The 57671-nt window shown below is 33.9% G+C and carries 36 protein-coding genes (1 of these 36 only partly in view); 12 read left to right on the top strand and 24 right to left on the bottom strand.

Features of this window, described 5'->3' with window-relative positions; all coding sequences use genetic code 11:
• The first annotated feature begins 18 nt into the window (after window positions 1–18).
• Window positions 19–786 carry an SDR family NAD(P)-dependent oxidoreductase gene (locus P0R33_RS21760; RefSeq protein ID WP_276173263.1) on the top strand — a complete coding sequence of 256 codons (768 nt, stop codon included), beginning with the start codon at window positions 19–21 and terminating at the stop codon, window positions 784–786.
• A gap of 2 nt (window positions 787–788) precedes the next feature.
• Complete coding sequence (locus P0R33_RS21755; RefSeq protein WP_276173262.1) at window positions 789–1232, top strand: PaaI family thioesterase; 444 nt, start codon at window positions 789–791, stop codon at window positions 1230–1232.
• 96 nt (window positions 1233–1328) lie between these two features.
• On the opposite strand, the gene P0R33_RS21750 is transcribed toward P0R33_RS21755, so the two are convergent.
• From P0R33_RS21750 to P0R33_RS21740, 3 genes are all read right to left on the bottom strand, one after another.
• Window positions 1329–2930, bottom strand: coding sequence for a Na+/H+ antiporter (locus P0R33_RS21750; RefSeq protein ID WP_276173261.1), 1602 nt, complete (start codon window positions 2928–2930; stop codon window positions 1329–1331).
• A gap of 192 nt (window positions 2931–3122) precedes the next feature.
• Window positions 3123–4817 carry a ribonucleoside-diphosphate reductase subunit alpha gene (locus tag P0R33_RS21745; RefSeq protein WP_276173260.1) on the bottom strand — a complete coding sequence of 565 codons (1695 nt, stop codon included), beginning with the start codon at window positions 4815–4817 and terminating at the stop codon, window positions 3123–3125.
• 18 nt (window positions 4818–4835) lie between these two features.
• Window positions 4836–5810 carry a ribonucleotide-diphosphate reductase subunit beta gene (locus P0R33_RS21740; RefSeq protein WP_276173259.1) on the bottom strand — a complete coding sequence of 325 codons (975 nt, stop codon included), beginning with the start codon at window positions 5808–5810 and terminating at the stop codon, window positions 4836–4838.
• Between the two features lie 865 nt (window positions 5811–6675).
• Between P0R33_RS21740 and P0R33_RS21735 the strand changes: the two genes are divergently transcribed.
• The 7 genes from P0R33_RS21735 (at window position 6676) to P0R33_RS21705 (ending at window position 18258) form a co-directional block, all read left to right on the top strand.
• Window positions 6676–8376, top strand: coding sequence for a tetratricopeptide repeat protein (locus P0R33_RS21735; RefSeq protein WP_276173258.1), 1701 nt, complete (start codon window positions 6676–6678; stop codon window positions 8374–8376).
• Window positions 8377–8621: 245 nt separating this feature from the next.
• Window positions 8622–10112 (top strand): ankyrin repeat domain-containing protein, encoded by a 1491-nt coding sequence (locus P0R33_RS21730; protein WP_276173257.1) that lies wholly within the window; start codon window positions 8622–8624, stop codon window positions 10110–10112.
• A 92-nt stretch (window positions 10113–10204) separates the two neighbouring features.
• Window positions 10205–10690, top strand: coding sequence for a DUF2271 domain-containing protein (locus tag P0R33_RS21725; protein ID WP_276173256.1), 486 nt, complete (start codon window positions 10205–10207; stop codon window positions 10688–10690).
• Between the two features lie 136 nt (window positions 10691–10826).
• Window positions 10827–13010 carry a PepSY domain-containing protein gene (locus tag P0R33_RS21720; RefSeq protein WP_276173255.1) on the top strand — a complete coding sequence of 728 codons (2184 nt, stop codon included), beginning with the start codon at window positions 10827–10829 and terminating at the stop codon, window positions 13008–13010.
• 83 nt (window positions 13011–13093) lie between these two features.
• Window positions 13094–14086: an FAD:protein FMN transferase gene (locus P0R33_RS21715; RefSeq protein ID WP_276173254.1), complete on the top strand. Its 993-nt coding sequence runs from the start codon at window positions 13094–13096 to the stop codon at window positions 14084–14086.
• A 395-nt stretch (window positions 14087–14481) separates the two neighbouring features.
• Window positions 14482–16887: a TonB-dependent receptor gene (locus P0R33_RS21710; protein WP_276173253.1), complete on the top strand. Its 2406-nt coding sequence runs from the start codon at window positions 14482–14484 to the stop codon at window positions 16885–16887.
• A 39-nt stretch (window positions 16888–16926) separates the two neighbouring features.
• Entirely contained in the window at window positions 16927–18258 is a 1332-nt protein-coding gene (locus P0R33_RS21705) for a hypothetical protein (RefSeq protein ID WP_276173252.1), read from the top strand.
• A 290-nt stretch (window positions 18259–18548) separates the two neighbouring features.
• Here P0R33_RS21705 and P0R33_RS21700 read toward each other — a convergent pair whose 3' ends face one another.
• On the bottom strand, window positions 18549–19424 hold the full coding sequence (locus P0R33_RS21700; protein WP_276173251.1) for an NAD(P)H-binding protein: 876 nt from the start codon (window positions 19422–19424) through the stop codon (window positions 18549–18551).
• Window positions 19425–19505: 81 nt separating this feature from the next.
• On the opposite strand from P0R33_RS21700, the gene P0R33_RS21695 reads away from it, so the two are divergent.
• Window positions 19506–19871: a helix-turn-helix domain-containing protein gene (locus P0R33_RS21695; protein ID WP_276173250.1), complete on the top strand. Its 366-nt coding sequence runs from the start codon at window positions 19506–19508 to the stop codon at window positions 19869–19871.
• 67 nt (window positions 19872–19938) lie between these two features.
• Here the strand turns inward: P0R33_RS21695 and P0R33_RS21690 are convergent, their stop codons facing one another.
• The 15 genes from P0R33_RS21690 to P0R33_RS21620 all read right to left on the bottom strand — a co-directional run bounded on the left by P0R33_RS21690 (window position 19939) and on the right by P0R33_RS21620 (window position 47057).
• Window positions 19939–20895: a M20/M25/M40 family metallo-hydrolase gene (locus P0R33_RS21690; protein ID WP_276173249.1), complete on the bottom strand. Its 957-nt coding sequence runs from the start codon at window positions 20893–20895 to the stop codon at window positions 19939–19941.
• A 7-nt stretch (window positions 20896–20902) separates the two neighbouring features.
• Window positions 20903–21952: a sialidase family protein gene (locus P0R33_RS21685; protein ID WP_276173248.1), complete on the bottom strand. Its 1050-nt coding sequence runs from the start codon at window positions 21950–21952 to the stop codon at window positions 20903–20905.
• 339 nt (window positions 21953–22291) lie between these two features.
• Window positions 22292–23878, bottom strand: coding sequence for a SusD/RagB family nutrient-binding outer membrane lipoprotein (locus P0R33_RS21680; protein ID WP_276173247.1), 1587 nt, complete (start codon window positions 23876–23878; stop codon window positions 22292–22294).
• Between the two features lie 16 nt (window positions 23879–23894).
• Complete coding sequence (locus P0R33_RS21675) at window positions 23895–26981, bottom strand: SusC/RagA family TonB-linked outer membrane protein (RefSeq protein WP_276173246.1); 3087 nt, start codon at window positions 26979–26981, stop codon at window positions 23895–23897.
• A 263-nt stretch (window positions 26982–27244) separates the two neighbouring features.
• Window positions 27245–29905 (bottom strand): glycoside hydrolase family 3 protein, encoded by a 2661-nt coding sequence (locus P0R33_RS21670; protein WP_276173245.1) that lies wholly within the window; start codon window positions 29903–29905, stop codon window positions 27245–27247.
• A 12-nt stretch (window positions 29906–29917) separates the two neighbouring features.
• On the bottom strand, window positions 29918–32161 hold the full coding sequence (locus P0R33_RS21665) for a GH92 family glycosyl hydrolase (RefSeq protein ID WP_276173244.1): 2244 nt from the start codon (window positions 32159–32161) through the stop codon (window positions 29918–29920).
• Between the two features lie 11 nt (window positions 32162–32172).
• Complete coding sequence (locus P0R33_RS21660) at window positions 32173–33657, bottom strand: alpha-L-fucosidase (RefSeq protein ID WP_276173243.1); 1485 nt, start codon at window positions 33655–33657, stop codon at window positions 32173–32175.
• 256 nt (window positions 33658–33913) lie between these two features.
• Window positions 33914–35767 (bottom strand): beta-galactosidase, encoded by a 1854-nt coding sequence (locus tag P0R33_RS21655; RefSeq protein ID WP_276173242.1) that lies wholly within the window; start codon window positions 35765–35767, stop codon window positions 33914–33916.
• A 186-nt stretch (window positions 35768–35953) separates the two neighbouring features.
• Entirely contained in the window at window positions 35954–38266 is a 2313-nt protein-coding gene (locus P0R33_RS21650; protein WP_276173241.1) for a family 20 glycosylhydrolase, read from the bottom strand.
• Between the two features lie 205 nt (window positions 38267–38471).
• Window positions 38472–39494 (bottom strand): N(4)-(beta-N-acetylglucosaminyl)-L-asparaginase, encoded by a 1023-nt coding sequence (locus P0R33_RS21645; protein WP_276173240.1) that lies wholly within the window; start codon window positions 39492–39494, stop codon window positions 38472–38474.
• Between the two features lie 89 nt (window positions 39495–39583).
• Window positions 39584–40702, bottom strand: coding sequence for a putative glycoside hydrolase (locus P0R33_RS21640; RefSeq protein WP_276173239.1), 1119 nt, complete (start codon window positions 40700–40702; stop codon window positions 39584–39586).
• On the bottom strand, window positions 40677–41744 hold the full coding sequence (locus P0R33_RS21635) for a carbohydrate-binding family 9-like protein (RefSeq protein WP_276173238.1): 1068 nt from the start codon (window positions 41742–41744) through the stop codon (window positions 40677–40679). Before P0R33_RS21635 ends, P0R33_RS21640 begins: the two co-directional genes overlap by 26 nt.
• 7 nt (window positions 41745–41751) lie before the next feature.
• The gene (locus P0R33_RS21630) at window positions 41752–42717 is read right to left on the bottom strand and encodes a glycoside hydrolase family 130 protein (protein WP_276173237.1); all 966 of its coding nucleotides are present in this window, start codon (window positions 42715–42717) and stop codon (window positions 41752–41754) included.
• 202 nt (window positions 42718–42919) lie between these two features.
• Complete coding sequence (locus P0R33_RS21625; RefSeq protein ID WP_276173236.1) at window positions 42920–44797, bottom strand: sodium:solute symporter family protein; 1878 nt, start codon at window positions 44795–44797, stop codon at window positions 42920–42922.
• A 22-nt stretch (window positions 44798–44819) separates the two neighbouring features.
• Window positions 44820–47057 (bottom strand): GH92 family glycosyl hydrolase, encoded by a 2238-nt coding sequence (locus P0R33_RS21620; RefSeq protein ID WP_276173235.1) that lies wholly within the window; start codon window positions 47055–47057, stop codon window positions 44820–44822.
• Between the two features lie 130 nt (window positions 47058–47187).
• On the opposite strand from P0R33_RS21620, the gene P0R33_RS21615 reads away from it, so the two are divergent.
• Window positions 47188–48246 (top strand): sensor histidine kinase, encoded by a 1059-nt coding sequence (locus P0R33_RS21615; protein ID WP_276173234.1) that lies wholly within the window; start codon window positions 47188–47190, stop codon window positions 48244–48246.
• Between the two features lie 70 nt (window positions 48247–48316).
• Window positions 48317–49030: a response regulator transcription factor gene (locus tag P0R33_RS21610; protein WP_144219592.1), complete on the top strand. Its 714-nt coding sequence runs from the start codon at window positions 48317–48319 to the stop codon at window positions 49028–49030.
• Between the two features lie 300 nt (window positions 49031–49330).
• Here P0R33_RS21610 and nagB read toward each other — a convergent pair whose 3' ends face one another.
• From nagB to P0R33_RS21585, 5 genes are all read right to left on the bottom strand, one after another.
• Entirely contained in the window at window positions 49331–51244 is a 1914-nt protein-coding gene (gene nagB, locus P0R33_RS21605; protein WP_276173233.1) for a glucosamine-6-phosphate deaminase, read from the bottom strand.
• Between the two features lie 310 nt (window positions 51245–51554).
• Window positions 51555–53648: an alpha-L-fucosidase gene (locus P0R33_RS21600; RefSeq protein ID WP_276173232.1), complete on the bottom strand. Its 2094-nt coding sequence runs from the start codon at window positions 53646–53648 to the stop codon at window positions 51555–51557.
• Between the two features lie 139 nt (window positions 53649–53787).
• On the bottom strand, window positions 53788–54435 hold the full coding sequence (locus P0R33_RS21595; RefSeq protein ID WP_276173231.1) for a Pr6Pr family membrane protein: 648 nt from the start codon (window positions 54433–54435) through the stop codon (window positions 53788–53790).
• 49 nt (window positions 54436–54484) lie between these two features.
• Window positions 54485–55042 (bottom strand): YdeI/OmpD-associated family protein, encoded by a 558-nt coding sequence (locus tag P0R33_RS21590; protein WP_276173230.1) that lies wholly within the window; start codon window positions 55040–55042, stop codon window positions 54485–54487.
• A gap of 291 nt (window positions 55043–55333) precedes the next feature.
• Window positions 55334–57671, bottom strand: the 3' portion of a protein-coding gene (locus tag P0R33_RS21585; RefSeq protein ID WP_276173229.1) for a sugar-binding domain-containing protein. It continues 68 nt past the right edge of the window; 2338 of the gene's 2406 nt are visible here — the last part of the coding sequence; its start codon lies off the right edge, out of view; it ends in the stop codon at window positions 55334–55336.

Raw genomic sequence — 57671 nt, 5'->3', positions numbered from 1 at the left:
CTTTAAAATCAGAAAAAAATGGACTTAAAAGGTAAAACAATATTAATTACTGGCGGTGCGTCAGGAATAGGTTTAGAATCTGCAAAACAGTTTTTGGCAGAAGGCGCCAAAGTAATTATTACAGGAAGAAATCAAGGAAAATTAGATGACGCAAAAAGGCTTCATCCACAAATTATTGCTATTCAAAATGATGTTGCTGATGCAGAGCAAGCAGAACAGCTTTATAAAAAAATAGAAGGTTTGGGCGGAATTGATATTCTTTACAATAACGCAGGTGTTGCGAATCCTATAAATAATTTAGCTAAAACAAACGATCAAATTACAGAAATGGCGGCTTACGAAATGAATATAAACTATTTAGCTATTGTAAGATTGAATAATTTATTTCTAAAAATGCTTCAAAGCCGACCAGAAAGTGCCATTATCAATACAACTTCAGTTTTGAGTTATGTTCCGTCGAATTTGGCTCCAACTTATTCTGCTACAAAAGCCGCACTTCGTTTTTATACCGCTTCACTTAGAAACCATTTGGAAGTAGCAAAAACCAATGTTAAAGTGTTTGAATTACTACCGCCTTTAGTTGCAACAGAAATGGCAAAAGGTATCGATGCCAAAACAATAACTCCAGAAACACTTGTAAAAGGACTTGTTGATGGAATTCATAAAAATAATTACACCATTCGCGTAGGCGACACAAAAGTAATTTATTTCTTGAGCCGATTTTTTCCAAAAACAGCTTATAAACTAATTAATCCTTTAAAAAACAGCATCAAATTATCCGCATAAATATGGAAAATAAAAGATTATTGTTTCTTCAAAGTTTTATTGGAAAACATTTTACAGACAGTCCCTCACCTTTTGCACATTGGCTAAACGGAAAAGTAATTGCTGTTGAAGAAAAATCAGTTGAATTTGAATTTGAAATCAGAAAAGAAATGACTAATCCCGTTGGAATGCTTCATGGCGGCGTGACCGCAGGAATGATTGACGATTGTATTGGCGTCAATTTTATGGTTTTAGGACTTGAAAAATTTTATCCAACCATCAATTTATACATCGATTATTTTAATCCTGTATTCGAAAATCAAACGGTTATTGTTAAAACTAAACTTGAAAAGTTAGGCAAAACGATTATCAATATCAAAGCTGAAGTTATTAATAAAAATACCTTTAAAATTGTTGCGCAAGCAAGTGCGAATTTAGCAATGAGTGATGTGAAAATTCCTAATTAAAATCTTTAAAAAGAAAAAAGCTTTGTCAAAGTTTTAAACTTTGACAAAGCTGAATATCGTTAAAAATCAACAATTAATAATTCACAATTAAATAAACTATTCCTCGTACATTTCCATCCACAAACGAGTTTCTTCCAAGTCTAATTCTTTTTCGATTTTACGGAAGATTTCTTCATTTACAGAGCCAAACTTGTGCATTGATTCTAATTTCCCTCTTTCAACATTCAAAAGATCAATCTGAATTTTGGTAAATTCATTAAAAATTTGTCCGCCTAAAACTTTTCCATTCCCGAAAAAGTTAGAAGGAAGCTCTGTTTTTTGCAGTCGATTAAATTTAACTTCATATTTACTTTTAATATTATGGAGCAATTCATCGTCTAGCAAAGAAAAATTATCTTCAATATGTGCAATCGTTTCAGATACAATTACATTTCGAATATTATATTCTTCAGCAAGTATGGAATAACGTTCAATTTTAAGCTTTTTTATAAGCCAAGGAAGTGTCAGACCTTGAATAACTAAAGTTGAAAGTATGACACAGAAAACCAAGTATATGATTAAATTTCGAAGCGGAAATTCTTCCGTTTTATTCAACATTAATGGAAGAGCCAGTGCTGCCGCCATAGAAACTACGCCACGCATTCCTGACCAGCCAAAAATGATCATATTTCGATAATCGAATTCTTCTTTTTCACGAATTTTTTTACTGAGCATTCTTGGAATAATTGTTGCCGGAATCACCCATAAAAAGCGAACTAAAATAACCACAATACTGATTACAGCGCCCCAAATGAATAACGAATTTCCAGAATAATTACTAATCCCGCTGATAATTTGCCTTAATTGGAGCCCAATTAAAATGAAGATTAATCCATTCAAAATATTGTTTAAGACATCCCAAATTGTATTGGTCATAATTCTGCTTTCATGAGAAAAAATGGTTCCAGATCTAGCAGCTAGAAAAAGCCCCGTTGCCACTACAGCCAAAACTCCTGAGCCTTCAAAATGCTCTGCAATTAGATAAGATGCAAATGGTGTTAATAAAGTAAGCGTTACCTCAATAATATCATCGCAAACAAATCTTTTATGAATATAGTACATTACAACGCCAACAGCCAAACCAATTGCTGTACCTAAAACAGACATTAAAACAAAATTTAAACCTGCCTGCCATAAAACAAAATTTCCAGCCGTAATTGCCATTAGAGCATATTTATACGCTACAAGACCACTCGCATCGTTTACTAAACTTTCTCCTTCAAGAATAGCAATTAATCTCGGATTAAGTCCTAAACCTTTTGTTATGGCTGTTGCAGAAACTGCGTCTGGGGGAGAAACAATTGCGCCCAATAAAAAAGCTAACGGCCAAGAAATATCATCTATAAGCCAATGCGCCACGACAGCAACCAAACCTGTTGTAAAAAACACCAAACCAACGGCGGCTAAAGTTATTGGTCTGACAGACTGCTTAAAGTCGGACCAGCTTGTATGCCACGCCGCGTGGTACAATAATGGCGGCAGAAATATAATAAATACCACTTCTGGGCTTAAAGCTATCACCGGAAGTCCTTCAAAAACGCTAATAATAACACCGCACAAAACCAAAACAATCGGAATTGGAAAATTATACTTTTTACTAACAAGGCTAAGAAAAGCTACGCCAAAAAGCAGCATTATAATTACGGTAATATTCTCCATTTACTGGTGGTATTTATTGATTTTGGATTGTAAATTTTGGCACTAAATTACTATTTTATGATAACTTTATTTTCATAGATTTAAAAAATAATTTCTGAGGATTATTTGTTTCTTAGAATAGCAAACAACAACAATAAATAATTCTTTAAATAAAAAAGCCGAATCTAAATTCAGATTCGGCTTTTGTTTTTTTTATGATTCGCAACTGCTGCACGAAACAAGACTTGTTACTAATTCTTTAGAAACACTTTGGCTTCTTTGGTAGTATAAACTTTTAACACCTTGTTGCCAAGCTTCGATCATTAATCGGTTTACATCTTTAATCGCCAATTCTGCTGGAATATTAAGATTTAAACTTTGTCCTTGATCTACAAATTTCTGACGAATTCCTGCTTGCTGCACAATTTCTAACTGGCTGATTTCTTTAAATGTTTTGAAAACATCTTTTTCAGCCTGAGTTAATTGTTCCATGTGCTGAACACTTCCTCCGTTTAGCATAATTCCTCTCCAAACTTCTTCGTTATCCAAACCTTTTTCTTCAAGCAGTTTTTTAAGGTATTTGTTTTTACGCATAAAGTTACCTTTGCTCAATCCAGCTTTGTAATAATTACTGCTGAAAGGTTCAATTCCTGGCGAAGTTTGTCCTAAAATAGCAGAAGATGAAGTTGTCGGAGCAATTGCCATTGTTGTAGTATTACGTCTTCCATAACCTTTAAGCAATTCTGGTTCTCCGTAAATTCTCGCCAAATCCTGACTTGCTTTATCTGCTTTGTCGCTGATATGTTTGAAAATCTCTGTTGTTTTCATTTTGGCTTCCATTCCTTCAAAAGGAATCATATTTTTTTGCAGATAAGAATGCCATCCTAAAACTCCTAAACCAAGTGCGCGGTGTCTTTTGGCAAATTTATTAGCCGCAGAAAGATAATAGTTTCCTTCTGTTTTTTCGATGAATTCCTGTAAAACAGCATCTAAGAAAAAGATCGCCAATTTTACCGCTTCAGTATCTTTCCATTCATCATATAATTCTAAATTCATAGAAGAAAGACAGCAAATAAACGATTCATCATGAGTTGACGGAAGCATAATCTCGCTACATAAATTACTAGCGTTAATTCTAAGATTCTGATCTTTATAAACTTGCGGCTTGTTTTTATTTACATTATCACTAAAGAAAATATAAGGCAATCCTTTTTGTTGACGGCTTTCTAAAACTTTAGCCCAAACTTGTCTTTTTTCTGCATCGCCATCAATCATTTCTTGCATCCAATAATCTGGCACACAGATTCCTGTAAACAAGTTCTGAATTGGATTTCCAATACTTTTAATTTTCAAAAATTCTTCGATATCTGGGTGATCAATATCTAAATACGCTGCAAATGCACCACGACGAACTCCACCTTGAGAAATCGTATCCATTGCTGTGTCAAAAAGTTTCATAAAGCTAACTGCTCCACTACTCTTTCCGTTGTCTGTTACGGCACTTCCGCGCTCACGCAATTCACCAAAATAACCAGAAGTTCCGCCTCCAATTTTGGTTTGCATAATTACTTCACCCAATTTATGTGTAATTCCTTCAATTTTGTCTGGAACATGCACATTAAAACAAGAAATCGGAAGACCTCTTTCTGTTCCCATATTTGCCCAAACTGGCGAACTGATACTCATCCAGCCTCTTTCGATCATTTCCATAAAAGACTCTTTCAATTCTGGTTTGTAAAGTCTTTTTGAAGCAGCGGTACAAATTCTATCAATTGCGCCTTCTACTGTTTCACCTTTCAAAAGATATCCGCGGTTTAAAATCTGCTCACTTTCAGAGTTTTTCCACCACATTTTGGTATCTATTGCTTGTTCAAAATTATTTGCTGGGTTTGTGTCTATCGTATTCATATGTATGCTGGGCTTGTATTAAAAAAGATCGTTTGCTGTGATGCTTTTATCGTGTTTTGTATATTCAACTGGACGTTTAGCAAAGAAATCGTCTAAACTATTTGCAAAAACTTCTTCTTCAAACCAAGTCATTTTTGAATATTCTTCTGGAGAAACATTAAAAATAGTTTCGATGTTAATTTGTTTCAAACTTTCATCAATTCTAAATTTCATAAAGTTTACCAAATCTTCTTTATTGATTGTTTCTACTGGACCATTTTCAAAAATCCAGTCTAAAATGTCAGCTTCAACCGTAATAGATTCTTTAACCGTTTCTCTAATTAATTCTAAAGTATCGGCATCGAAATATTCTGGAAATTCTTCGCGAATTTTATTGATAATGTAAATTCCTCCATTTGCATGAATTTGTTCGTCAATTGAAGTCCAAGCAATAATATTGCTCACATTTTTCATATATCCTTTGAATCTTGTGAATGACAATAAAATAGCAAACTGGCTAAACAAAGAAACGTTTTCAATTAAAATACTGAACAAAATCAGCGACACCATATATTTTCTGTTGTCCTGAGATTTAGTGTCTTTCAATACATTAGAAAGATAATCTACACGTCTTCGAACCACAGGAACGTCTAATAATCTTTCAAATTCATCATTATATCCTAAAACTTCCAATAAACGAGAATACGCTTCAGAATGTCTAAATTCACATTCTGCAAATGTTGTTCCCAATCCGTTGAATTCTGGTTTTGGAAAATGCTCATATATATTACCCCAAAAACTTTTTACAGCTACTTCAATTTGTGCAATTGCCAACAAACTATTTTTTATAGCTGTTTTTTCTGCCAAATCTAAATGAGCATGAAAATCTTGCGTATCTGCAGTAAAATCAACCTCTGTATGAACCCAGTAAGCTTTATTTATTGCTTCAGTAAATTGGAGAACCTCTGGATATTCAAAAGGTTTATAATTGATTCTTTTATCGAAAATTGACATATATATAGAATTTTAAGTGACATGATTTAAACTGAAATTCGAGCGCACAATTGAAGGTGATATTTGCGTGTTTTTCAATTAATACAAATTTAACCTACAGTTATTCTTTTGTCCAGTTTTAGATGTTAAAAATCCTACCAATTATCAACAGTTTAAAAACCTTAAAAATGATTGATTTTGTAAATTTTATCAACAGGAAAATAATATGTTCTAATTCGCAATGAACTAGCATTTTCACTAAAATTAATTTGAAGTTATCAACATAAATAAAAGGTCTTTTCTGGAAGAGAATTCAAAACAGTTATCAACAGTCACTTTTAAAAAATTGCAATTTCTGATACAATTTCAATTTCAAAAAACGTCTTTTATTAATAATAATTCTAAATAGTATTTTACTAAATTTTTCAGGCTTTAAAAGTTTAACTTTTTTAAAAACAAACCATTACGATTTGGATAATTTTGACTTGGATTATAAATTTCATTTAAAAACCCTAATTCCACCTTTTTTAAGTGCCAATTTTCACGAAAATAAATTTAACATCTAAAAACGTCTAAAAAAGCAAACTCAAGTGCAATAATTCACAATTTTTAAAAGTGAAAAAAGATAATAATCATTGATTTTAGTACTTTAAAAAAACTTTAAAAATAGCGTAGAAATACCTAAAAAATTATTTTAAGAATAATTTAACTTGCGTTTATCTTAATTAGAATTTAGCATCTAAAAACGTACTAAAAATGGCAGTAAAGGCAAAAAATAATATTTCGTTTCATGTGATTAAAAATCAACACTTTAAAGCAATTACAAATTCGTAAATATTATTTTTATTAAATTTACTATACAACTTCATCTGCCAAAACAAATTTAATGTCTGCCAAAAAAATATTTTTCTTTATTTTATTCTGTTATTCATTTGTTGCGAATGCACAAAAACTGCAAATCAAAACTTCAAAAAATGAACTCAAAAATATTGAGTCAATTCTGCTTCAAGAGAAAAATTTTGGCATAGATACAACAGCTTTAAAAGAATATCTAAGTCCGCTAAATAAAATAACCAAATATCAGAGTATTTATAAAGGCTTGCTCGCAAATGGCTTTAGCAATTATTATAATTCTAGAAACAAAACTTCTGAAAATTATTATCTAAATTCCATTAAAAAAGCAAAGACTTCGCATAATATTTCTTTAGAAATTTGGGCAAAACTCAACTACATTAATTATTTATATTTTTATCGAGATTATATCAAACTTACTCCTTTTCTGTTAGAAATAATGGAAAATCTCGAACCGCTCCAAGCCGAACAAATTATAAATGCCGATGAAACTTATAAAAGAATTGGATGGATTCTGCACACGTTTGGCGATTATAAAAAATCGTTGCATTATTTAAAACTTGCCGAAAAACAAGCTGTTAAAAACACATCTGAATATGCTTCTATCATTAATTCGATAGGACTAAATTATCTGTATATTCAAGATTATAAAATGGCTACTTATTATTTAAATGAAACTGCAAAAATTTCTGCGCAGATTCATGATGACGTTCGATACGCCAAAGCGTTGGGAGATTTAGCTATGGTTAGCCAGCAAAAAGGCGATTTAAGAACCGCAATTACTTATTTGAAAAAAGACATTCATATTTCTGAACAAAATAAAAGCGATCAAAATACTATGTATGCTTCAATTTTACTGGCAGAAGTTCTTTTAAAAAATAATCAGAAAGAGGAAGCTTTTGATTTTTTGAATAAAGCCGAGAATATTGCGGTGACAAAATCTTATTTCAAAAAATCAGAATTGCAGATTATTAAACTGAAACTGCAAATCTTAAAGTTGCAGAATTCGACAGAAAATGAATTGAATTTGAGACGCCGAATGGTTGCTATTGAAGAATCTATTGAAAATGAAGACGGTGATGAAGCTATTAATCAGGCCAACTGGATTATTGAAAAAAACAATTATCAACAAAGTATTGATGAGGCGAAAACCAAATATGAAAAAACGCTGAAAAAATTCTATATCATTATTGTTACAATGGTTTTTAGCATTCTTTTATTGGTATTTGTCTATTTTATCAAAAAATACAAAGTAAAACAGGAAGAATACGAACAAAAATTAAAAGCTCTAGAATCTGAAAAAGAAAAAATGGAGCAAAAAGTTCACGAAGATCTAGAATCACAAATAGAATATTTAAAAGAGAAAAGTGTTCAAATAAGAAATCTAAAAAAAGAGATTGAAAATATTGAAAAATCTTCTTTTTATTATTTAGAAAAAAGAAAAGGAAAACTAAGCGATTTGTTGCAATCTCATTTAATGACAGAATTGGAATGGAGTGCTTTTAAAAGAGAATTTGAAAAAGAATGTTCAAAATTCTACATCTTGCTCAATCAAGATTTTCCTGAAATGAGCGAGCCTGATAAAAGATTATTACTGTTGCAAAAACTTGATTTCAGTAATAATGAAATTGCCGAGCTTTTGGAAATTACAAATGAAAGCGTAAAAGAATCCAAAGAAAAACTCAAGGAAACGCTCGGAGATAGATATAAACTCCTTTTTGGTCGTTTCTACTAACGCGATTTTTCAAAGAATTTGATTTTATAAAAGGTGTTGAATTAAAAAAAAATTAAAATCAGCTTAAGGTATTCTTAAATTTTATAAAATCTATGCAATAATTCTCTTTTTACGACGAATTATTCTTGATTTAAAAAGATTAATTTCTACATTTGCTTTATTTTTATTTATTCTAAATAGATAAAAATAATTTCCTCAAAAATAAATTAATCTTGTACAATTCAATAACCATAAATTATCGAAATATGAAAAAGAATCTTTTCGTTTCTTTTGCATTTGCTGCTAGCTTATTTGTAAGTGCTCAGCAAAAAAACGCATTGTTAGATGCGGAATTTTGGAAGACTTCTCCAACTGTTGAAACTGTTAAAGCAGAAATCGCTAAAGGAAATAATCCATCAGAGGCAAACGCAAACGCATTTGATGTTACCACTTTAGCTATTAATAATGATGCACCTTTTGCAACAATTAAATTTTTAGTTGAACAGCCAGGAAATTCAATCACAAAATTGACTCACGATAATCGTATTTACTTACACTGGGCAGCTTACAGAGGCAATACAGAATTAGTTCAATATTTAATTGGCAAAGGTTCTGATGTAAATTTCGAAGATAGCCATGGAACTGCTCCTGCTGATTTTGCGGCTTCAAACGGACAATCAAATCCAGCAATGTATGATGCATTTTTTAAAGCCGGAGTAAATCCGACAAAAAAATATGCAAACGGCGCTAATCTTTTGCTTTTAGCAATTGCTTCAGATAAAGATTTAAAAGCCGCAGAATATTTTTCTACAAAAGGAATGTCTTTAAAAGATGTTGATAATGACGGAAACACCGCTTTTTCTTACGCAGCAAGATCTGGAAATATTGCCCTTTTGAAAAAACTTCTTGAAAAAGGAATCAAACCAACTGACAATGCACTTTTAATTGCGGCACAAGGAAGCCGCAGAGAAACAAATACTTTAGAAACTTATAAATATTTGGTTGAAGAAGCAAAAGTGAAAGCGACAGCTCAAAACAAAACGGGACAAAATGTGTTGCATATTTTGGCTGGAAAACCAAATCAGAAAGAAATTATTGAATATTTCTTAGCAAAAGGAGTTGATGTAAACAAAGCTGATAAAGAAGGAAATTCACCGTTAATGGCAGCTGCATCGGCGAGAGAAACTGCTGCTTTAGAATTATTTCTTCCGAAAGTAAAAAATATCAATGCTCAAAATTTAAAAGGAGAATCTGCTTTGACAAGTGCCGTTAGATACGGATCTCCAGAAGCAGTAAGTTTGCTTTTGGCTAAAGGCGCTGATGTAAATGTAAAAGATAAAGACGGAAACAATTTAGGCGTTTATCTGGTACAATCTTATCGCCCAGCTGGAAGAGAAAAAGTTGCCGTAGATTCTTTTGATGCAAAAGCGAAATTACTTCAAGACAAAGGATTAAACTTAGCAACAGCTCAAAAAGACGGAAACACTTTATATCATTTGGCAATTACAAAAAATGATGTTTCTCTTCTTAAAAAAATTACAGATTTGAAAGTAGATATTAATGCTAAAAACAAAGACGGTTTAACGGCTTTGCACAGAGCTGCAATGACTTCTAAAGATGATGCAATTTTAAAATATCTTGTTTCTGCTGGAGCAAAAAAAGAAATCAGCACAGAATTTGATGAAACGGCTTACGCTTTGGCTAAAGAAAATGAATTGCTTACCAAAAACAACGTTTCGGTTGAATTTTTAAAATAAAAACAATTAATAAATCAATACTTGAAATTCCAAATTCCAACTTTACTTTTGGAATTTGGAATTTGAATTACCAATCAATACAATTAAATTTTATGAAATCAATATTAAAAATTGCTCTTACAAGCGCTTTTATCTTTTTACTTTCTTTTCAAACCCAAGCTCAAGCAAGCAAATACAAATGTATGCTTCAAATGAATAATTACATGGGAGAAGGTGCTTATATCGTTGTTTCTTTAGTGAATGCTAGCGGCGAATACGAAAAAACGCTTTACGTAATGGGTGACGATAAAAAATGGTATAAATCATTAAAAGAATGGAATAAATTTCACGCTGCACAAAAATCTGACGATATCAGTGCTAAAACTGGGGCTTCTGTTACAGGTGGAGATCGTAGTGTAACGACTATTGAAATTGAAAATTCTAAAATTAATAAAGGATATAAATTACGTTTCGAATCGGCTGTAGAAGATCAGAAATATTATGTGAGCGATCTTGAAATTCCGCTTACAACTGAAGGTCTTGCTGAAAAAACAGATGGTAAAGGTTATATCAAATACGTAAGGCTAAACAAAATATAATATTTAGTATATTATTTATTAACTTTCATAGGCATGAATTCATTTTATTTATGCTTAAAATTGAAATCTGAGCTTTGTCAAAGTTTTATCTTTGACAAAGCTTTAAATATTTTAATACATTTCTAGAATAAATTAAATGACTCTTTCTTTTTGGCGTTATGCACACTTGGCTCTGGCCTTATTTTCTTCTATTTTTTTGCTTTTGGCTTCGGTAACCGGAATTATTCTCGCTGTAGATGCGGTTCAGGAAAAAACACTTCCGTATAAAGCAGAAAATTTCAGTAAAATAACTTTAGGAGAAACACTTCCTACTCTAAAGAAAGCGTATCCTGAAATTACCGAATTGAGTGTCGACTACAACCAATTTGTAACGCTTCAGGCTATTGATGCAGACGGAAATGATGTAAATGCATACGTTGATCCAAAAACGGGAAAAGCATTAGGAACTCCGATAAAAAAGACAGAATTCATTAAATGGATTACGAGTTTTCACCGTTCACTATTTCTTCATGAAGCCGGACGTTTTTTTGTGGGCGTAATTTCTTTTTGTTTGTTATTAATATCTATTTCTGGTTTTGTTCTTGTTTTAAAAAGACAACGTGGAATTCGAAATTTCTTTTCTAAAATAATCAAAGAATATTTTGCACAATATTATCACGTTCTTTTAGGAAGATTGGCTCTGATTCCAATTTTAATTATTTCGCTTACAGGAACTTATTTATCCTTAGAAAGATTCAACTTTTTTATGGGTGAAGAAAAAGCAAAACCTGTAAAAACTGAACTTTCGGCGAAAGCCAAAACTACATCTATTTTTAAAACGACTTTATTATCTGATGTAAAGAAAATTGAATTTCCTTTTACAGATGATCCGGAAGAATATTATATCATTGAATTGAAAGATCGCGAAGTCGAAGTAAATCAGGTTACTGGAGCTGTAATTTCTGAAAAACTTTCGCCAATTACAACGCAATATGCGGCATTGAGTCTTGATCTTCATACTGGAAGAATTAATGGAATCTGGGCTATAATTTTAGCAATTGCCTGCATCAACATTTTATTTTTTATTTATTCTGGATTTGCGATTACTTTGAAAAGAAGAGCGAGCCGAATTAAAAATAAATTTAAAGCTAGCGAAAGTACTATTATACTTTTAGTGGGTTCAGAAAATGGAAGTTCTTTTAGGTTTGCAAATGCAATTCAGAAGCAATTACTTAGTCACGGACATAAAGTTTTTATCAGCGAATTAAACAAGTTTACCGCTTATCCAAAAGCAGAACATATTATTGTTTTTACTTCAACACATGGTTTAGGCGATGCGCCTTCGAACGGAACGCAATTTAAAACTTTATTAGAAAGGCAAAATCAGAAACAAAATATCAACTTTTCTGTAGTTGGTTTTGGTTCTAAATCATATCCAGATTTTTGCGGATTTGCTATTGAAATCGATCAGCTTTTACAAAATCAAAATTGGACAGAACGTTATTTAGATTTACAAACCGTGAATGATAAATCGGCGGTAGAATTTGTAGAATGGGTAAAATTATGGAGTGCCAAAACGGGAATTCCATTATCGACAACACCTTCATTATACAATCATGTTCCGAAAGGTTTACAAAAATTAATGGTTTTAGACAAAACACCAATTTCTGAGACTGAACACACTTTTATTTTGACTTTAAGAGCTAATTCTAGAGCAAAATTCAGTTCTGGTGATTTATTGGCGATTTATCCCGCAAATGATTCAAGAGAACGCCTCTACTCTATCGGAAATCATTCTGGAAATATTCAGTTGGTTGTTAAACTTCATCCTGACGGATTGGGTTCTGGATATTTGAATAATTTGGAGCCAGGAAATACAATTAAAGCAAGAATTATTAAAAATCCAGCTTTCCATATTCCAAAAAAAGCTTCGAAGGTTGCTTTTATTTCTAACGGAACAGGAATTGCACCTTTTCTCGGAATGATTGAACAGAATAAAATCAAACAGGAACTGCATTTGTATAGCGGATTTAGAATGGAAACGCCAACTTTAATGGCTTATAAAAAGTTTGCGGCCATTATGATTCAAAAAGAACATTTAGATAATTTTCATGTCGCTCTATCTCGTGAAGCTGAACATATTTATGTAATGGATTTGATTAAAAGAGATGTTTTGTTCTTTGCTAATTTATTGAAGAGAGGTGGCGTAATTATGATTTGTGGTTCGCTTGCTATGCAACAAGATGTTGAAGCTATTTTAAGTGAATTGTTGTTAGAAAAAGGGCTAAAAACTATTGCAGAATATAAAGCAGATAAGCAATTTTTAACAGATTGTTATTAATTGATAATTGTTAATTGTTAATTGTTAATTGATAATTGATATTTTGCTTCGCTGGTGCCTATCAAAACTATAAACTGATTTTTATGTATAAATCGATTTCATATAAAATTTTATTCATTTTTGTGATGACTTGCTGTTTTACAATGAATTCGCAAGTTTTACGAAAAAGAACAACACTTTTAATGGGCGGACGATTTGACATTAGCATTGTAGATAAAGACTCTCTTTATGCAGAACAAAATATTAATGTTGTTATTGAAGAAATTAGCCGAATTGAAAATTTAATCTCCGACTGGAAACCAACTTCTCAAGTTTCTGAAGTAAATCAAAATGCTGGAATAAAACCCGTAAAAGTAGATCGAGAAGTTTTTGATTTGGCACAAAGAGCTATAAAACTTTCGGAAATAACCAATGGCGGATTTGATGTAAGTTTTGCTGCTTTAGATCGTGTCTGGAAATTTGACGGTTCTATGACCGAAATGCCTTCGGCGGAAGCCATAAAAAAATCTGTAGAAAAAGTAGGTTACAAAAATATCATTCTCGATAGTGTCAATTCTACCATTTTTCTAAAATTAAAAGGAATGAAAATTGGTTTTGGCGCTTTGGGCGAAGGTTATGCGACCGATAAATGCCGTAAAATGATGCTCGAAAAAGGAATACAAGCGGGAATTATAAACGGTTCTGGAGATATGAGCACTTGGGGAAAACAACCTAACGGAAACGACTGGAAAATCGGAATTACAAATCCGTTCCATCCTGAAAAATTAATTGGAACAGTTCCGTTAAAAGAAGGCGCTGTCACAACTTCTGGTAATTACGAAAAATTTGTTGTTTTTAATGGAAAACGCTATTCACACATTATAAATCCTGCAACTGGATATCCTGCAACTGGTTTGTGCAGTGTAACCGTTTTCGGACCAAACGCAGAAACTGCTAATGGATTAAGTACTTCGATGATGGTTTTAGGTCAAAAAGAAGGTTTGCTTTTACTTCAAAAATTTCCTGATTATAGTTGTCTGATGATTACAGATAAAGGCAAAATTATTAAATCGAAAAACTTCTCTTATAAATTGTAAATTATCAATTATCAATTGTGAATTGTCTTCCTGAGCGAATTCGAAGGATATTTTTTAAGTTTTTCTATTTTATGTCATTTCGACGAAGGAGAAATCTCCGCTAGTAACTCCGCAACAGTAGTCAATCTTTGTCGAGCTTCTAGCGGAGATTTCTCCTTCGTCGAAATGACAAACAATACTAAACAAACTTTAAAATCCTTTGCGTAAATCCTTCGAATTCGCTCAGGAAAACAACTCACAATTAACAACTCACAATTAACAATTAATCATTAAAATCTACATTAAAAAAACATTAAAATAACTCAGCGTAATTCTAATAATCTTCTAATTGTTTTATTTAGATTAAATTTAAATTATGATATAAGTTTGCAGACCAATAATCAGTAAACTAACATATGAGAATTTTTTACTCTCTTTCTCTCCTTTTAATCATAACAATTTCAGGTTGGTCTCAAACTGGAAAAATTACAGGAAAAGTAACCCTAGGTCATACCGAAAATGCTTTCGGAGCAGCAGTTCAAATTAAGGGAACAAAAATATATGTTGTCGTAGACTCAGACGGACAATATGAAATTAAAGGACTTGCTTACGGCAGTTACAAATTAGAAACTTCCTCGATGGAGGCTAAACCAAAAATGATCGACGTTGTTGTCAATCGCCCTTCTCAACAAATTGACATTGATTTAGAAAAAATAACAGATGCTAAAACGCTTAAAGAAGTTCGTATTGAAAGAAAAAGCGTTAAAAGAGATATTATAGAAAAAGGATTTGCAGTAAATGTGATCGAAACACAAGAAGCTGCAAAAAGAAATCTTCAAACCAACGATTTATTAGATCGTTCTGGCGGTGTTCGTATTAGACAAAACGGAGGTTTAGGTTCTGCGGTTACTTATAACATTAACGGAATGTCTGGTAATGCCATTAGAATTTTTATAGATGGTGTTCCGATTCAGACTTATGGTGCTTCCTTTAGTTTAAATAGTATTCCGCCAGCTTTAATTGAAAGAATTGAAGTTTTTAAAGGAGTTGTTCCCGCTTATCTAGCTGATGACTCACTTGGTGGAGCAATTAATGTTGTTCTGAAAAAAGGAGCCAAAAACAGCTTAAACGCATCTGTTTCTTATGGTTCTTTCAATACTGTTCAATCTAATGTAAATGCTTCTTATCGAGATAAAAACGGATTTACAGTAAAAGCCAACGTTTTTCAAAACTACTCTGACAACGATTATGAAGTTTGGGGAAGATTTGTTTACAATATCGCGCCAAACGGACGTTACGAATATATTAGAGCGAAAAGATTCGAAAGTATGTACTGTTCTTTTGGAGGAAGATTGGAAGCTGGTTTTACCAATGTGGATTGGGCAGATAATTTTTCAATCAGCTATAATGGTTCTCAAGATTACAATCAGATTCAGCACGGGCAATATATGACGAAACCTTATAAAGGTCGTTTTAGTGAAGCTATGGCGAATGTGATTTCATTAAATTATAATAAAAAAGATTTCATCATTAAAAATCTTGACTTTTCTGCTGTAGCGGTTTACAGCCATAGAAATGATGTGATTAATGATACTGTAAAATGGAATTATAATTGGAATGGCGAAAAAGCACTTGGCTTATACGGAACTCCAATTTTGACTAATACAGGCGCACAACAGGGCGCTCCGACGATTAATCACATGAAATCCGATATTTTCAATACTCGTGCTGGTTTAACGTACAACATTACAGAAAATCAAAGAGTAATGGTCAATGTAATGACGTATGTTTTAGATCGAAATGATCTGGATGAAATGTTGCCAGAAATTACTAGAAATTTCATTGTTACAAGAGATTTAGCCAAAACAGTTTCTTCTTTTTCTTACGAAATATCTGCTTTTAAATCTCGTTTGAGAGCCAATCCTTTTGTCAAAAATTATAGTATGAAAACCGAACAAACTACTCCAACTATTGTAACAGAGAATGGTGAGAGTGTTGTTAAAGAAAATATTCTGTCAAAAAGAATTAATTATACCGGTTATGGTTTCGCTGGTTCCTATGCACTTTTTCGTGATGTAATGTTTATGTTTTCTGCTGAAAAAGCAATCAGATTGCCAAATGAAAATGAAATTTTCGGAAGTCCTGGCGAAAACATTATAAGCAATCCTAATTTAGGTCCTGAACAAAGCAATAATTTCAATGCCGGTTTCAGATTTGGACCTTACAACCTTAACAATCATAAAATTACTGTTTCAGGAAATGGATTTTGGAGAAATACAAAAGGTAAAATTGTACGTCAGATTAGTGATCGTTTAAATGAAGCGATTCAGGCATCACCTTTTGTCAATTTAGGCGAAGCACAATCGGTTGGTTTTGAGACTTCTATTCAATACACATACAACAATCGCTTTTTTGCAGGTATGAATCTTTCTAAGTTTAATTCTCTTTATAAAGATAAATACGATTCAAACGGAAATATTTTGGTTCACTACAACAAACAATTGCCAAACGAACCTTATTTCACTATTAACGGAAATCTGCAATACAACTTTAGAAATGTCATTCAAAGCAAATCAGAACTTAATCTGTATTACTATTGCGGTTATGTCGCTCCATTTTATACTTCTTGGTTAGAAGTTGATAGAACTACAGCACAATTTCCGCAAGATTTAGGTTTGAGTTATGTTTTTCCAAACAAACAATTTACGGTAAGTTTTGATGCCAGAAATATTCTAGACGAGCAGGTTTACGACAATTTTGCCGCTCAAAAACCTGGAAGAGCTTTTTACTTGAAAGTAAACTATAACCTTAATAAATTTTAAAATAATTCAATAAATAATTAATTTTTAAATGCAATAAAAATGAAAAAGAATACATTTAAATTATTTACCTCAAGCTTATTATTTGGTGCATTAGCATTAAGTACCGCTTGTAGCAGCGACGATAACAAAAGTGCAGATCCTGTAAATCCGGTAACAGACGGTCGTTGGATTACAGTTGCAGGAGCTTTGATGCAAACAGATCCAGGAGATGGAAACGGAGGAACAAGAGTTTATGCTATTAGCAAAGAAAATGCAATCGATCCTAATTTTTCTGTAGATGTTTATGCAAATGGTAAAGCTGTACAATCAAGCAGAACTGCTCGTTTGCAATCTTCTGTTGACGGAAGCACACTATTTAACATCACATATACAGGTGCAAATGGTGGTGAGTTTATGACTTACAAAGTAACTGGAGGAAACAATTTTGCTGAATCTACAGCAAAAGTTAATATTTCTCAATATGCTGGTACTTCTCCAAGATGGGTAAAACTTTTTGACGGTGATAAAACGGGTGTGGCTGTAAACGTTGCTACTCCAGTTGTAAGCACTAATGAAGACAAATCATATAAAAATACAAGAGGAATTGCTACTGTTCTATCTTTAGATATGCAGCAAACTTTAATTGCAGGTTACAAACAATATCAAATTCCGTTAACTGCTGAAGAAGAAGCGCTAGGACACCATATTTTCCGTTTAGATGCTCCAACTTTAAACAAAGCAGGAAACAAATTAATTATCGGAACTTGGATGCGTAAATCAAATCCAGCTAATCCTGCAACAAACGAAAGTTCATTTACTCGTTTAGGATCTAAATCTGTTGTTGTTGATTATCCTTCATTAGAAAATCCAAAAGTGATTACTTCGACTGTAGGATTTGGTGATACAAGCGGATATAGAAGTTTTAATAGTTTTGTGGCTACAGATGGAAACATTTATCAAGCAACTCAAAGAGATACTCAAAAAGGTTCTTATATCTTAAAAATCAACCAAAGCAATGAATATGATAATTCTTATGTATTCAGTTTAGATTCAGCTTTAGGAATTAAAGGTTCTTACATCGATGCTTGGAGATATGTTGGAAACGGAATTGCTTATGCTGTTTATACTCACGAAGGAACTGAGCAAGGTTTCTTAGCAAGATTAGATTTGAATGCAAGAACAGCTCAAAAAGTACAAGATATTGCTTACGATGCTGATTTAAATTTCGGTCAATACCAAGGTTTTGTTGTTGATGGAAACAATTTCTATATCGCTGTTACTCCAGTTGGAAAAGACGGTAACATTTATGTAATTGATATTCCAACAGGAAAAGTTACTAAAGGTGCTAAATTGGTTAACAAACCAGGAAACCACTATATCGGTGTATTCTAAAAATTATACAGTTATGATTACAAACTGTATGTAATTCATCACTTGAGTTTTTTTTTAATTGAACATTCCGCTTCTATTTATAGTAAGCGGAATGTTTTTTTGTACTCTAGTTGTCAAAATTTAAACACATAGAAACATAGATTTTATTGTTTGTTTTAGGTTACAAAAAAAGCTAGCTTTCACACATAGTCCCGAAGCCTCGGGATGCATTTAAATGAGTGAAACACCTTTTAGAAGCCTGTAAAACTATGTCTCTATGTGTTAAATTAAATTTCGCTCAAAAATTATAATTAGAATTTTGAAGCAAATTCTTTTGCAAAATCTTCTAATTTGATTTTACCATCAACGTTTCCATCCTTATTTAGGAAATCTGCAGCGATTGTTTCGTTTCTTAATCCAGTTCCCATTTCTGTGTATAAACCAGCCATTTCTTCTAGAACTCCCGCTTGTGTCATTCCGCCAAAATATTGTTCATCTGTAAATTCTACCCAAGGAAGTTCTGGTTTTCCAATTGCAGTTCCAAATGCTTTTACAATTTCAGATGGCGTTTTTACATCACTAATAATATAGCGAACATTTTTTCCTTCTTGATTTTTTTGTAATTCTTCGGCTGCAGCCCAAGCAATATCTTCTGGATGCACTAACGGAATACGGTTTGAAGCTGGAAAATTAGCTCCCATAATCCCCGCTCCTTTTATCATTGGAATATCATTGAAAAAATTAAAGTAGAAATAACCCGCTCTCAAAAACGTAATTGAAGTATCTAATTTTTCGTAAATCTTCTCAATGTTATACAAACCTGCAATCGGTCCGTTTCCTGTTGGCAAATCAGCTCCTATGCTGCTTAACATTACTACTCTTTGAATGTTGGCTGATTGAATAGCTTTCGCGAAAGCGTTTCCTGCATCGGTAGTATTTTGAATGATATTTACGCCACCCATATTTGGAGGAGTCATAGCAAAAAGTGCATCTGCCCTAGAAAAAGTTTTAGAAAGAAAATCAGCATCGCTAACTGATCCAATTGCGGCTTTTGCACCTAAGTTTTCGATTGCCTCTTTGCGATCTTCATTGCTGCTAATTACCGTTACATCGTGTCCCGATTTTACTAATTGAGCCGTTAAAGGCTTTCCGATATTTCCTAATGAACCTGAAATTATAATTTTCATCTTTAAATGTTTTTTTATTTAACATTACAAAGGTATCTTTGTACTTACTTTTATACAAGTACTTACCCTAAAGTATGTATTATGACAGCAATTAAAGAATCGTCTACAATTCAGGAAAACAAGCAATATGCATTGGAGAAATGCCCCGTAACTTTTGTTATGGAGAAAATTGGAGGTTATTGGAAACCTATTATTCTCTATCATTTATCGACTGGAGATAAGCGTTACAGCGAATTAAAAAGAGCAATTCCGGCAGTAACCGAAAAAATGCTTATTCAACATTTAAAACAATTAGAAGCAGATGGTTTGGTTATAAGAGAAGCAAAACCAGTTGTACCACCTTTTGTAACCTATAAATTAAGCAAAGCTGGAACAGGATTATTGCCCGTTATTGATGCAATGGCAACGTGGGCTTTTAAAGTAAAAGACGGTATCTATAACATTTAATAGATACCGCCTTTTTCAAACAAAACCCAACTAACTAACTTATTTTTGATTGAAAATCGCTTTGTTTTTAATTCTGTTTAATGAAAAACAAAACATCTTCGTAATTGGCAATTTGTGTGAGTGCATTATAAATGTATTTTGAAACTAATGCTCCGCCATCTGAATTAATAAGATTTATATCGTCATCTGGCGTGTGATATTGCGGATGTCCGCCTGTGTGAAAACCAACTGCAGAAATTGATTCTTTATAAAAAGAAACATGATCAGAACCACCAACGTCACCAGCATGAATTACTGGATTTAATCCGCTGTTTTCTTGCAGTTTTTGCATTAGTTCAACTCCGTTTGGAAACGTTCCTGCACCGCCCATATAAAGTTCTTTTTTATCATTCAGTCTTCCGACCATATCCATATTCAGCATGACTTTTACGGCTTCTTTTGGAACTGGAAGATGATTTACAAAATATTTAGAGCCTAGTAATCCTTCTTCTTCTCCACTAAACGAAATAAAAATAATACTGCGTTTAGGTTTTACTTTTTGCTTTGAAATTTCTTCTAAAATGCAAAGCAAAGCCGAAACTCCAGAAGCATTGTCATCGGCACCGTTATGAATGGCAAAAGCATCTTTTTGTTTGCTTCCAGAACCTTGTCCGCCCCAACCCCAATGATCGTAATGCGCTCCGATTACAATGTATTCGTTTTTCAGTTTTGGGTCAGAACCTTCGATAAAACCTAAAACATTTTGTGTCGAAACGCTATCAGATTTCATTTTATTGATTCCTTCTTTTACAAAAAGTCGGAAAGGTTGATAATAAGAATTATTGAATTCTTTTAAACCGTATTTTTTGAAGTACTTCTGAATATAGGCCGCCGCTTCATTATTTCCTTTTGTTCCAGGAAAACGGCCTTCCAATTTATCGGAAGACAAAAATTTATCGTGTTTATAAAAGGTTTTAGCCATTTGTGCATTCACGAAAGTGCAATAAAAGAATACGCCTAAAAAAAGATATCTAAATGATTTCATATTATAATTAAAGACTGATTTCAAAAGAAGTATGTTTAATATATTTTCTATCGTAAGTATATAAAACATGTATTCTTTTGTCTGTTGTTTGGATAATTGCTGGATAACTAAATTCTCCTTTTTCTTCTTTTTCTAAATCAAATAATTTAGACCAGTTTAAACCATCTTTAGAATATTCAACATCTAAAATATTTCGTCCGTTAAACCAATCTTTTCCAATCGGAAGCGGATTGTTCACTAATAAAAATAAGTTCTTATTGATTGTTAAGGCATCGATTCCTGAATTGGAATTGACAACGTTTATTTTGCTGGTTCTAATCCAACTTTTTCCGTTATCGCCAGACCAGCTAGAAACTACTCTATTATGTTTGCTTCGCGATAACATTTGAATATCGCTCGTACCATGAATCAGAAATGTTGGCTGAATAATATCAAAGTTTTGATTGTTCTCTACTTTAATTTTTTTCCAAGAATCTGTTGCTTCGGTATATTCTTCAACATGCACGCGCCATTCGTCTGTATTGACACTTTCTGTACTGCTTCCGCATAAAATTACTCCAGGAGCGGTTTCGATTGGTTTGTTTCGAATTGGACCTAAAATTCCGTCCGGAAGATATTTTTGTTCTCCCCAGGTTGTTCCATTATCTTTTGAAACAATCATAGCGCCAAACCATTCTCTCGGGTTTTTTCCAATTTTATAAAACAAATACAAATTCTGGCTTTTACTTTTGAATAATACTGGATTCCAACAAGGCAAAGTATCTCCGTTTTTAATTAAAGGCTGAATCAATTCTTTTGGTGCCGACCATTTTTTGTCTTTATAAGCAGAAATGTAAATTCCGACATCTTTTGCGCCTTCATATTTTCCGCCAAACCAAGCTGCTAAAATTTCGTTTGGCTTGTATTCTACTAAAGTCGAAGCATGGCTATTAGTTGTTACTGGCGGATCTGCGATATAACTGCTTTGTATATTAACCGCTTTTTGAGCCTTAGTTGCATTCGAAAAAAGAAAAACAACTAGTAAAACTGCTTTAGTATATTTCGTTTTTAAAATCATTTTATTGTAATCAAAATTAATATTGTTTACCTATTGCAAGAAATTATTAAACACATAGAAACATAGTTCCAAACTTAAAAAAGGCGTTTCACTAATTTAAATACACATAGCAAACTATGTGAAAGAAAATATTTTCTCTACATCTTCTTATTTAGACATAGAATCTATGTTACTATGTGTTTAAAATTAAACTTTTTTAAATCTCACAAAAAGAGTAATTGTAAATAATGAATTAAAGTTGGGGCAAAAATTCACTGACTTTTATATAAAACAAAAGGAGAGTTACCTCTCCTTCTGCTCAAGTAACAAATCTTTAGATTTTATACTTTACCAAATTAATTATTTTGTGTCCCACCAAAGTCTAGTTCCACCTGAATCTGGACCGCCTAATTTTACGATTCCATCTTCAACAGCAGCTTTGTTTGATGAGTATTCATTTGTAGTGTAAATGATTCTTTTTAATAAAGATTTACCAACTCCAGCATCCGTATTATCTGTATTTAAAACAGGATAAATAACTTTAGCATCACTTCTACGTAAATCAGCCCAAGCTTCCCAAGATTCTGGGAAAATCGCTAAGTATTTTTGTACCGCAATCTGTGTACGTTGGTTAGCAACTGAAGCAGACCAAGCAACTGGCAATTTAACTGGAATATCTCTTAAATCTAATGTTGGGTAAACTGTTAAAATGTTTGGTAATGTTGGCAATGTAGAACCATTAATATATGCGTTAACTACAGCTACATCAGTAATTCCCCATTGTGCAAGAGACAATCTAATACCAGTTTCATACAAAGTTCTAGCATCTCCGCCCATGTTCCATCCATTTAAAGCTCCTTCTGCTCTACTCAAGTAGTTTTCAGAAGCCATAAAGATTTCGATGTTTTTAGTTTCGCTAACAGTATTAGCAGAACCATTACCCATAATCTCATTGTTGAATTTAGAGAATTCTGTAGTTCCGAACTGATCTTCTAAACCTCCAACTGGATTACCTCTATAAACTCCTGTAGCAATTGGAGCAAACCATTTTGATAAACGTGGATCTTGGTAACCAACTAAAATACTTTCCATAGAAGATGTCATTACATAACCCCAGCTGTTTACAATCATATTTAAATTGTTTGGAGTAATGTTACTAGCTTTAAAGAATGCACTTTGATCGTTTGTTTGCATAACTCCTGCAGCCACAGCAGCTTCTGCTTGAGTTTTAGCTTTAGCTGGATCTTTATCAGAAATTCTTAAAGCTAAACGCAATCTTAAACTGTTTCCGAAAACTCTCCATTTGTCAACACTTCCAGCATAAACTCTATCGTTTGGAGAAAGAGAAGCAACTGTAGCTGTTGAAGAAGATGCCAATGTAGCATTTGCTTCGTCTAACAATTTGAAGAAATCTTCGTAAATAAATTCTACGCTATCGTAAGGAACTTTTTCTTTTCCGTTTCCTGCTTCTGTGTAAGGAATTGGTCCGTAAGCATCAACCATTTGGTTGTACATAAAAACTTTCCAGATTTTAAGAACGGCGGTAGCTTCCGCATTTCCTTCAGATGCTACTAAAGCATTTTTCAAAGCTGGTACAGCAACTGTATAAAATCTTAACCATCCTCTACCTTCGTAACCATTCACAAAAGCATTTCTTTCTGTTCCGTATCCACAGTTTAAGTAGTGAATAAAAGTTGAAGATAAAATACCTGTAGCAATACCCCAAGTACCTTGATCATCTACACCTGGAGAAGAATAAGATCCGTTGTGAATACCTGCATATAATGCAGATGCAAATGAAGGACCAGCCAATGTAGCATCTAACTGATCTTCAGTCAATGAATTAGGATCTTTGTTTATTTCATCAAAATCGCCAGTACAGCTTGATAAAATCGAAACTGCCATTAATGCAACTCCTAATGTTTTTATTTTAAAACTATATTTCATGATGTCTCTTTTTTAATTAAAATCCAAATTTAACATTAACTCCGTAATCTCTTGTTGAAGGAATGTTGAAAGATTCAATACCTTGTAAGTTACCTGTACCTGCTCCAGCTTCTGGATCAAAGTGTTCAGCTTTGTTTAAGAAGAAGAATAAGTTTCTACCAACTAAAGAGAAGTCAATACTTGTAAAACCTGAATTATTTAACATACGTTTTGGCAATGAATAACCAAAAACAAGCTCTCTTAATCTGATGTTTGTAGCATCATAAATAAATGGCTCTGCAATAGGAGTTCTTTGTCCGATAGCTGTCCAATATTGTTCTGCATTAATGCTTACTGTATTTGGAGAGTATGTACCGTTTCCGTTAGCCACAACACCATCAACAATTATTCCACCTTGTCTTCCTGCTAAAGTAATATCGCTTACCCCTAAACCTGCTTGTCTTGCTTGAGTGTATGAAATAACTTCACCACCAATTCTGAAATCAACTAAGAAGCTTAAAGAGAAATCTTTGTATTTGAAATTGTTTTTGAAACCTGCTGTCCAATCTGGGTTAAAGTTACCAGCACGAACATCAAATCCGTTTGTTGCTAATGGAATACCAGCGCTACTTACGATAATGTTTCCGTTTGGATCTCTTTGGAAACCTTTAATATATAAGTCACCATATTCTCCACCTTGAACAACTTTACTTCTCACTAAACGTCCTTCACCAAGAACTAACTCATCTCTTCCATCATAAATAGATTTTACTTTTGATTTATAAGAAGCGTAGTTTGCTGTAATATCCCAAGTAAAGTTTTCTGTTTGAATTGGAGTTGCTGTTAAAGTAAGCTCGATACCTTTATTTTGAATATCTCCACCATTTACAACTGCTCTTGAATACCCAGAAGACTCAGGTGTATTGATGTAGAAAATTTGGTTTTTAGTTAATGAATTGAAATACGTGAAATCTAATCCTAAACGGTTGTTGAAGAATCTAATATCAGCACCAAACTCTGTAGAAGAAGAAATCTCTGGTTTTAAGTTTGGATTCGCTTTTGTGCTTTGTCCGTACAACATACCACCGTTTCCTCCAATATAAGAGAATCTTTGTTGTGTTTGATAAGGATCTGTATCATTACCAACTTCAGCGTAAGAAGCTCTAACTTTTGCAAAACTGATTACTTCTGGCAATGTAAACATATCTGAAAGAACTCCAGAAAGACCAAAAGATGGGTAGAAATAATCTGTTGGTAATGTAGAAGACCAGTCATTTCTAGCTGTTACGTCTAAGAATAAATAGTTTCTGAAACCAAGTTGACCAAATCCGTAAACTGAATTGATTCTTTTATTTGAAGCTGTAGAAGTAGCTGTGATAGTTTGAACATTTGATAATGCGAAGTAGTTTCTTTTACTCAACACACCACCAGAACCTAAAGCTGAACTATTTTGTTGCAATGCATTCGCACCAGCATTAAGTCCAACAGAAAAATCTCCAAATTTCTCGTTGTAAGAAAGTAAAGCATCAACGTTTAATTCGCTAACAGTTTCGTAAGATTCGCTATAAGAACCCATGTTACTGTTGAATGCATTTGTAGCGTATCTGTTTCTTACGTTTCTGTTTGTCATTTGATCTAAACCAGCTCTACCTTGTAAGCTTAATGTTTTTGTAATCTCATATTTAAGAGACGCTAAACCAATAAATCTGTTTCTTTTGTCTGTACGAGCATCATCTCTTAAAGCAGACCAGAATGGGTTTCCACCAGGAGCTCCAGTTTCGTCAAGGAAATAGTTTACTTGTCTTTGTCCTGCAGCATCAAAATATTCGAAGTTTTTATAATCGTTATATGCAATACTACGAGGTAATAAGTATGCAGATGTTCCGATAGACTCTTCACCAGTTCTCAATAAGTTATCAATATCTTGAACGATGTAGTTTGTTTTTACGTCTAAAGATAATTTATCAGATATTTTGCTTGTCAATCTTAAGTTAAGATTGTGTCTGTCCATTTTATTTCCTCCAACAATACCTTCAGCACGAGTGTTAGTATATGAGAAATAACCTTGCGCTTTTTCGTTACCAGCTGTAACTGTTAAAGTATTTGCTAAGTTATAACCTGTTTTGTAGAAATCAATAACGTTGTTTGGCTGTGGAGAATAGCTTTGTGTAGCTGGTCCAGCATAATTTGGATTACGAACTAACTGCCAGTTAGAAACTTGGCTTCCGTCTAATCTACCTCCCCAACTTGAAGAAGAGTTTGCAACATAAGCTCCGTTTGTTCCTTGTCCGTACTCGTTTTGTAAATTCATCAAGTTATAAGCTGAAGAAGCCATAAAGTTAGATGATAACGAAACTGAAGTTTTTCCAGCTTTACCAGATTTAGTTGTAATAACGATTACACCATTTGATGCTCTAGATCCGTAAAGAGCTGCAGCAGATGGTCCTTTAAGAACTGTCATCGAAGCAATATCTTCTGGGTTAATGTTAGAAATACCATCTGGTTGTGTAGTACCTCCTGTATCAATATCAGGGTTGCTTGTTGTTGTTCCGTTACTAATTGGCACACCATCTACTACATATAAAGGTTGGTTGTTTCCGTTAAGAGATCTGTTACCTCTTAAAGTAATTCTAGAAGAAGAACCAACACCATTTGAAGTTGTAGAGAAGTTAAGACCTGCAACTTTTCCAGAAAGTGAGTTGGCAACGTTTAATGATCTTGCTTCTGATAATTCGTCTACTGAAACGTTTTGTGCAGAATAAGTAATTGCTTTTTTCTCTCTTTTAATACCAAGAGCCGTAACAACTACCTCTCCTAATTGTTGTGTGTCTGCACCTAAAGACACGTTGATTGTAGTTTGAGATCCAACAGCAACTTCTTTAGTAGCAGATCCTACATAAGTAAATACTAAAACTGAAGATTGATTTGGAACACTGATGCTGTATTTTCCATCAAAATCTGACGAAGCACTTGTTTTAGTTCCTTTAACAATAATATTTGCTCCAGGAATCGGAATTCCACTTTGAGCATCTGTTATCGTTCCTTTTACTGTTGTCTGCGCTTCCAGGCTTTGGAACCCGAAAAGGCAAATGACAAACAGTAACTTTAGTACGTTTTTAATCATATTAGTTGTTTTTTTAGAGTTAATAACATGTTAAATTTAAGAATACGTTTTGTTAACAATACATTATTTCGACAAATGACAATTTTGAAAAGGTGTTGGTGAAAGTTTGGTTGAAAATTGAAAGAAAACGTTTTCATTTGTAATCCAACTCTGCCTTATTTTAAAGGACAAAACTCTATTAATCTAATAGATTTTGACCATTTATAATTGTATTCATTTTTTTAAAGCAAAAACGCCGAAAAATCTTCGGCGTTTTTGGGTTTTTAGTTCAAAACCTTGAATTTAGTTTTCAATAAATCGGTCGAATTTCCTCCTACCATAACTTCAAAATCTCCAGGCTCTACAACGCGCTTCATTTCTCTGTTCCAAAGAGATAGCTCATCTTGTGTAAGTGTAAATTCCACATTTTTAGTTTCGCCTTTTTTGATATTTAATCTTTTGAATCCTTTTAATGTTTTTTCTGGCGTAGTTGTACTGCTGTAAACATCATTAATATATAATTGTACAACTTCATCCCCATCCCTGTCTCCGACGTTTTTAACATCAACAGAAACTTTTACTTCTCCGTTTGGCTTAATTTCAGTAGTATTCAGCTTTAAATTAGAATATTCAAACTTTGTATAACTTAATCCGTAACCGAATGAATATAATGGATGTTCGCTTTCTGCTACATACTTATGGATTGCAGATGGTTTTTGGTTATAATATATAGGTAACTGCCCAACCGACTTTGGAACTGTAATTGGTAATCTTCCACCCGGATTGTAATCTCCAAATAAAACATCAGCTACTGCTCTTCCTCCAAATTCCCCTGGGAACCATCCTTCTAGAACCGCAGAAATATTTTCAGCAATCCAGTTTGTAGAAAGCGGACGACCGTTTAATAACACACAAACTACTGGAGTTCCTGTTTTCTTGATCTCTTCAATCAATTGCTGTTGGATTCCAAATAAGTCTAAAGAAGCAACGTCTCTATTTTCTTCTACCAATTCGTTCGATTCTCCTAAAACAACAATCGCAACATCTGCTTTTTTAGCTGCTTCGATTGCTGGCTGTAAGTTTACTTTTTCTAAATTCCAACGGAAATGCGCTCTGGCTCCCCAGCCTCCTTCCCACATTTCAATGCGGACTTTATATTTTTTCCCTTTTTCGATGTTTTTTGGAACCGTTACCATACTTGTAGCACCTTTTGTCCAGTTGTCGATTACCAATTGATCATCGATATACATTCTGATTCCGTCATCAGAACTTAAACCTAACCATCCGTCCAATGCTTGATCTGATTTTAAGAATCCTGTCCATCTGATAGAAAAATCATCTACATTCACACCATCACCAGGAGCCCAAGGCCAATCAAACTCCAATTGACTATCAATACGAGTCAACGCTGGAGTTCCTTCCAATTCTCTATTGTTGAAATATTCTCCTTTTAATCCGTTTTGAGATTCGTCTGGAGTAAATAAATATTTTGATGGAATAATTTGTCCTTTTACAATTAACGGAACACCTTCTTCATAAACTACATTTGCAGTTTTCCCCATTACTTGCTGAATACCTTCAAAAACAGTTACTCCAACACTATTTTTAGGAGCATAACCTCCCATTCTTGAAGCATTTGCGTTTGGTCCAATAACCGCAATATTTTTTAACGATTTACTTAAAGGTAAAATATTGTTATCATTTTTCAATAAAACCATCGATTTCTGAGCAGCCTCTAAAGCAACAGCTTGATTTTCTTTAGTATGAAAACGCTCTTTAATTAAATTTTTATCTGTGTACGGATTTTCAAATAATCCTAATAAGAATTTCAAACGTAAAACTGCTCCCGCCGCACGGTCGATATTTTCCGTTGTCAATTTCTTTTCATTAACTAATTCAATAACTGTAGTTTGCCAGAATTCGTTTGAAAAATCATAAAACTGCATATCAACACCAGCCGAAACCGCTTCTCTAATAGCATCTTTTGGAGAATCTGCCACTTTGTGAGTCGTTTGAATGTATTTAATAGCTCCCAAATCTGAAACTACTAAACCTTTGAAACCCCATTCGTTTCTTAAAACATCCGTCAATAACCAATGATTTGCAGCACAAGGAATTCCGTCTAACTCAGAATAAGCGCACATGGTTCCTAAAGCACCGCCTTTTGTAAATGCTTTTTCGAAAGATGGCAAATGATCTTCTCTAGCAGAACGTTCTCCAACTAAAATTGGAGAAGAATTTCCTCCTGCCTGTGGAATACCGTGAACCGCGAAGTGTTTAGGCTCAGCAATAATAGAACGATCCGATTTTAAATCGTCTCCTTGCAATCCTTTGATGAATGCCAAACCAATTTCACTGTTCAAGAAAGCATCTTCACCAAAAGTTTCAGCAACACGTCCCCATCTTGGCTCGCGTCCTAAATCTAAATTTGGACCAAAACCAAAATGAACGCCATGCGCTCTGGCTTCCATACCAATTACTTTTCCAACTTTGTCTAATACGCTAGTATCCCAAGTTGCTCCAAGTCCAATATTCATTGGGAAAGCGGTACTTCCTTCGTCTAAATATCCGTGAAGCATTTCACACATAATTAATGCTGGAATTCCCCAACGGTTTCCTTTGATTACGTTTGTTTGCAAATCATTGATCATTTTCGCTGAACGCGGATAAAGATCATGAATAGCTCCAATTCCTAATTTTCCAATTTTTTCTGCCGATTTACCTTTAGCAAAATCTTCTTTATCTTTAAAAAAATCTCCTCTATACATATCCATCTGACGCACTTTTTCTTCAAGCGTCATACGGCTTAACAAGTCTTTTACTCTATCCTCAACAGGTGCTTTCGCATCTTGATACAGATACTTTTTCTGGGCATGGGTTTGGTTAAAAAAACCAACAGCCATTACAAAAATAATGGCCGTTTTCTTCATTCTTAATTGTAACATAGTTGTGTGTGTTTAGTTTTGAATCACTTTGAGCTTTGTTCCATTCACAAAATCATCATGCGAAATAAAAAAGCTGTTAAGTGTTTTTCCGTTTATCTCAATCGAATTGATTTTTCCACCATTATTTTCTTGTCTTTCAATTACGATGTTTTCTTTTTTATAATATCTCGGATCTAATTTGATCGTTACTCTATGAAACATTGGCGTTGTAATGGTATAAATAGGATCTCCTGGAGAAATTGGATAAATTCCCATCATCGAATACACCAACCAAGCCGACATGGTTCCTGTATCATCATTTCCTGGCAATCCTTTTGGTTCATTTTTGAAATATTCTTGAACCAATTTCTTTACCATGTCCTGAGCTTTATACTCTTCACCTTTCACATAATTGAATAAATAAGGATTGGCAATATCTGGTTCGTTTGCCATATCAAATTGTTTGATATCAAAGATTTTCTGCAATTGCGCCGAAAAAGCTTGATCACCTCCCATTAATTTCTTTAATCCAATAATGTCGTGAGGTACCATGAAATTATACTGCCATGCATTTCCTTCGATAAAACCAACATTTTCTTCAAAATTAGCCCCAGACGCAGGATCAAAAGGTTCGTACCATTTTCCGTCAGCCGTTCTTGGACGAAGCAGATTTAAGTTTTTATCGAATAATTTTCTGTAGGATAATGAACGTTCTTTAAAACGTTTTACATTGTCTTTGTCACCGAATTCGTTGGCCATAAGTGAAATAGAATAATCTGAAATATTATATTCCTGAGTCGTCGAAACTGGGCCTTTATTGTCAGTTGTTAAATATCCTTTTTTGATATAATCTTTCAATCCAGGACGAAGCGGATTATTTTCAATATTATCTGCGCCTTTCAACATCGCATAATAGGCTTTATTAACATCATAATCACGAATTCCTCTCATATAAGTATCTGTAATTACAATACTTGCCGGATCTCCAACCATGGTAAAAGTTTCAGTCGAATTCAGTTCCCATTTGGGTAACCAGCCGTTTTCATCAAACATATTCAACATACTTTTTACCATATCAGATTGCTGTTTTGGATAAACCAAAGACATTAATGGATGTACATTTCGGTACGTATCCCATAAAGAAAATACGGTATAACGGGTGTCATCGGTTTTAGCAATTTTGCTTCTTTTGATTACGGGATACTGTCCGTTAATATCATTTAAAGTATTTGGGTGAATTAAAGTGTGATACAAAGCTGTGTAGAAAATCGTATTGTCATCTTTTGAACCGCCTTCAACCAAAATTTTAGAAAGTTCTTCGTTCCATTCGTTATAGGTTTCTTTGTAAATTGCGTCAAAAGATCTGTTACCCACTTCTTTTGCTAAGTTTTCACGGGCATTTTCGATACTTACGTACGAAATTCCAATCTTCACTTCAACCGTTTCTTGTTTATCGAATTTATATGTAAAATAACTTCCAATACTATCACCTACTACGGTTTTAATGGTATTTTCCATTATTCTCGCTTTGCCGTTGTAACCCATCCATTGCGCTTCAACGCCATTGTATTTTGCAGGTTTTTTCCAAACTCCAAATTTATGGGCAGGCTTAGAAAATTGAGCCACAAAATAAACCGGATAAGCATCTTCTGGACTATTGTAACAAAACGAACCAACAGATCGCATTCCTTCGATTTCTGTAGAAGAAACCACTTTTACCATCGCGCCTTCTTCGTTTGTTAATCCTAAACCAAGATTTAATAAAATATTAGATTGCCCTTTCGGGAAAGTGAATCTGCTCACTCCCACTCGTTTTGAAGTGGTGAATTCGCCTTTTACTTTGTATTTGTCGATGTTTACGCTGTAGTACGCTGCTTTGGCAACTTCATTAGAATATGTTGAACCGTATTTTAAATGATCGATTTCTACATTTCCAGTTGTTGGCATCAATAAAATAACACCCAAATCTGGACAGCCAACTCCGCTTAAATTCACTTGACTAAATCCAGTTAAGAAAGTATTCTCATTCACATACGGATTAGAAAGCCATTGACTATCTTTTTCCATCGGTGTATTTTTTACTCCCGCCACATTAAACGGACTAATACTTGCCATTCCGCGTGGGGCAATTGGTCCCGGATAAGCCGCACCATAATTGGAAGTTCCAATAAACGGATTTACAAAATCTGCTGGCCCTTGCGCAAAAATTGTAATGCTAAAAAACAGCATGTATAAAATACATGCTGTTTTAAATTTGTTTTTAATATTTAAAACCATAGGCTTAGTTCTTATCTGTTGATCACTTCAATTTTTAAAGTCCAAGCTTCTTTTGCAGGAAGATTGTTTCTTAAACTTTCTGGAATAATTACTTTAAATCCGTTTCCTTCTTTGGTCCATTTTAAAGAAGTTTTAAAACCTAACATCGTAATTTTTGTTCCTTTTTTAGGGCTAATAGCTTTTACTGTAACTTCAGCAGGAATTTTGTCTTCTCCTTCTTTAGCTAAATAAAATGCAAATACATTACCCGCTTTATTTTGTGTAAAACAAATGTTTTCTTCTTTGTAAGGTTCGATTGGTTTTGTGTTGTAAATCGCTGTGCTATTTACTTTCATCCAATCTCCATAAGCTTGCAATAAATCGTAAGCACCTTTATCCCATTCGCCTTCTGGACTTGGAGCAACGTTTAATAATAAGTTTCCGCCTTTTGCTACAATATCAATCAACAAATGAATTCCTTGTCTTCCAGTCATGTAAGTTGCACCTGGAGAATAAGACCATCCACCACCAGCTGGAATACAAGATTCCCAAGGATAAGGCAATGTTTTAGCAGGAACACGTCCTTCTGGCGTTAAGTAGTTTTGGTTTTTACCATGAACCGCTCTATCCACCACAATTAAACCTGGTTGTTTTTGACGCGCTTTTACAACCAATTCATCCATTTTAGGATCTTGGTCTACCACTCTATGTTTGATGAAACCATTTTTAGATTCATTTTCAGTAAATTTCTCGTCGTAGTTTTCTTTGATGTTTACTTGGTCTCTTTTTCTAACCCATCCTCCATCTAACCATAAGATATCAACTTTACCGTAGTTAGAAAGAATTTCTAGGATTTGGTTGTGAGTGAAATCAACATATTTTTGCCATTTTTCTGGGTATAAAGACGGATCGTAATTTACGTTTCTGTCGAATGGAGGGAAATAAGGATCCCAGTAGTTTTCGTTATGCCAGTCTGGTTTTGAGAAATAAGCTCCTGTTGAAATTCCTTCACCTCTAAAAGAGTTGAAAATTTCTTTTAAAACATCTGCTTTTGGATTGGTATGAAAAGGAACATCTTTACTAGTAATCTTGTAATCAGAATATTTAGTATCATACATGTTGAATCCGTCATGGTGTTTTGTAGTGAAAACCATGTATTTCATTCCAGCATATTTAGCTGCTTTAGCCCATTTTGCAGGATCAAATTTTACGGGATTAAAAGTCTTTCTTAAACCTTCGTAATCTTTAATATAATCATTATAATTAGATGGATTACTTCCTTTTTTACGTTCACACCATCCGTAATCTTCAGGGCAGATAGACCAAGATTCTACAATTCCCCATTGGCTGTAAGTTCCCCAGTGCATTAGCAAACCAAATTTTTTGCCTTGCCATTCGTCTAAGTTTTTCAAAACCAACGGATCTGTTTCTGGTACGTATCTTTCATCTTCATAAATCGCCTGAGCGAATATCTGAGCTGAAAATAAAAGGGCGATTATGAATATTCCTTTTTTCATCTTTAATCTAATTTATAATTTATTATTCTTTGTTTTTCTGGTTTAATAGGTAATCTTAACTCATTTTGTGAAGTTATTTTCAACACATAGAAACATAGTTTAACTAAACTTAAAAAAGGCGTTTCACTAGTTTAAATGCACATAGTTTAGCTATGTGTGGAAACTTGTTTCTTCCATTTTCTTTTTTCGACACAAAAAACTATGTCTCTATGTGTTAAAATGCTTTTATTTTTTAATTACACCCAACGGGTTAATCTTAATTTAATTTTTCAAGTATCGGTTGATCTGTAAAAGTTAATTCTTTTGGAGTGTTTTCGTTAAGTTGCTCCAATACAACAAACTTATTTTCACCTTTGTTCAACCAACAACCTGGTACGTATAGCGTTTGCTGCGGTCCTACTTTCCAATAACGTCCAAGATTATGTCCGTTAACAAATACAATTCCCTTTCCCCAATTGGTCATATCAAGAAAAGTATCAGCTGGTTTATCAATGTTAATTGTAGCTTCATATAAAACTGGTCGTCCAGGTTTTATCGTTTCGTTTTTAAGAACTGGAACTTCGCTCATCGGCATTTTGTACATTTCCCATCCGCCGCTAATTTCATATTCATTAATAAATACTGGAGAAATAATTCCTTTAGTATTATGTACAATTTCGGCTCCGTAATTAATACGTCCCATATTTTCAACTAGAATTTCTAAAATACCGTTAAAAGGAATAGAAACGGTCAACTCGTAATTTTTGAAAACTCTATTCAATTCACCAACCTTAACTCCATTTACATAAACTATAGCAAAGTCTCTTAATCCCTCTATTTTTAATTTGCCAGAAGAAATTGGCTGCGTAAATCTTTTTCGATACAAAACATATCCATTTCCCTGACCTAACTTTTCAAAAGTTAAAGGCTGATCATTTACAACAGCTTTTTCTTTTTTGATCCAGCTTAAAACATCCATACTTGATTTGACAGGCTGATTAGGATATTTTACAACTGGTATTTTCTCTGGAATCGCTGCTAATTTTGTTTTAGAATACTTTTGCATTACTTCACGAATAGCCATGAATTTTGGTGTTGCCCAACCTGCTTCGCTAATAGGCGCATCATAATCGTAGCTTGTAATATCCGGCTGAATATCACTTTCTTCATTATAATTTGCTCCAGAGGTAAATCCGAAATTAGTACCGCCATGTACCATATAATAATTAAAAGAAACACCTGCATCAAGATACTTTTTAGTTTGACTTGCAATCTCTTCAGATCCAATTTTAATAAATGGTTCTGCCCAATGATCCAACCAGCCAGAATAAAACTCTGCCACCATATAAGGTCCTTGTCCTTTATGGAATTTATCAACCTGTTTTTTTAAATTTTCTATATTTGATTCCCCATTTGCAGTTGGCAATACACCTTCAACAGCACCCCCTTCAAACAGCCAAGTACCATCAGAAGTAAAAAAAGGTTCTGGGAACCCAGTTTCTTTAAGCATATTGTAAATGGCAGTTTTATATGCTTTATGATCTTCAGCAGTAATATCTGTTCTTTGAGAAACATAAGAACCAAATTCATTTTCGGCCTGAACCATAATAATTGGCCCTCCCTGATTAGCAAAATTTCCTTTTACCACTGCATACAAATTTTGCAGATACGTTTTACAAGCATCTAAAAATGCTTTGTTATTGGTACGAATTACCAAGTCTTTATTATTTTGTAGCCACCAAGGATATCCACCAAATTCCCATTCGCCACAAGCATATGGACCTGGCCTAAGAATCACATACAATCCTTCGCTTTTAGCAATACGCAAAAACTCTGCTAAATCTTTATTTCCTGTTTTAAAATCCCATACACCAGGCTCTATTTCGTGATAGTTCCAAAACACATAGGTCGCTACAGTATTCAACCCCATAGCTTTAAGCATTTGCAATCTATGTCTCCAATATTCTTTAGGAATACGCTCATAGTGCATTTCTCCCGAATGTACTTTTATAATTTTCCCATCTTTTTGAAATTCTCCATTAGATATAGAAAATCCTTTTGTTTGCGCCGTAGTAAAAAACGGCATCAAACAAATCAATAATACTCCGAGCTTAAAAAATATCTTATTCATTTTTTTTCAGATTATACATTTATGACTTTAAAGTTTTGTCAAAGTTTTAAACTTTGACAAAGCTGTCACAAGCATTTCACGTTAAACTATGTGTTAGAAACTAGTTTCTTTCTAAACTCTTTTACCAAGTTTCAAAAGAAAAAAATCTATCCCCGATAGCTATCGGGACTATGTGTTTAAAAATATTTAATTCACCAAAATTTCATCAACAAACAACCAAGAGCTTTCTCCTTTTGGGCTTTTCTTTAAGTTGCCTCCAATTACTTTCACAAAACGTGCATTTTGTTTTTGGAAATTGATTTTAAAATCTTTCAATTCAGGAACTGGATTTGCTGCATACGGACGTGTTATTTTTCCAACTTGCGTATACTTAATTCCATCAGTAGAAATCAATACTTTCACTTGAATTGGGAAATTTACTCCTGCGCCTTGGCTTTCTAAAGCTCCAACTGATACTTGCTCAATACTTTCTACTTTATCCAAATCGATTACCAATTCCATATCATTAACTAGCCAAGCTTGCCATTGTCCGTCATGGAAATTTTTGCTTCCTCTAATGCTATTCACCATAGTATTAGCATCACCTTTATAATTATCATTAAAAGGTGTTAAGTATTTCACTTTTTTTGCAAATGCTTTATGGAAAACAATAGTGTCTGTAAATGTTTTTCCAACTGGTTTTTCATCCTGAAATAAAGAAGCTTTTAAAACTGTTGTTTCTTTGATTTCAATTGGAGTTGTGTATTTTATTGCGTGATGATCGATGTTTTGATTTCCTAAAACATAACGTATATCTGGATTTGGAAACTCATTTTTCAATTCCACTTTGATTTGTTTATTCCCCAAATCCGCTGTAGAAGAAGCCGTTACCAAATAAGCGCTTTTCGCATAATTTAATCCCTGATAATCGTAACGTTTAAACATTGAGAATAATCTTGATGTAAAATCATTCCAATTTCGTTTCTCTTTCGGACTCCATAATGTTTCTGATAAAGCGGCTAATCTTGGGAAAATCATATATTCAGAATCTTTTGGTCCTGCAATATGTTCTGCCCATAAATTGGCTTGTCCGCCTAAAATATGAGAAGCATCCTCAGGTGTCATTCCCTGAACAACTGGATCAAACTGATATACTTTATTTAACGGATTATATGCATCAAAAGCTAAAGGTTCTTCATTTTGTGGTCCTTGATAGAAGTTAAAATAACAAGGAGATTCTGGAGACATAATTACATCGTGACCTTGTTTAGCAGCTTCTGCACCAATTTTTTCGCCTCTCCAACACATAATTGTTGCGCTTGGATTTAATCCGCCTTCCAGAACTTCATCCCAGCCAATTAGTTTTTTCCCTTTCGAATTAACATATTTTTCAATACGTTTTACGAAATAACTTTGTAATTGTTCTACACTTTTTAAGCGCTCGTCTTTAATTCTTTTTTGGCAGTGCGGACATTTTGCCCAATTGGTTTTAGTTGCTTCATCACCTCCAATATGAACATATTTAGAAGGAAAAATTGCCATTACTTCGTCTAAAACATTTTGCAAAAACTCAAATGTCGTTTCTTTTCCTGCACAGTAAATATCTGTTAAAGGCCAAACTCCGCCTGATGGAACTCCAATTCTCTGATCAAAACAAGCCAATTCTGGATAAGAGGCAATTGCACTACTTACGTGTGCTGGCATTTCGATTTCTGGAATTACTTCAATCCCTTTTGTTGCAGCATATTTTACAATTTCTTTTAATTCTTCTTGCGTGAAGAATCCACCGTAAGTTCCTTTTTCATCAGGATTTGTAGTCAATCTGGCGTTCCAGCTTTTATTTTCCTGATCTACTCTCCATGCACCAACTTCTGTTAGTTTTGGATATTTTTTAATTTCAATTCTCCAGCCTTGATCGTCTACTAAATGCATGTGTAAAACGTTCATTTTATGCGCAGCTAAACGATCGATTGTAGCTAAAACATAATTTTTATCGAAGAAATGACGTGAAAAATCCAACATTAAACCTCTCCATTTAAAACGAGGTTCGTCATTAATTGTCAAACTCGGAATTTCCCATTTTGCAGAAGTAATTGCAAACTGACTTTCGATTGCTTCTGGAAGTAATTGTCTGATACTTTCTAAAGCATATAAAAAACCATTATTTCCTTTTGCAGAAATAACAATATTAGTTGGATTTACATCTAAAACGTAAGCTTCATTTTTTAAATTTGGATCTGTTTTCAGCAAAACATAATTACTAGCAGGAGCTTTTGTGGTAACCTCTGGTTTCCATCCTGCAGCAGTTCCAAATTTAGAAGCCAAAGCATTTGCAGCATCTTTCTGAAAATCACCGTTTACTACGAACTTTGTATCTTTTGTAAATTCAAAAACACCTGTTTTAATAAAAGTTTGAGTCGGTTTTGGAATGATACGAATATCGCTTTCTGTGTAAATTTTCTGCCCGTTAGCCGAGAAAATTGAAGTGATTAGGGTTAATAGGAATAATACTTTTTTCATTCTTTGTTTTTTGGTTTCTCTGGGTGGTTTGCTGTTAAAAACCCGAGAGAGGTAGTTTTTTAGTTTTTGTTTGTCATCCTGAGGAACGAAGGATCAAACTAGGAATTCCTCAAAGCAACTCGCCAATCTTTGTAGAGTTCCTTGCGGAGATTTCTCCTTCGTCGAAATGACAAATATTGCGTTTAATTTATTCAACGGATTAATATTATTTATCCCAAGACATTTTAAATTTCGCATCTTCCATTCTATGCCCTTTTGCATCATCAGATACGGCAAAATTAAATCCTGATCTTAAGCTGTAACCTGCATATTCACCGTTTTTATTCAAAGCAATAAAACCAACTTGCAGGTATTCCATGTCTTTGTGGTTTTTATGTTTGTTGTAAATACGTTCTGTGATTTCTTTACAAGCATCGTAAGGCGATTTTCCCTGACGCATTAATTCGACAACCATTGCACTTCCGGCAGTTCTAATAACCGCTTCGCCTAAACCAGTTGCAGCGGCAGCTCCTACTTCATTATCCAAGAAAAGACCTGCACCGATTATTGGAGAATCTCCAACACGTCCGTGCATTTTCCAAGCCGCACCACTTGTAGTACAACCACCGGAAAGATTACCATCTTGGTCTAACATTAGCATGCTTATGGTATCGTGATTTTCTATATTAATAACTGGTTTGTATTTGGAATCTTCCAGCCATTTTTTCCAGTCTTTTTCAGATTCTGGAGTCAATAAATTTTCTTCTTTAAAACCTTCTGATAAGGCAAATTGTAATGCTCCCTGTCCTGCTAACATTACGTGAGGCGTATTTTGCAATACTCTTTTCGCAACAGAAATTGGATGCATTATTCCTTGCAAAAAACAAACTGAACCGCAATTGCTATTATGATCCATAATACAAGCATCAAGAGTTACTTTCCCTTCACGATCTGGATATCCTCCGTAACCAACACTTCGTACAGTTGGATCGGCTTCAGGTATTTTCATTCCGGCTTCGATGGCATCTAAAGCCGATTTTCCTTCTTTTAAATTCTTCCAAGATTCTTTATTCGCAGGCAAACCGTGATTCCATGTCGAAATAATAATTGGTTTGGTCTGCTTTTTTTCTTTTGATTCAACTTCTGGTTCATTTTCATGATTGGCAGCAAATCCGCTTACGCCCAAAACAGAACTTATGGCTAAGGTGCCTAAAGTGGTTTTCTTGATAAAATCTCTTCTATTTGACATGTCTTTTGGTTTTATTCAACATTCCAAAACTAAATGTTCTTAACGTTGCTAAATTAATCAGTAATCTTTTTTAATCCCAGTAAAATCGACTACAAAGACGATTTTACGGCCGCAATTGTTTTTAAATTACTATCTGATAAGGCATTTCCGTCAAAAAATGAAACTCCAGTTGCGCCATTTTTCTTGGCTTGCAAAATCGCTTCTTTCAATTCTGCATCCGATTTTAATCCCGGAATATAAATTCCTGTATTTACTTTCGTCGGTTTTCCTTCTAAATCGGCCACACCTTGTTTTGTTGCGTAACCAACCCAATCAATTTCTTCATCATAAAAACTATGGTAAATCATTGGATATACTTCGTCGATATTCCATTTGTCCCAACGCTGACGAACCATGTGATCTGCCATTTCTGGATAAGGAAAAACTGCTGCTGTTAATTTTTTATTGTATTTGTGGGCAATTTTATAGGCATCATCAACCACTGCTTTTACAGCATTTAATCTGAAGTTTTTCCACTCCATATCAATTGAAGTGTTGTGGCTTTCTTTTGGATTTTTGTGGTGTTCTTTTTCGAATTTGCTTACGCAGGCATCACAATAACAGAAATCAAATTGAGGTAATTCTACATCTTGAACCAAATTGTATTTTGGTAATAAACTGATTGGCAAGAAAATGTCTGGGAAACGAATGTAATCTAAATGTACGCTTTCGATTCCTTCAACTTTTGCTAAACCTTCCACTAAACCTAAAACGTGATTTCTAGACTCTTCTTTAGTCGGGCAAAGCCATTGGTAATAATCTACATAAGGACGGTTATCAAAACAAGATTTTCCTTCTTTGCTTACTTGATACCAATCTGGATGCTGTAAAGCAACTGAATCATTTGGACGATTCATGGCCATAATCCAAGCGTGAACTTTTAGACCTTCTTTTGTGGCAAGAGGCACTAATCTTGCTAATAGTTTCGGATCGGTTTGCGTGTTAATTAAAACTTCATCGATTCCGCCGTCTTTGTATTTTTTGAATTCTTTCGAATAATCTGCATCCGATTTTTTAGCGTCAGCAGTTGTCCAAACTCCAAAAGTGAATTTTCCGTCTTCCTGTTCTTTATTTTCTTTTTGTCCGCAAGAGAATAAACTCAGCGAAAGCGCTAATACTAAAACTTTTGATAGTTTTTGAAACTTATTCGTTCGTAATAATTTTACCATCTTCTTTAATTATTAAGGTTTTGTTTGAAAAAGGACTCTTTACCAAGATATTAAATCCTGATGAATGATTTTCTAAAACTGGTTTTAAAGTCTTTCCGTTAACAACTATATTTTTTTTACTGATACTTTGCAGTGATTTTGCCCAAGATTTATTCTTATCGAAATATCTCTTTTGAGCGCGGTACAATGTATACAGTTCCCATTTTACTTTTTCTTCCTGCGGAATTGTAAATTTATCATCGCTTTCTTTTGAAGAAAAGTATACATAAGCCCATTTTTCGGGCTCATGCATATTGATGACTCCCATAGGCGACCAAACCCAATTGTATTCTGGGAGAAACTTTCCTTCTGAATCTTTTTTTCGTTCGTATTTTCCGTCAACGACAGAATGCTGCCAATTTACCCGAGAAAAATTAACCTTCCAAAATTTATCTTTTGGAACAATATTATCGTGATAAGATGTTTTATAAACCGACCACGGAATGGCAATTTCTAATGTCCAGCCTTTATCAATATCTGAAGCATTATTTAAAGTTCCATCAACTTTTACCGCTGATTTTAATCCATCAATATTCCAGTCGTTTAGAACGGTATTTTTTTCACGGTAGGGCTTATTGATGAATAAATCCCAAGCCGTGTTTAAAGCATTAATTTCTAATTCATAATAATTATGAGTATCATTATCTGGATCGATAAAAACTTCAAAATCATTATTGTAGAAAATAATCGTATCGCGCTGTCTTAGATTTGCCCAAACGTGAGGCTCTTCCATTTTTGCTAGGATATAGTAGTATTTATCGTCCCATAGCATTTTGACTTGAGTCTTATATTTTGGAGTTTCAACGCCTTCTATGTCGACAAAAGGTGTTGTCCAAGATGCTTTTTCCCAGTCTTTATCTGCTCCGTCTCCGTCAATAACAATTTCTTTTGAAGTTTTATACGCAATATAACTTTTCGGCGTAACCTCTTTTTCAGATTGCGCATAATTCATCAATCCAACAAAAAAAACGGCAAGGGACAATAATTTACTTCTACTATGCATCTTTATACTATAAACTATTATCTTTTGTAAACTGAATTACTTCACTTAATTTTCCGAAAGCGATTGCTACGTGCGTATCTGCTGCACCGTAATAAACTGCCAATTTATCTTCTTTAATATCGTGTAAAGCTGCACAAGGGAATACTACGTTTGGAACATCTCCAACCATTTCATAAGTCTCTGCTGGCCCTAATAAATAAGGTTGTGTTCTGTATTTTACCTGATCTGGAGAATCAACATCTAAAAGAGCTGAACCCATTGCGTAACGGAAACCGTTGCAAGTATTGATAACCCCATGGTAAATCATTAACCAACCTTCGTCAGTTAAAATCGGAATTGGTCCTGCACCAACTTTTGTACATTGCCAAGCACTTTGCTCAAACGGACTCGGTTTCATAACCAATCTATGTTCTCCCCAATATTTCATATCCGGACTGTAGCTAATCCAAATATCTCCGAATGGCGTGTGTCCGTTGTCACTTGGACGGCTTAACATCGCGTACTTTCCATTAATTTTTTGTGGGAATAAAACACCGTTTCTGTTGAATGGTAAAAAGGCATTTTCACATTGGAAAAATTCTTTAAAATCGAAAGTATAACCAATACCAATTGTTGGTCCGTTGTAACCGTTACACCACGTAATCCAGTAACGGTCTTCGATCCAAACCACACGCGGATCGTATTTATAAGCAGATTCAATCATTTCTGTATTTCCAGATTTCATCTCAATTGGTTCATGGTTAATGTCCCAATTGATACCATCTTTACTGAAACCAGCAAAAATATTCATCTGAACTGCTTTATTATCACATCTGAAAACCCCAGCATATCCGTCTCCAAAAGGTACAACTGCACTATTGAATATACTGTTTGATGAAGGAATCGAATATCTGTCGATAATTGGATTCTCAGAATATCTCCACATTACATCTTTACTGTTTTCGGGTCTGTCTTGCCAAGGAATAGTACTCATTTTTTGTCTTTTTTATTTATTAGTTTTTTTATTCTTTTATTCTAAAGCTTCGTTTTGTCATCCTGACGAAGGAAGGATCACACTAGAAGCTCCGTAATCTATGCCACCAATCATTGTAGAGTTCCGAGTGTGATTCCTCGTTCCTCGGAATGACAAACTTTGGAGAAAATCTTGCTTCTTTAATCTTGTCTCTACCAAGTCTTTACTCTTCAATCTTCCTAACTCGATCCAGCCAAGTAAACTTCAACACCGTAGTCGTAACTAAGAAAACCACCAAAGCAACTCCCGCTTTCGGATAATCTCTAATGATAAAGTAAATTGGAAGCAGAATCATGCTTGACTGCCATACAATTCCAATTACACAATTCATCATATCTAAATAGAAATCATTATTTTTTTGGAAAGATTGGTCTTCCGCTTTTAATTGCTTGTAAACTGGATTCCAGAATCCCCACGGTCTAACATTGCTGTAGAACGATTTTAGAACTTCCATATCTGTTGGTTTGCTTAAGTAAGTTCCTAAAAGGCAACCTAAAATTGACATTCCGAAAATTAATGGGAATAAGTAAATCGATGGCACTTGCGAAAGATCATGCAAGAATGTTCCCGCTGCTAAATTTCCTTTGTTTTGATCTAAAACGAATTGAAGAGAAGCTGCGATTAATCCGCCGACCATTCCCCAGAAATAACCCCATCCGTTGAAACGCCACCAAATCCATTTTAAGAAGTTGGCTGCAACGTATCCTCCGTATAAAGCACTTGTAATCCAAAGTGTTAACGAGTTAATCGAATCTGCGAAGAATCCCATGAAAACTCCAAGTCCAACAACAAGGAAAGAAGAAATCTGACTTACTTTAATATAATGTGCATTTGAAGCAACTGGTTTGAAGTATTTTTTATAAATATCATTTACAATATATGCTGGTCCTGCATTTACGAAAGCTGAAAATCCAGACATAAAAGCGGCTAATAAACCTGCAAGAAGAATTCCTTTAATACCAACTGGAATATAAAGATTGACCACTTTTGGCATCAATAATTCTAAATCTGCTCCAGTAAGATTAACGTTTGCATTTAATTCTGGTGCAAGGTTTACCAATGCAATAACCACAATTCCAGTGATTAATAAATATCTAGGAATGAATAAAATCAAATTGGTGAAACCACTCATATAAGCCGCTTCTTTTACCGATTTTGTAGAAAGAACACGCTGTAAATCGTAACTTGGAGTTGGCCCTGCGACGCTCGCGAAGAAACCTTTGAAAAGTGTCATTCCGATAAAAGCACCAAACATTTTGTAACCTTCAGTATCAATTAATTTGTTGAAAGTATCGAATTTATCGCTCCATTGCGTTTCGAATTCCCATCCGAAGAAAACATTTTTCCATTCTGGCGTAATTACCGAATTGATCTGAATATCTGTATAATTAATAAAAGCATAACCAGCGATTAAAACTCCGGCAATAATCATAATTACATATTGTACAACTTCTGTAGCGACAACAGAAAACATTCCGCCTTTTACGGTATAAATCGTAGTTAAGAAAATGATTAACAAGGCGTAAGCTTGTTCTGATGTTAAGAAAACGCCACCATTCATGTGAACTGTCAAATCCCAAGGAAGAATAATGGTTACAAATTTTCCGATTCCGACGAAGAAATATGCGATGAAACCAATGGTAGAAATAATAGCAAAAATGGCCACAATAATATGCGATGCTTTTCCTGCTTTATCGCTTCCAAAACGAGTTAAAATCCATTCAGAACCCGTCATTACTTTAGATCTTCTAATCCAAACCGCGAGGAACATCATAACAAAAATCTGGTTCCAAATCGGCCAAAGCCACATAAACATGAAACTTTTTACTCCATACAAAAATAAAACTCCAATCATCCAGGAAGTTCCTGAAACATCAAACATTCCAGAGCCATTGCTCAATCCTAAAAAATACCATTTGATTGATTTCCCTCCAAGGAAATAATCATCAAGCCCTTTTGATGCTTTTCTTGAAATCCAGATTCCTATACCGACCGACATTACGATATAGATTAAAATGATTGATACGTCAATAATGTTCATTAAATATTTATTTTTGAATTAGTTAGTTTATACCCCAGTTTTTGTTTGGCTGTGCTCCCATTACAAAATGTAACACACCGCCATTTAGCATTTCTTGGTGAGAGATTGCTGTTTTATTAAATGCTTTTCCGTTTAAAGTAGCCGATTGTATGTAAAAATTTTGCTTCGAAACATTTTCTGCTTCAATTACAAAAGTTTTTCCGTTTGGAAGATTTAAAGTTGATTTCTCAAAAATCGGACTTCCAATTTCATATTCTCCCGAAGCTGGATTCATCGGATATAATCCCATTGAACTGAATACATACCAAGCCGACATTTGTCCGCAATCTTCATTTCCGCTTAAACCGTTTGCTGTCGTGTTGTATTGCGTATCCAAAATATGATGCACCCAATATTGTGTTCTCCAAGGTTGTTTCGCATGGTTGAACATATAGGCAATGTGGTGACTTGGCTCATTTCCGTGCGCATATTGTCCAATTAGACCAGAAATATCTGCTGAAACATTGTTTCCTGTAATCTCAGAACTCTCAGTAAATAACTGCTCTAAACGTTTTGTAAAAATGTCATTTCCTCCGTGAAGATTAATAAACTCATCTACATTATGAGGCACAAACCAGCTATGTTGCCAAGCATTTCCTTCTGTATAATCGGTATGTTCTCTATGGTTGGAGTGTTTAGGATCGAAAGGTTCGTTCCAAGATTTTCCATCTTCAGATTTTCCTCTCATAAAACCAGATTTCGAATCAAATAAATATTCGTATGCTTTTGCGCGTTTCGAGAAAAACTCATAATCTGCTGTTTTACCTAAAGCTTTCGCCATTTGCGCTACACACCAATCGTCGTAAGCATATTCTAAAGTGATTGTAACTGATTCGTCTAATAAATTGTAAGGAATGTATCCGTATTTTTTGTAGAAATTCAATCCGCGTTCGTCTTGCATCATTGTTGCTTTCATTGCTTCAAAAGCTTTTTCAGCATCAAAACCTTTAATGCCTTTCATGTAAGCATCTGCAATAACTGGAATCGAATGATATCCTGTCATCGTATTGGTTTCATTAGCATATAAAGTCCAAACCGGAAGTATCTTTTTAGTTTCGTAATACGCTAACATCGAGTTTACTAAATCGGAAACTTTCGTTGGTTCTAATATGGTCAACAATGGGTTTTCTGCTCTAAACGTATCCCAAAGCGATAATGTAGAATATGCTGTATAATCTTTAGCGGTAATAATTTTATCGTCCTCTCTTCTAAATTGACCGTTTTTGTCACTATACGTTACAGGCGCAACTTGTGCATGATATAAAGCGGTGTAGAAAATAGTTTTTACAGAATCTACTGGAGTTTCTACTGTAATTTTGCTTAAAGCTTTATTCCAATCAACAGAAGCTGCTTTTTTTACTTTTTCAAATTCCTGATCTTTATCTAAATTATCTTTTGCATTTTCAACACTTACTGAAGAAAGTGCCACTTTTACGCCTAATTCTTTAGAATTTTTAGCATCGAAAAATAATTGCAACGCCGTATTTTCGCCTTCAGCATTTGAACCTGAAACAACTTTTTTATCAGCCGTAATAATAGATTCTGTTATTGGTTTAGAAAACTTCGCTACAAAAAATACTTTCTGATTTTTTGCCCAACCTGTACTATAACGGTATCCGCTGATAGTATTGGCATCTTCAATTTTAATAGAAGTTTTAACCGCTTTGTCCCAATTGATAGCAAAACCAAGATCTACAACTACAGATTGTGAATTGGTATCATTAAAAGTATATTTATGGTATGCGGTTCTTTGCGTAGAAGTTAATTCTACATTGATTTTAGGATCTTCAAGAAAAACTTGGTAATAACCCGGTACTGCTTTTTCGTTAACATGACTATATTTTGATTTATACGGTAGGAAATCGCGTGAAGCGGCTTTGGCGGTTAAGTCTAATTTTTTGTTTGTCGGCATAAATAAAATATCTGCCAAATCACCGATTCCTGTCCCGCTTAAATGTAAGTGACTAAATCCAGAAACTATCGAATCAGAATAATGATAACCAGAACACCAGTCCCAGCTTGAAATTCCATTATCCGGACTCACTTGCAGCATCCCGAACGGAACCGTTGCGCCAGGATACGTATGTCCATGACCTCCAGTACCAATAAATGGATCTACATAATTTGTTGCAAAACTTTTGTGATCTGTATTTTTATCTACTTTTATTTTGCAACTTGCAATAAAAATTACCGTTAAAGAGAGCAGAGTAATTTTCTTCATATCAAAACAATATTAATTTAACTTTAAATTTAGATAAATTCAACTTTTACCAAAATAATTTTAGACGGACGACATTTAAACGGCTCTAAACATCAAAAAAAAGTAACAAACGACATTTTATAATATCATTATGATTTTCAACACAGGCAAATCTTACAGACTCCCTATACGCTATCATGCCTACTTTTGGCTGACGTATTTTGTGTTCAACACATTCCGCTGGGGAAGCTACTTTAACGATTACGTTTACTCTTTAAAAACAACTTTGCTCGGTTTCCCAATCCACATGGCTTTATGTTACCTTAATATTTTGGTATTGATGCCACATTTGGTTTATCGCAAAAAATACCTCCTATATATTATAAGTGTACTTTCGGCTATTTTTGTCATGGTCGTCGTAAAATTCAATTTGACTTATTTGTTGATTACGCATAATGTTTGGCCAGAAGGCCCGCAAATTATTAATACGCTTACGCTAAATTATACAATAGATATGATGATGGGCGAATTATATGTTATGACTTTTGTTACAGCTATTAAAATCACCTTAGATTTATTACAAGAACAAAAACGTGTAACCGACTTAGAAAAATCCCAATTAGAAACCGAATTATTGTTTTTAAAGTCTCAAATTTCACCTCACTTTTTCTTTAATACCTTAAATAATATTTATTCGCTTTCTGTAGAAAAATCAAATAAAACGCCAAAAATAGTTTTAAAACTTTCCGAATTAATGCGTTATATGCTTTATGAAACAAAAGAAAAGAAACAATCTCTGGAAAATGAAATTCTCTGCATTCAGAATTATCTTGATTTGGAAAGAATTAGAAACGGAGAGCGCTTAGAGGTGAATATGTATATTTCTGGAGATATTCATGATAAAGAAATTTCACCGGTTTTACTTCTGACTTTCGTTGAAAATGCCTTTAAACATGGAGTAAACAAAAACACTGGAAATGTTATAATTGACATTAATTTTAAAGTAAAAGGCGATTATCTTTATTTTATTATTTCAAACCCAATGCCTGAATTAACCGTACATAAAGATAATTTTAACAAGTCAAGTGGTATAGGTATTGAAAACGTGAAAAAAAGACTTGAATTAGGATATAATAAAAGTGACTATAAGCTTTCATTTAAAAATAAAAAGAATATTTTTGTCGTTAAACTAGTTATAAAAGTCACATAGCCCCGCTTTTACAAGTTTAGAAAACTATACCTACAAAAAACCACATATAGGCCTAAATAATATTTTGCAAATGAAAATAAAGTGTTTAATTATCGATGATGAGCCATTGGCAATAAACGTTATTAAGAATTATATTGAACAAATTGAGGATTTAGAATTAATAAACACCTTCAGTAATTCTATTGAAGGACTAAATTTTTTAAAGAACAATACTATTGATGTAATTTTTCTAGACATAAACATGCCAGTTTTAGACGGTATAAATTTTATTAAAAGTTTAGAAAATCCGCCTTTACTTATTATTACCAGCGCTTACGATCAATTTGCAATTGAAACGTACGAACTTGACGTGCTAGATTATCTGGTAAAACCAATTGAGTTTCCGAGATTGATGAAAGCCGTTAATAAAATAAATAAACGCCTTAATAATACAAGTAAACTTCCGCAGGAAAACAGCAAAGAAAATCCTTTTATCTTCGTAAAAATCGACAAGAAAAAAATGAAGAAGATTTTCTTGAACGAAATTTTAGTTATCGAAAGTTTGAAGGATTATTTAAAAATAAGCACAACTTCAGGAAAGTTTATCATTCACAGCACTTTATCTGATTTTACAAGTTTATTGCCAGAAAGAGATTTTATCAGAATCCACAGATCATACACAATTGCAATTGATAAAATTGACGCGGTTGAAGGAAATAGCATTGAAATTGAAGGACTTAGATATGTTATCGGAAGATCTTATATCGACGAAGTAAAACAGAAAATCTTGAATTCTTCTATATAAATTTTAACGCAAAGAGCGCTAAGATTTTACGCAAAGCTCGCAAAGATTCATTTTATGAAATCTGTAAAAGAAGAAAAAGTTCGCAAAGTTTATTTACAAAGCTTTGCGAACTTTTTTTGCTTAATATTTAAGGATAATGAATAATAAAACTTAGCGAACTTTGCGTTAAAAAAACTTTTCGGTAAAAATAACAAAAACCAAAAAAGCAGTCTCTCCAGACTGCTTTTTTTCTCAATTATAGGTAACTAACCAAAATAAACCATGAAAAATAGTTTATTATCTTTATTGCTGGAAAAATATTTAGAAGTGATAACGTTTAAACGCCTCAATTGCCGAATAATCTGCTAATCCTAAACTGTGGTATTTTTCTGCAGTCAATCTATTTCTGTCTTCAACTCGCACCCAAAACTCTCTGCTGTCATCACCTTGAAACATAACGCCGTCTTTTTGAGACTGATGATAAAAAATAGCATGTCGTTTCTTTAAAACTTGGTCAGGACTCATTGGTACTGCCATGTCAATTTGGTACGATTCCCATTCATGCCATGCTCCTCTATAAAGCCAAACCCAGCAATCCTTCATAAAGTTTTCGTTTTTTAGCTTTTTTAAAGCTTCAAACAAACTGTCTAAACACACTTTATGAGTTCCGTGCGGATCTGCTAAATCTCCAGCGGCATAAATTTGATGCGGTTTTATTCTTTCAATAATGTCACACATAATGTCGACATCTGCATCCGAAAGATTATTCTTTTTAACTGTTCCTGTTTCGTAAAACGGAAGATCTAAAAAGTTTACGTTAGAATCTGGCAAACCAATATAACGCGTAGCTCCAAAAGATTCGCTTCTTCTAATTAATCCTTTTAATTTTCTAACTTCTGGCGCATCGATTTCTGTTCCAGTTCTATTTTTAAGAAAATCAATAATCTCCTTCGAAATTTCAGAATTTGGATTTAAAGCTTTTGAAATTTCTGCAAACTTCAACGCTTCTTCATTCGAAACGGCAATATTTCCAGAAGTCTGATAAGCCACATGAACTTCATGCCCCTGCTCTACCAAACGATCAAAAGTCCCTCCCATCGAAATCACATCATCATCTGGATGTGGGCTGAAAATGATAATTCTTTTCTTTTCCGGCGTGGAACGCTCCGGTCTGTAAGTATCATCAGCATTGGGTTTTCCGCCCGGCCATCCCGTGATGGTTTGCTGCATTTTGTTAAACATCTTAATGTTCAAGTCGTATGCAGTTCCTTCCTCCGTCAAAAGACTCGACATTCCGTTGTCGTTATAATCTTTATCCGTCAGTTTTAGGAAAGGTTTCTTCGTTAACTCACTTAACCAAGCCACCGCTTTTAATTTTAATTCGTCAGTCCAAACACAAGACTTTACAAGCCAAGGCGTTTTTACACGTGTTAGTTCAGACGAAGCTTCTATATCTAGAACAAATGTTGTGTTGTGATGCTCTTGTAAATACGTTGCTGGCACTTGCGAAGAAACCTCGCCCTCGATTGTCTTTTTTATAATTCCTGCTTTACTTATTCCCCAACCAAGCAAAACAATTCTTTTTGCATTTCTAACGGTTCCAATTCCCATTGTAATGGCTTTTCTAGGAACATTATCAATTCCTAAAAAAGAAGAAGCAGCATCAATACGAGTCAAATGATCTAGAGTAATACTTCTTGTTCCAGAATTTACGTGAGAACCTGGCTCATTAAATCCGATATGTCCCGTTCTACCGATTCCTAAAAGCTGAAAATCTAATCCTCCATAAGAGATAATTTTCATCTCGTAATCTATACAATATTGCTGTAATTCCTCTGCACTTACTTGTCCGTCTGGAATATTTATATTTTCTGGATGAATGTTTACATGATGAAACAAATGCTCGTGCATAAAATGATAATAACTCTGAATATCATTTTTATCCATCGGATAATATTCATCTAAATTGAAAGTAACTACGTTTGCAAAACTTAAGCCTTCCTCTTTATGCATTCGAACCAATTCTTCGTAAACTTTTATTGGCGAAGAACCTGTAGCTAAACCTAAAACACAAGGTTCGTTTAGTTCATTTTTTCTCTGAATTAAATTGGCAATTTCACGAGCTACTAATACAGAAGCTTCCTGCGAAGATTCGAAAATAACATTATGAATTTTCTCGTAACGAGTTTCTTCAAATTTACCAGCTTCTCTAAAACCTATATCTTCTTTAATCATTTGCCGCTTGCCATTTAATTAGTAAGATAAAAGTAGAATTAAATTACTCTTTCCTAGTAAAATTTCGACTAATAACGATTGCGCTTCGGCAGAAAGCAAAATACAAGTGCCCCATAAAAAATGATGCATTTCTTTTAAGCTTCGAAGAAGCCAAATATTTATAGCAAAAAGAATAAAGATTTACAACATAAAGCTCCGGAGGAGCGGCATATTATTGAGATTGTAAAAAAATATGTCGCTCCTCCAGAGCTTTTTTTTATTTGTCTTATTGCAATTCTATAAATATTTCATCCCGCTGGGATTTACGTATTTATTCCACAACTTCAATTTCAGCAATCGAAACAGTTTGACTATTTCCTACTGCTCCTGTAGCTACAAATCTTAAAAATCTTGCTTTTACTGCAGCAAAACTCTTAATTTGTTCAATCGGATTATGTTTTATATTTGAGAATTCTCCTTCTGATTGTTTGGTCCAAGTAATATTATCTTCGCTCGTATAAAACTCATAATTTGAAATCAAGCTCAAATTGCTTCCAACTTGCTGTGGCGTATATGTAAAACCTTTTATTGTGCTTAATTCTCCCATATCGATAATAATGGTTTGAGGCAATTTATTCTCATTGTTTCCGAATCCCCAAGCAGTATTGGCATCGCCATCAATAATTTTTTCAACCGATTTATCATCTCCGCTAGAAATAGAAATTACTCTCCATTTTTCTTTAGAAACACCATATTTTGCAGTTTTCACGGTGCTGTTGATTTTCTCTTTTGTATTTCTCGAAATGGCTTGAATTGTTACTGCTTTATTATAAGTAAATGGCGCTTTGTATAAAATGCTTTTTTCCGAAGGTTTTTTTCCGTCAAGCGAATAATAAACAGCATTTCCATCTTCCGATTTAATCGTAACCAAACCGTTTTTATCACGAAGAATTTGTGGCTCTTTAACGAAAGTTGGTGCATTAAATGCTTCAATTGTACTAATTACAAATCCAGCTTTTGCATCTAAAATATTTACTCTGATAGCAGAAGCGATAACACGATCTAAACGCAAAATTCTTTTGTAACCAATTGTAGTTTCATTGGCAATTGTTTTCCATTGTCCGTTTACATTTGTTTCAACAGAAAATGCTTTTACACGTTGTCCAAGTTTAATATATTCTTGAAGTAAAATTCTATTTATCGCTGTTGGTTTTTTAAACGTAAATTCAATTGAAGCTTGTTTTACTTTATCGTCTGTTGACCAATACGTATTTTTATTTCCGTCAATAACATTTTGAGGTCCGAAATTTGAATCGTTTGCACGAATGTTGGAAGCTTGGACTTTCGTTTCTTTTAATAATTCTTTCTTGAAATCGGCTTTGATTGTCGCAACCAATTCTTTCAATCTTTCTTCGTCATTTTCGTGAACCAAACCTCGTTTATCAACTGGAAGATTTAATAACAAAGTCGCATTTCGTCCAATCGATTCATAATAAATATCGACCATTTCATCAAGTGAACGAACCTTATCGTCTTCAACTGAATGATAAAACCATCCTGGTCTAATCGAAACATCGGCTTCGCCAGGAACCCATTTTTCTCCATCTTCATGCCCCGACATAAATTCGCTGTAATGTACTTTTCCAGCCAATTCATCCTTTTGGCGAAGCAACGACCAATTTGTTTTTCCAGCACGTCCTTCTTCATTTCCAATCCATCTTGCTTCAGATGGTCCAACGCCCCAAACCAAAGTATTTGGTGCGATACTGTAAATTAACTTATAAGTTTCATCCCAATTGTAATACGTCAGCGAATTAATTTTTCTGGTTTCGTTTGCCCCGCCATAATAGCCATCGCCACCGTTTGCACCGTCAAACCACATTTCGAAAACATCGCCGTAATTGGTCAATAATTCTTTCAACTGATTTCTGAAATACGTAATATATTCAGGTTTACCATATTGAGGATGATTTCTGTCCCAAGGCGAAAGGTATAAACCAAGTTTTAAATCGTATTCTTTACAGGCAGCAGCCAATTCTTTTACCAAATCTCCTTTACCGTTTTCCCAAGGCGAATTCTTTACAGAACGTTCTGTATAAGCTGACGGCCAAAGACAAAATCCGTCATGATGTTTAGCCACCAGAATAATTCCTTTCATTCCGGCCTCTTTAACCACGCGCGCCCATTGGCGAACGTCTAATTGCGACGGATTAAAAAGTTCTGGCGATTCGTCTCCAAAACCCCATTCTTTATTGGTAAAAGTGTTTAATGAAAAATGCACAAAAGCATAGAATTCCATTTCCTGCCAGTCGATTTGTTTTTGCGTCGGAACTGGTCCAAAAGGCTTTGGAGAATTGGCAAATTCCTGACTTGAAACATTAGATATTACGCCAAAAAGGCATAAGGAAAGGATTATTTTTTTCATTCTGATGTGCTTTAAAATAGTCTATAAAACATAAATGTACTATAATTTGAATTTCTGAAATACAGAATTTCGACCAACAACAAATTTTAAAGTGTTTTTGGCAGAAAGTACATTTTGACTAAAAATGCCTTCTTAGATGTTAAGTAAAACTTTTAGTCTTTAATCTAAAAACAGAAATCAAAATAATAGATAAAACCACAAAAGCAACTAAAATAAATATACCATTTACAATTGCAGTTTTGAAGCCCAATTTAGTTGCATCAATAAAAGGATACGGATAAAAACTTGTCACAATTCCGTGAAACAAAGTATAAATGATGTAAATGATTGGATAAATCAGCCAAAAAGAAATAACTCTAAAAGATATCTTTTGCGGACTGACAAAAAACAGCCAATAAAAAAAGAATAAAACAGGAACAACTGTATGAAATATTTCGCTCACAATACGATGATGCCCTTGCAAGTCAACAATCGAACGAAGAAGTAAATTGAAAACAATTCCAACAATTAAAATATAAACCGTTATGGCAGTGACTGTTGTACATTTTCGAAAAAAAGCATTCATTGCGCATTTTCCGCCAAATAACAGCATGGCGGTGCAAATAAAAACTATAGAATTTGTGGTAATTGTAAAGAAGCTAAAAAAGCGGACAGCAGCACTGAAAAAAGTAAATTCAGAACCTTTTAATAATAAATAAAACTGCACTGGCAAGGCGTATAATTCGAGAGCAAAAATAATACCCAGCAAAATTTCCCCTTTTATTTTTGTGGTATTTTCTTTTTCCATATATCACTATAAATCAATGCACTAAAATACTAAATTTTATTATAATTTGTTACAAGACTCTTTTCTGTTTTTCGCTTTCGGCAATTGTTTTTTCCAATCTTGACAATTGTGTTTTTTCTTGCTTTGCACTCATAATCCAATGAATCATAACTTTTTTGTACGAAGGCGCTTGTTTCTCGAAAAATTCCCAAGCTATTTTATTGCTTTTAAACAGATTTTCATAACTATCTAACAATGGAACTGGTTCTTTTTCATGCGAGTAAATTTTGGATTTATTTTCGGTTCTAAAACTAAAAGCTTTTAAGCCTGCATCTGTCATTAGTCCAGCTTTAGTCAAATCTTCCATTTTTTGAATATTTATGGCACTCCAAATACTTGAAGTTTTTCTTGGAGTAAAACGAATGGTATAACTCTCCAAATCAATAGATTTTCTAACGCCATCAATCCAGCCAAAACAAAGTGCCTGATCTACAGATTCTGGCCAAGTTATAGAAGGTTTTCCGCTCGTAACTTTATAAAAACCAACCAAAAGCTCTTTTTCTTTTTGATGATTTTTCTCCAGCCATTTTCTAAATTGGGATTGATCTGCGAAGAAAGTTGGTGTCATTTTGTTTTTGAATTATTTTATAAATATATCAATTTTTAAACGGACTAAAAAAAAATCCGCTTCTAGTTTGAAACGGATTTTGATGGTTTGCATTATTTCGCTCCTCTGGAGCTTCTTTACAATATTTAAATTCATTTTTCTATAAATATTATGCTTCTCCGAAGCTTTGTTTTTTAAGAAATTTGTCGTTTTCTATATCAGCTCTGGAAGAGCGAAATATTTATAGAAAAAATATTTATAGAAATAATCAACGATTAGGGAATCAAAGCTCCAGCGGAGCGACATATAAAATTAATTAACACTTATCTTAATCGATGAAACCGAAATTCCATTTCCTGCTGTCGCTTTCAACTGAATTTTTTCTTTCTTTCCATTCGACTGAATAATCGCAATACATTTTCCATTAAACAACTTACAAGAATTGGCTTTAAAAGAATCCAAATTCGCTTGGTAGCCATTATCAACTCCAACTAATTTTCCTCCGCCAGTTACTTCAAAATTAACTAAATCCATTGCGTTTGGCAATAAGTTTCCGTCTTTGTCAAGCATTGAAACTGTTACATAAACCAAATCATAAGTATCGTTTTTGATTGCAGTTTTATCAGCTTTTAAATCAATTTTAGAAGCTTCCCCTGCTGTATGAATTTCTTTCTCCAGAACCACTTTTCCGTTCTTTCTCGAAATGGCTTTTAATGTTCCAGGCTCAAATTTTACTCGCCATGAAATATGCAAATCATCATTTTGTTTTGATTTCTTCCCTAGCGATTTTCCGTTTAAGAATAATTCTACTTCATCAGCATTGTTGTAATAAGCCCAAACTTCAACTTCCTGATTTTTTTTCCAGTTCCAATGCGGTAAAATATGCAGAACCGTTTTATTCGACCATTCGCTTTGGTACATATAATACACATCTTTTGGAAGCCCGGCCAAATCAACAATTCCGAAATACGAACTTCTTGCAGGATATGGATACGGATCTGGTTCTCCGATATAATCGAATCCTGTCCAGATAAAAGTTCCCGCCATGAAATCCTGACTTTTAATTGTTTTCCAGTTTTCTTCGTGCGTTGCTCCCCAATACGATTTTACTTGATCGTAAGCCGAAACGGTCCAATCAGCATTTCCATCAAACGGAGCTCCGTGTTTGGTTGGCCAGGCTTTAATTCCATCAGGAAAATCATAATGTCCGCGCGTTTCTAAAGCCGAAACACTTTCTGATGCCAATATTTTTTGTCCTTTAAATTTCGTTGGAAAATCTTTATAATCTTCATGTTTGTAATTGAATCCCAAAAGATCCAAAGCTCCAGATTGATAAATGAAGTTTTTCTCAATTACATTTTCGGTTAAAGCCGAAGTTACTGGACGAGTTGTATCTAGTGATTTTACAATTTTAGCTAATTCTCTCGTAATCGCAATTCCAGTCGAATCAAACTGTTCTCTAATTTCGTTCCCAATACTCCACATCATAACAGATGGATGATTACGATCTCTTTTGATAAAATCTTCTAAATCTTGTTTGTGCCACGCATCCCAATCTTTATGGTAATCATTAGTTACTTTTTTCTTTTTCCAAACGTCAAAAGCTTCGTCCTGAACGATGAATCCCATTTCGTCGCACAATTGCATCATTTCCAAAGAATGCGGGTTATGCGACATTCTGATAGCGTTTGCTCCCATTTCTTTCATCAACGTTAGTTTTCTTCTAACGGCATGAATATTTTCAACTGCTCCCAAAGCACCATTATCATGATGCAGACAAACTCCGTATATTTTTGTTGGAACCCCGTTTAAAGAAAATCCTTTTTCAGCATCGAAATTAAAAAATCTAAATCCAAGTGGTGTTTCATAATTATCGACTAGTACAGATTTCTCGTAGATTTTTGTGACAACTTTATACAAGTATGGATTTTCAGTATTCCATAATTGAGTCTTTAAAACATCCAGATTATGCACTTTCGTTTCAAATGTTTTAGCGCCAATTTTCTCTACAGAAGTCTTATTCGCCACTTCTTTATTCTTTGCATCTAAAATAGAAGTCACCAATGTAAATTCTTTGGCAGTATCATTATCATTATCAATTGTAATTTCTAAATGTACTTTTGATTTCACCGTCGAAACCTCAGGCGTAGTCACAAAAGTTCCCCATTTTCTAACATGCAATTTTTCGCTTGTCACCAATCTTACATTTCTGTAAATTCCAGAACCTGTATACCATCTTGAATTTGGCTGAGCATCATTATCAACTTTGACAGCTATCGTATTTGCTTGTCCATAATTTAAATACAGAGACAAATCATAACTAAAAGAAATATAACCATTCGGGCGAATTCCCAATGATTTCCCATTGATAAAAACTTCACTATTCTTAAAAACACCATCAAATTCAATTGAAATGGTTTTGTTTTTCGAGCTTGCCGGAATAGTAAATACTTTGCGGTACCAACCTTTTCCAGCGGGTAAAAATCCTTGTGCTTGCTTGGTTTTACTATCTTTATCAAAAGCTCCTTCAATACTCCAATCATGTGGCAATTGAAGCGTTCTCCAATCTGATGTATTGAAACTGGCATTAATCGCTTCGGGATAATCTCCCAGTTTGAAGTTCCAGTTTTTATTGAAATCTTCGATAATT

Origin of the sequence: Flavobacterium sp. YJ01 (genome assembly GCF_029320955.1) — a bacterium.
Lineage (GTDB): Bacteria > Bacteroidota > Bacteroidia > Flavobacteriales > Flavobacteriaceae > Flavobacterium.
The sequence above is the reverse complement of the archived record's forward strand: the minus strand, read 5'-3'. Positions and strand labels throughout refer to the sequence as shown.

What these genes read in the sequence shown, in the direction of transcription:
- P0R33_RS21760 (WP_276173263.1), top strand. Translation starts at nt 19, where the DNA reads ATGGACTTAAAAGGTAAAACAATATTAATTACTGGCGGTGCGTCAGGA.
- P0R33_RS21755 (WP_276173262.1), top strand. Translation starts at nt 789, where the DNA reads ATGGAAAATAAAAGATTATTGTTTCTTCAAAGTTTTATTGGAAAACAT.
- P0R33_RS21750 (WP_276173261.1), bottom strand. Translation starts at nt 2,930, where the DNA reads ATGGAGAATATTACCGTAATTATAATGCTGCTTTTTGGCGTAGCTTTT.
- P0R33_RS21745 (WP_276173260.1), bottom strand. Translation starts at nt 4,817, where the DNA reads ATGAATACGATAGACACAAACCCAGCAAATAATTTTGAACAAGCAATA.
- P0R33_RS21740 (WP_276173259.1), bottom strand. Translation starts at nt 5,810, where the DNA reads ATGTCAATTTTCGATAAAAGAATCAATTATAAACCTTTTGAATATCCA.
- P0R33_RS21735 (WP_276173258.1), top strand. Translation starts at nt 6,676, where the DNA reads ATGTCTGCCAAAAAAATATTTTTCTTTATTTTATTCTGTTATTCATTT.
- P0R33_RS21730 (WP_276173257.1), top strand. Translation starts at nt 8,622, where the DNA reads ATGAAAAAGAATCTTTTCGTTTCTTTTGCATTTGCTGCTAGCTTATTT.
- P0R33_RS21725 (WP_276173256.1), top strand. Translation starts at nt 10,205, where the DNA reads ATGAAATCAATATTAAAAATTGCTCTTACAAGCGCTTTTATCTTTTTA.
- P0R33_RS21720 (WP_276173255.1), top strand. Translation starts at nt 10,827, where the DNA reads ATGACTCTTTCTTTTTGGCGTTATGCACACTTGGCTCTGGCCTTATTT.
- P0R33_RS21715 (WP_276173254.1), top strand. Translation starts at nt 13,094, where the DNA reads ATGTATAAATCGATTTCATATAAAATTTTATTCATTTTTGTGATGACT.
- P0R33_RS21710 (WP_276173253.1), top strand. Translation starts at nt 14,482, where the DNA reads ATGAGAATTTTTTACTCTCTTTCTCTCCTTTTAATCATAACAATTTCA.
- P0R33_RS21705 (WP_276173252.1), top strand. Translation starts at nt 16,927, where the DNA reads ATGAAAAAGAATACATTTAAATTATTTACCTCAAGCTTATTATTTGGT.
- P0R33_RS21700 (WP_276173251.1), bottom strand. Translation starts at nt 19,424, where the DNA reads ATGAAAATTATAATTTCAGGTTCATTAGGAAATATCGGAAAGCCTTTA.
- P0R33_RS21695 (WP_276173250.1), top strand. Translation starts at nt 19,506, where the DNA reads ATGACAGCAATTAAAGAATCGTCTACAATTCAGGAAAACAAGCAATAT.
- P0R33_RS21690 (WP_276173249.1), bottom strand. Translation starts at nt 20,895, where the DNA reads ATGAAATCATTTAGATATCTTTTTTTAGGCGTATTCTTTTATTGCACT.
- P0R33_RS21685 (WP_276173248.1), bottom strand. Translation starts at nt 21,952, where the DNA reads ATGATTTTAAAAACGAAATATACTAAAGCAGTTTTACTAGTTGTTTTT.
- P0R33_RS21680 (WP_276173247.1), bottom strand. Translation starts at nt 23,878, where the DNA reads ATGAAATATAGTTTTAAAATAAAAACATTAGGAGTTGCATTAATGGCA.
- P0R33_RS21675 (WP_276173246.1), bottom strand. Translation starts at nt 26,981, where the DNA reads ATGATTAAAAACGTACTAAAGTTACTGTTTGTCATTTGCCTTTTCGGG.
- P0R33_RS21670 (WP_276173245.1), bottom strand. Translation starts at nt 29,905, where the DNA reads ATGTTACAATTAAGAATGAAGAAAACGGCCATTATTTTTGTAATGGCT.
- P0R33_RS21665 (WP_276173244.1), bottom strand. Translation starts at nt 32,161, where the DNA reads ATGGTTTTAAATATTAAAAACAAATTTAAAACAGCATGTATTTTATAC.
- P0R33_RS21660 (WP_276173243.1), bottom strand. Translation starts at nt 33,657, where the DNA reads ATGAAAAAAGGAATATTCATAATCGCCCTTTTATTTTCAGCTCAGATA.
- P0R33_RS21655 (WP_276173242.1), bottom strand. Translation starts at nt 35,767, where the DNA reads ATGAATAAGATATTTTTTAAGCTCGGAGTATTATTGATTTGTTTGATG.
- P0R33_RS21650 (WP_276173241.1), bottom strand. Translation starts at nt 38,266, where the DNA reads ATGAAAAAAGTATTATTCCTATTAACCCTAATCACTTCAATTTTCTCG.
- P0R33_RS21645 (WP_276173240.1), bottom strand. Translation starts at nt 39,494, where the DNA reads ATGTCAAATAGAAGAGATTTTATCAAGAAAACCACTTTAGGCACCTTA.
- P0R33_RS21640 (WP_276173239.1), bottom strand. Translation starts at nt 40,702, where the DNA reads ATGGTAAAATTATTACGAACGAATAAGTTTCAAAAACTATCAAAAGTT.
- P0R33_RS21635 (WP_276173238.1), bottom strand. Translation starts at nt 41,744, where the DNA reads ATGCATAGTAGAAGTAAATTATTGTCCCTTGCCGTTTTTTTTGTTGGA.
- P0R33_RS21630 (WP_276173237.1), bottom strand. Translation starts at nt 42,717, where the DNA reads ATGAGTACTATTCCTTGGCAAGACAGACCCGAAAACAGTAAAGATGTA.
- P0R33_RS21625 (WP_276173236.1), bottom strand. Translation starts at nt 44,797, where the DNA reads ATGAACATTATTGACGTATCAATCATTTTAATCTATATCGTAATGTCG.
- P0R33_RS21620 (WP_276173235.1), bottom strand. Translation starts at nt 47,057, where the DNA reads ATGAAGAAAATTACTCTGCTCTCTTTAACGGTAATTTTTATTGCAAGT.
- P0R33_RS21615 (WP_276173234.1), top strand. Translation starts at nt 47,188, where the DNA reads ATGATTTTCAACACAGGCAAATCTTACAGACTCCCTATACGCTATCAT.
- P0R33_RS21610 (WP_144219592.1), top strand. Translation starts at nt 48,317, where the DNA reads ATGAAAATAAAGTGTTTAATTATCGATGATGAGCCATTGGCAATAAAC.
- nagB (WP_276173233.1), bottom strand. Translation starts at nt 51,244, where the DNA reads ATGATTAAAGAAGATATAGGTTTTAGAGAAGCTGGTAAATTTGAAGAA.
- P0R33_RS21600 (WP_276173232.1), bottom strand. Translation starts at nt 53,648, where the DNA reads ATGAAAAAAATAATCCTTTCCTTATGCCTTTTTGGCGTAATATCTAAT.
- P0R33_RS21595 (WP_276173231.1), bottom strand. Translation starts at nt 54,435, where the DNA reads ATGGAAAAAGAAAATACCACAAAAATAAAAGGGGAAATTTTGCTGGGT.
- P0R33_RS21590 (WP_276173230.1), bottom strand. Translation starts at nt 55,042, where the DNA reads ATGACACCAACTTTCTTCGCAGATCAATCCCAATTTAGAAAATGGCTG.